Genomic DNA, 43,061 nt, shown 5'->3' with positions numbered 1-43,061 from the left:
CCGAACTCAGAAGTGAAACGCCGTAGCGCCGATGGTAGTGTGGGGTCTCCCCATGCGAGAGTAGGGAACTGCCAGGCATCAAATTCGTTCCTTTTCCCCTGACAAGGAAATTAGCAGGAACAGACGGTTATCAGCCAGTTGCTGACAGCTGTGAAAGAATCGGTGGAGCGGTAGTTCAGTTGGTTAGAATACCTGCCTGTCACGCAGGGGGTCGCGGGTTCGAGCCCCGTCCGTTCCGCCACTTAATTGGAAAGCCCTGACTTAACGGTCAGGGCTTTTTCCATTGCAGCAAATTCAAGCCGGCAAAATTCACCGCGCTGATTCTCTTCGAGCTCCCGGATCATTTTAATGATCGCTAATTCTTTGAATCAAAAGCGATAATCCCGCTATCGAGCCCATCCTCCCTAATTGTCTGCGGGCAGACCCCAATCAGGCCAGCCCCTGTAGACGTCAGGTACGCCACGGTTGGTGAGCTGTCCACTCACTGAGAAAATCGATAAAAGCGCGCACACGCTGGCTTACGCCAATATCACTGTAGTAAACCGCATGGAAGGGCATCTCGACCGGCAGACGCTGATCGGCCAACACTTCGACCAGTTTTCCCTCAGCAACTTCACGATCGATCATATAGTCCGACAGGCAGGCAATACCATTACCGGTAAGGCAAAGCTGCTTAATCGTCTCTCCGCTGTTAGAGGAGATAGCCCAGGTAATATCATAGAGTTCGCCGCTTTCACGGGAGACGGGCCAGCGATTGAGTCGTGGGGAATCATCAAAGCCAAGACAGTGGTGATTATCCAGCTCAGCCACCGTTTGCGGTGTCCCATGCTCACGCAGATAGGTGGGTGAAGCAACCATCTTGCGAAAGCTTCTGAAGAGCAGACGGGCGCGCAGCGTTGAGTCGGTCAGATTGCCGGCACGAATGGCGATATCCACTTTTCGCTCAATCAGATTGATAAAACTCTCTGAGGAGATCAAAGAAAGAGTCACGTCAGGATAGCGCAGACGAAAGGGTTTAATCATTGGCATCAGCAAATGCAGAATGACCGGCGTCGCGGCATCCACGCGCAGTAGTCCTTTAGGTGCCTGTAGACTCTCGATCAAATCGCTTTCTGCCGTGGTCATCTCCTGCAAAAAGCGCTGAACATGGCGAAAATAGCGTTCGCCCTCCTGCGTAAGCGCCAGCTGCCGTGTTGTGCGGGTCAGCAGGGCAATACCCAGCTTGCTCTCCAGCTTTTTAACTGTCCTGCTGACGGCAGAGTTAGCCATCTTCAGTTGTTCAGCAGCGCGACTGAAACTTCCACTTTCTACTACGCTGGCAAACACTTTTAGTTCATCAGAAGATGCCTTCATCCTTCCTCTCTGTAATCGCATAGCCATTAAGCCAGTTTATGACTGATAATGCTGTTATAACCAGTAGAAGGAGCCGTCAACGATGACATCGCGGATGTCACCGCCTGATCTGCCTCGTTTTGCTTAGCGAACTTAAAAGGGCTGCTTTATTCTGGAAAAGGTGATGAATTCTGACATTCACCAGCATCCATTGAAACCCCGGTCTAGAATCCCTATAACAGACAGGTGTTAACTGTATTTTTTGAATCATCAGCCAGGCGGGAAAGTGCGCAAAAAAACTTATGCAATGCGATATGTAGCAGGACAACCAGTGGAACAGATCTTTCCACCTGGCGCGATGCTCCATCTCGGTCAGGCACTGCCTCCCGGCGCGCCATTGCCTGCGCATCCAAACCTCAAAGTCCTGGTATGGAACATCTTCAAGCAACAACGCGCAGACTGGATGTCAGTACTGGAAGGTTTTGGCAAAGATGCGCACCTGGTATTACTGCAGGAAGCGCAGACCACGCCTGAACTGGTAGAGTTTGCCACCAGTAATTATCTTGCTGCCGATCAGGTACCTGCCTTTGTGCTGCCTCAGCATCCCTCCGGGGTGATGACGCTCGCCTCTGCTCACCCGGTCTATTGTTGCCCGTTGCGTGAACGTGAGCCACTACTGAGGCTCTCTAAGTCGGCTCTGGTCACGGCCTATCCTCTCCCTGCCGGTGAAATGCTGATGGTCGTGAACATCCATGCGGTAAATTTCAGCCTGGGCGTCGACGTCTACAGTAAACAGCTGGGGCCAATCGGGGAGCAGATCATGCATCACCATGGGCCGGTGATTATGGCCGGGGATTTCAATGCCTGGAGCCGTCAGCGTATCAATGCGCTCTACCGGTTTGCACAGCGGATGAAGCTGGAAGAGGTAATGTTCACTGCCGATCACCGCCGTAAAGCGTTTGGCCGACCGCTGGATTTCGTCTTTTATCGCGATCTCAGAGTGAGTGAGGCATCTGTACTGGTGACGCGGGCGTCCGACCATAACCCCTTACTGGTGGAATTCAGTTCAGGAAGCTAGCCCGGTGCATTAAGCGTGCCTGCAGAAGGGGAGGGAAGTCCGGCAGATGAGTAAACATTGGCGGATGAATAAAAGAAAAAGGCTGACAAATGTCAGCCTTTTCAACGTATCAGGTATCAGGTGTTGCGTTATTATTCACAAACAGCGTTAAGTTATCGCCGGGTTGAATATCTTTCGCACTGTCCAGCACACTGTTCCAGCGCATCACGTCTTTGATATTGACGCCGTGATGACGGGCAATACTGTCAAGAGAATCACCTTTACGAACACGATAGGTGATGCTGTTGCCGTTATCAGCCAGTCGGGTGCCATTCGAACCAATGGTCAGAGTCTGACCCGGCCGGATATCAGCACCGCGCAGGTTGTTATCCTGCTTCAGTGTCGAGACGCTAACGCCAAGTTTTGAGGCGATACCAGAGAGCGTATCACCGCGTCGCACTTTGTACCCGCCACTCGCACTGGCTTTCGCAAGCTGAGTAGGCTGTACCGCTGCAATATCACCGGAAGCCAGTGAGTTACGCAGTTTCGCGACGTTCGACTTCGGCACCATAATATAGTGTGGGCCGTTTGGCGCTGTTGCACCGCCTTTGTAACCGGTATTGAAGCTCTTCAGTTTCGTGAGCGACATACCCGCCATTTCGGCAGCCTGCGTCAGCTGTATCTGCTGACCCACTTCCACCCGCGCCAGCGCACGACTTTCATTGGGTGTCGGCAGTTTGATACCGTAACGCTTGTTATTTTTGAGCAGTTCACTCAGAGCTAACATTTTAGGCACATACACGGTCGTTTCGCGTGGCAACGATAAATGCCAGAAGTCAGTCGGCTTACCGCGCGCCTTGTTCTGCTTTATCGCTTTGAGTACACGTCCTTCACCACTGTTGTACGCTGCGATGGTTAGTAACCAGTCGCCGTCAAACATGGTGTTAAGACGCTGCATCATATCCAGCGCAACTTTCGTGGATGCGACCACATCACGTCGCCCATCGTAATACTGGTTCTGTTTCAAACCATAGTTTCGACCTGTTGCAGCAACAATCTGCCAGATACCAGCGGCATTGGCGGATGAAGTTGCCCGGGGGTCAAAAGCGCTCTCCACTATGGGTAGCAGTACCAGTTCCATCGGCATTTTACGTTTCTGTATCTGCTCGACTATCCAGTACATGTACGGCTCTGCCCGTAATGTTACATCGTGGAGATAGCTCTTATTTTTTAAAAATTTACTTTTTTGTTCGCGGATTGCCGGGTTTTCCGGAATCCCCATCTTCAACTCGTCACTAATGAAACTCCAGAGATCTGCGTCTGCTGCGAGGCCAGTTCCATCTTCCTGCCATCGCGGCGACAAAAACTCGTCTCCGTACTTTCCATTTTCACCTTGACCAGCTGAAGACAGACTCTGTGCATGCTGTACCGGGATATTGGCATCGTTCCTGGACGCCTGACATCCTACCAGCAAGACTGAGGCGAGTAAGATCGCTTTAGCCTTCATGTGTGTGTCAATAGTTCGCTTAAAAGACGAGCAACTATACGTGACGACTTTTCACAACACAACCCGAAAAATCAAAAAGCGTCTTTCTTCTCGCGTAGAACGGCAAATGCACGCCATACGGGTTCATCAGTAACGTTAACGTTTAATGCCCTTTGTAAATCAATGTCTTGCGTGCGAAGAAATAAATTTATTATCCGTTCGTGCGCCAGTTTTGTGGGCAAACTAATGCCATTTTCAGCACGTAAGTCCTTAATTTTCTGATATTCGGCCATTATTTGTGGGTCATGGGGCAGAATAGCCGCAGCAAACTTCAGATTGGATAAAGTATATTCATGTGCGCAGCAGACTAATGTTTCACCTGGAAGCTGGTTAAGCTTTTGAAAGGAATCATACATCTGCTCTGCTGTGCCCTCAAAAAGCCGTCCGCAGCCGCCCGAAAAGAGTGTGTCACCACAGAAAAGATAAGGTGAGCTGTAATATGAGATATGTCCTAAAGTGTGGCCAGGGGTATGGATCACCTCAAACGTCAGGCCCAGAACCGTGACCTTATCGCCTTCGCTGACTATCGTTCTGGCTCCTTTAGCCGCAGTTTCCTGGGGACCATAGACCTCAAGCTGAGGGAAATGCTCGCAGAGTGTTTTCACTCCGCCCGTGTGGTCGTTATGGTGGTGAGTCAGCAGAATAGCGACCGGCTGCCAGCCGTTGGACGCCATTTTTTCTAACACCGGTTGGGCCTCGCCGGGATCGACAATCAGGCATTTACCGTCATCATCCGTCAGCGTCCAGATGTAGTTGTCCTGCAACGCAGGAATACTGGTAAGATTCATCATCACCTCTCGCAGGTCGTAGGAAAAGGAAGAGCGTAAAGCATGAAGCCCGCTAAATCACGCCAGATTCTGAACGCACCGCTGTCATGGCGCGATATGCCGTGGGGAGATTATTTCCGCGACGCGCTAACGCAGCAGCTTCAGCCTTACCTCGGAAAGCTTTATGGCTTTCATATGCTTAAGCTTGGCAATCTCAGCGCAGAAATCAACACTGAAAACTGTGCTATTTCACATCAGGTCAATGTTGGCAGGGAAGGCGAGCTGTTACAGGTGCTGGCTGACCCGATGCAACTGCCGTTTGAGTCGAAGTCAATCGATGCCTGTGTGCTGGCCCATACGCTCGCCTGGAGCCAGGATCCCCACCGGGTATTACGCGAAGTGGATAGGGTGTTAATCGATGATGGCTGGATGATCATCAGTGGTTTCAATCCCTTCAGCCTGCTCGGCGTGAGTAAGATGATACCGGGACTAAACCGCAAAGCCCCCTGGAGCGGACGGATGTTCAGCCAGGTGCGTTTAATCGACTGGCTGGGACTGTTGAATTATGAGGTGGTCTATCGCACCCGCTTTCAGGTGCTGCCGTGGCATCGTCAGGGCGGAAAACTGATCAGCGCCCACTTACCGGCGCTGGGCTGTCTGAATATTGTGGTGGCACGTAAGCGCACGTTCCCGCTGCTGCCGACCCGGGCTAAGAAGAGTATGAGCACCAGCAAGATCCGCCAGACGGTCAATGCCACACGCCAGTTCCGGCAGGCAGAGGATCAGGATTCGGTTTTATAACCGATATCCTCAAAAGCGGGATTTTCAGCGGCGCTGCGGGCCAGCACGTCGCAGCGCTCATTTTCCGGATGTCCGGCATGGCCTTTAACCCACTCCCACTGAATCTTATGGGTGCTGAGTGCTAAGTCGAGACGCTGCCAGAGATCGACATTCTTCACCGGCTTTTTGTCGGCGGTTTTCCAGCCACGCTTTTTCCAGTTATGGATCCAGCTGGTAATTCCCTGACGCACATACTGACTGTCGGTACTGAGCACCACATCGCACGGCTGGGTTAGCGCTTCCAGTGAGACAATCGCCGCCATCAGCTCCATCCGGTTATTGGTGGTAAGGTGATAGCCCGCGCTGAAGGTTTTTTCATGCTGACCGTAGCGTAAAATCGCCCCATAACCGCCGGGGCCGGGATTTCCAAGACAGGATCCATCGGTGAATATTTCTACCTGTTTGCGCATCTCTGGTAGACTTCCTTTCAAAAACGCTAAGTCTGACATAAAACGGGTCTTATGAGCACTGCAAATAACCGCCAGATCGTTCTCGATACTGAAACCACCGGCATGAACATGATCGGGGTACATTATGAGGGGCACCGCATCATTGAGATTGGTGCGGTAGAGGTGATAAACCGTCGCCTGACCGGTAACAATTTCCATATGTATCTCAAGCCCGATCGGCTGGTCGATCCCGAAGCCTTTGGCGTACACGGCATTGCCGATGAGTTCCTGGCCGACAAGCCTGCGTTCAGCGAGATCGCCGATGAGTTTCTCGACTACATTCGCGGTGCTGAATTAGTCATCCATAACGCGCCGTTTGATATCGGCTTTATGGACTACGAGTTTTCAAAGCTGAATCGTGGCATTGAGAAAACTGAAACCTTTTGCAAGATTACCGACAGTCTTGCGCTGGCGCGTCGTATGTTTCCCGGCAAACGTAACAGTCTTGATGCGCTTTGCTCACGTTACGAAATAGACAACACCAAGCGAACCCTGCACGGCGCGCTGCTCGATGCCGAAATTCTGGCGGAAGTCTTCCTGACGATGACTGGCGGTCAGACGTCACTTTCCTTCTTATCGGAAAGTGAAAGCGCCCGACAGGCGCAGGGAGAGAGCATTCAGCGCATCGTGCGCCCTGCCTCTGCACTGCGCGTGGTCACGGCCAGCGAAGAGGAAGTGGTGGCACATGAGTCCCGTCTGGATCTGGTGATGAAAAAGGGCGGCAGCTGCCTGTGGCGCGGCTGAATAGCGTGATTTTGTGGATAAAATCAACGGCAAGCTGAAAAAAACAGCAAACGATTAGCTCCCCCGGAAAAAGCGTTGACGCCGCAACAGCCTGCCATTAATATGCGCCTCGTTCCCGACGGGGAACAAAGCGCGGAGCGGTAGTTCAGTTGGTTAGAATACCTGCCTGTCACGCAGGGGGTCGCGGGTTCGAGCCCCGTCCGTTCCGCCAATCTCTTTAAAAAAGCCGATTCAGAAATGAATCGGCTTTTTGCGTTGATGCCTCTTTTATTTTTACCCTGATGGCTTTTAAATTATTCATCACTCTTCTGCTGCTATCTGCCTGATGGGAAATAGACGTTATATTTCTCCGGATAGTAATAGTCTGCGTGAGCAAACCGTTCATCCTGTAAACCCGACGGCCAGGCTGACAGTCGGGTTCAAAAGCTGCTTTAGTTTTCCTGACTAACGGCGATTTCAACCGGTGTGAAGCTATTAATAATACGAACGTAATGTTTACGTTGTGCCTCGCTGAAATCATCATTTGTGGCCAGAGTGAAAACCATCAACCGGCGTGAGTGAGGATTAAGGTCAGGATGCCATGGCAGAGTGACCACAGACGAAACTTGCCGTACCCATACACCATCTTCCAGGAATTTATTAGCGGTTTGCAGAACCGGCAATTTTGCCGGACCGATTTCATGCTTAAGGTTTTTCCCCTCAACTTCAAAACCGGGAACTAAACGCTTCATTCTTTCACACTGCTGCTCACAAAATTCATCTACCGTTTCATCCTGTTCCAGCGTGGCGCGGTTAATCAGGATATTGTAAGGTCTATTTTCCTCATCCATGTAACGAAGAATATTAATAGATTGATCCTCTTGTGGCATGAACGTCATAAACGTCCCCTCATTAAGTGGATAAACGATTGGTTTGCTGCTCATAACATTCTCTCTTATTTTTACTGACTTTGAATGTGCAATGGAATGATCTCGACGCGGCGATTTAACGCGCGTCCTTCAGGAGAATCGTTGCTGGCTATTGGCCGGGAATTACCAGCCCCTGTAACGATAAAATGGCTGACAGGCAAACCACTTTTATCAGCCAGCCAGTTTCGAATGACGTTGGCTCGCTCAACTGAAAGGGCATTATTTATGCCAGATGTACCGGAACTATCCGTATGACCGATAATGAGATAGGTCTGGGACGGCACCGCCTTCATTTTAGCTGCAACCTCCATCAATACTTTCTCGCTATCTGGCATTAGCCTGCTACTGCCTTGCTGGAACAGCGGTATAGTAGCGGGAGTAAAAAAGGTTGGCAGGTCGCGCGTTTGATCCTCTTGCAGCATGCTTTCCGGTAAGGCGATCTGGCTTAGCAAGTGGAAAGCGGGATCGGTTTTCAACTTAACGTAACAGGCAACGCCAACCGTCAGAAAGGCAATAAGTCCCAGCGGTAGCGCAAACTTCGGCCAACCGGATTTTCTGGCGGAATAGGGCACGTTAACTGGCGTAACCCGGGAAGTGATCGATTTTGGTGGAGGAGATTTTGACAATGGCAGAGCGATCTCTGGCAGTGGCGGCAGAGTAATCGCGGCCGACAGCCCAGGCAGGATAGCGCATTTCTCAGCCAGCCAGATTGACCAGGCTCCATGTCGGGTGAACCCCATCCCGTAATCGGCAAGTGTGACGCCAGCCAGTTTAATTGATGTACTGTCGAATAAGCTTTGTAACATGCTCATGATTCGCTGTTCTGCCAGCCAGGTAATCAGGGTTGAACCCAGCGCATGTCGCTGAATGGCGTAAAGGTCATCACCACTATCGTTAGCCTCAAGCTCGTCAATCAGATCAATAAGTCGAGATTCCAGCTTAATATCGCAATTTGCTGCCGGCGCTAATTGGCCAGTCCAGATTGCTTTATCAGGGTTATGAGCATCACGCTGCTGGCTCAGACGTGTGTAAAGTCCGAGAAAACAGGGCAGCGGTTCTGACAGCTGTAGAGATTTAAAAGCGTGTAGCCATGCCATCATCTGCTCGATCATGATGCTGCTGTTTTCAAAGCCATCCGCCAACAGTGGGAAATAAGTCTGCACTGCCATTTCGGGATGGTGGATCTTTATATGAGCGATCCGATCAATTACGGTATGAGCATGATCAGCGAGGGCCCAAACGATTTGACCTTGATCGTTAGAGAATAGATCAAATTGCCTGAACCACTTTCTGGCGAAGGGCCCAATAATGAGCACCATTATTTTGGCAGAACCGGCACATTCATGCTGAATGTTAAAAGATTCAGTTTGTTTTAGGGTCTGGCTGGCACGCATATGCAAAAAATGGCGTTCGCGATAGGCTGTGCGAAGCGCAACAAGTGCTTCACTTTGGCCTTCAGTTTGCCTCAGCAGCTTGAGTAATTTCCAGGCGTAACTGAACATCGCCCCATTGCTGCTAGAAAGCAGGGGCTTGAGCCGTGATGAAAGAGCGGTATCCTGCCTGCTTTCACTGTAGCCGTAAAAATGAGGTTCCAGCAAATAGCGCTGCCAGTGGAGTAAGTGACCACGTTTATTATCTGTGAGCCGCTGGTCAAAATAGCAGCACAGGAATTGACAAAGTGCGTCGCTCTCCGTCTCATCATGGTTTTCAACAAGTAGCGCTTTATTAAGTTGCTCAATGAGCGAAATGAGCCTGAGTTGAAGATCTGCGGCTGAGGTAATGACGCCGTCAAAAGCGATAAGGGTATCTATCGCAATAAGCCGACAAAGAAAGGTTTTGCTTTTCACCACGATTTCTCCAGCACCTTACCCCAGCCAGAAATATCTGACCAGGGACAAATCCGGATGATTGTTGGCCTGGTAATCATGCTGGTGGTTTTAAACTGAATGTTCAGGAGAATATCGCCACTGGTTGACTTATGGCGCAACGTTTCCAGCTCGCCGACCTGCAACATCCGCTTATAAAGCAGACGATTCTGCACATTATAAACACTCAGGCAAACCGGACTTATTTCATGTTCATTAACGATATAGTCTGTCACATTCAGCGTGATTGTCTGACTAAACCAGGCATACTGTCGCTCAAGCCATTCCGTCTCGTTAGCCGGAGATTGCGCGAAGTAATTAATCTTGTCATCGCCCAGAACTTCAGGCAAAGCTGTGCCTCTGTGCAGACAAATACCAGCCTGATACTCAAACTCTCTTAATCCCCGCTTTTGGCCCAGCGCATAGGGCGCCAGTGTGGAAGCCGGTTCATCCTCCAGCCCCAGTAAAATTCTGATACGCCTTTTGGCGGTCAGATCTCTTTCCCACCACGTTTTATCAATGTTGCCCTGATTTTTCGCCTCATCACTGTGATCACTCCAGACCTTGCTATGTTCTTCACGTTGGTAAAAATGCCACAGCAGAAGTTTATGAGGATGATAAACATCATAACCGTGCGTAAACGCTCTGACCGCCATACCTATCTCTTCACCTGCAAAGAAGATCTGCGGATCGTTAGGGACCGATTTGATAAAATGCCCCGAAGCAAAGATGAATCCGCCAGCCAGATAACTTCCCCGTATCGGAGCTGAAGCCTTGAAAGGAGTCGAGCTGAACATGGGTATCCCCTGACGATCATATTCCCGGAAAATCAGACGGCTGACGTCAGATTTTTTGCATTCAGCTTCGTTATCACCTGGCGTATAAGCCGGGGGATAAGTTGAGATAACGGGATGGGGTGATTGCGCCTGCAGCATCTGCAGCATCGTTATCATTTCATTATCCCAGTCAGGAATAAACCGACAGTGAGAATCTATTTGCAGGAAATATTGTTCATTTTCAAAAAGTGCCTCAGCCAGACTGCGCGCCCAGCTTGCACCCTGGCTGATAAAATAATGAACCATGATGATATCGATTCGGGTTTTATTAAAGAGGAACGTTACGATTTCCTGTTCATTAAATATCCTGCGTTGCTGTAGTACAAAGCCGGCAGATTCAAAAAAATCACTGGTTTTGTCATCCTGCCAACAAATAGCGATATGCAGATTTTCAGGATATGCAGCATGCCGTAGCATATCCCTGAGCGTAGGCAGTAATTCAGGATCACGGTAACTGGCGATGCTGACGAAGATGGTTGCTGGTTGATTCATATTAGCCTGACCCATAATGCTTTCGGTTACTGAATATCAAATAATATTTCTGCTGCAGCGGTAAACGTTCCTCCCGCCGGGGTCGCAGATTTGCCGGGAATAAGTGTGGCTTTCCAGGCAAACTCGGTCGGTCCCTGACTGGTACTGTTTTTATCTTCTGTGGTTGTACCATTGACATTCATTAACTGGTTCAAACCGTCCGTAATGCGGATTCCCAGACTGTCACTATTGCCAGTTGCATCCTGAACGCGGATGTAAGTACCGTCAGAGGAGGGAGAATTGGTAATCATGGATGCTTTTGCGGCATAGCTGCCGTAATCACTTTTGCAGGTAATAGAGAAACCAAGGTCCCGTGTAACGCCTGCTTTTAATAGCGAGGGAGTTACGGTATTGAAATCGATGGTTTTGGTGCCATCGGTGGTGCATGTCGGCGTGCTGATAAGTTTCATTTCGCCGACAGTCAGGTTAATAATGTATGAGGCTGGGTTATCGCTGAGAATATAATAGTAAGCAAGTAAACCGGCAGGTATAATTGTATTGCCCGTGGGGTCAGATAATTTGATATTACCCGTTTTAAAAAGCTGCACGCGAAAAAACGATCCCGCGGGCAGATCAAGTGTTCCCTCGGCTTCTCCATTGGGAAAGGTAAGATTACTGGTTGATGGAAAATTGCCGAAAGCTCTGCCATTGCTGAATAATAATTTGATACCAATGCCGGAAATATTTGTTGGATAAATACGTGTAGACGAATCCTGTCCAGTAAGATTAACAACTCGTTTTCCGTACTCTGTACCGGTAAGACATCCATCATAGCCAATAGCACTGCCCGTGGCTGGGGTGTCGAATTGAGCGATTGGCGTTGTGGTATCTATTGCAGCATCGGCAGTAATAGTAATGGTTTGAGCATTGATAGCGAGCTGCGTGGGTTGACCACGGGCTATTGTGCAGGCAGCCCAGGCACCGGGCGACATGACGATCGCACAAAACAGAAAAACGTAAATCCGTAACATAAATTATTCCTTCTCCTGACTCAGGATGGCGATGATTTCCGGGGGGTACATTTTTGTTAAATCGGCAAAGTTTCTCCCGATGCTGTCTTCGGCATATTTCAGCAATAAAATCAGCGGACTGCTGGGTTCGGTCATACCAAACCAGCTGCGAACTTCCTTGATAGTTTGCAGCGCGTCGGCACGATTATTAATGTCTCGACGATGTGTCTGGGCAGTCGCCGGGGACGCAGGATCGCTAATGACCACCTCAGGAGCTGATTCTGACGTTTCGTCAAGGGAGGACGCGTTCGTTTCAACAGGGATAATGCTGGCAGAAGGGGTGACCTTGACGGCCTGTTGGAACACTGGTTCCAGACTGCCGAACTCTTTGCAGAAAAGTGCAAGGATAGCGGTTAATGTCGCCAGTTCAGGAGCCTCATCTTTCAGCGTTGCGACAAGAGTTTGCTTAATTTGAACGACAAAATGATATGCCTGGACCAGCGGTCGCAACGCATCCTGTGCATTGAGATGCCATTCATGTATCAGTCCGGCTACCGCTGTTTCCGACAACGTTCCGGGCTCGCGCGAAAACAGATGCGCCTTTTCAAACTCCCGAAGCGTGATTTGTAGTCCGGCGGCTTTCGGTAGCAACTGATTGCGTACATCCGTTATCAGACCTTCAGGATCCTCAAGCTCAGCAAACGCGTTTGCCCGTAAAATTGGCGTGAATTCACCTTCGTCCAGTAGTTGAGGATGAAGATCGTCTGGCCATGTGGACAACAAGGCAGCGAGCACTTCCGTGCCCTCTGCAATCGCAGCCAGGCCAATTTTGCGAAGCCGGCAACGCATCAGAATGATAATCAGCCTGACATCTTTGCTTTTTTGCAGTAAATCCAGACACTCTCGTTCAGTTTCAGTCCAGTTTATCGGTTCTGCCGCTTCAACAAAGTCACCGTATTCTGCGGCCAGTTTGGGCTGCAGCCGGGATTGCAGCATAATAAAGGCTGGATCGTACTCCAGATTTTTACCACAAGGATTATCCTGCGATAACGGTTGCAGCAGGTGCTGATAGTAATTGGAACAGATGAGTACAGGTTTCTGATTCATAAAATTTGATTCTGAGTAAGAACTGGATTTCCTGGTTAAAGCGACGGCTGGCGGTGATACATTTCGGGTTCGAAACTCATGCCGTATACCGGAACGGTTGCGTGTTCACGCTCCAGCCAGCTGGCATAACCAAGCTGGTGACGGCCATCAAGTCGGGCCTGCGGTACCTGATCGGCCGCCAGAATCAGTTGCACATCCCAGGCATATTCGAATCCGATAAAACTCCGTATCAGTTCACGTAGCACCGCCATATCGCTGCCCCAGGGACTGAATTGCATATACTGGGAAAGAGACAGCGGCCCCATGAGCACTTTAAATTTATGCTGTCTGTCCAGTACGGTATTGCCGAGAATGGCACCATCGCCAAGCAGAGCGGCGTAACGATCATCACCCAGCGCGCTCTGATCCTGGTCGTCCAGGAAAATCCATTGCGGCTCAAACTCTTTCAACTCGACAGGCACTTCAAAGTAATAGTGCAATGCCCCTAACAGACCGTCAGGATTGCGGGCTTCGCGAATAAGATGGGCAGAGGAGGCCAGTCTGGCATGGACTGGCAGCGGTGAAGAAACGAGTTCGGCAGGGTCGAGCCCGATCAGGCTGCCAACGTAAAATGAGAAGCGCTCGTCATTTTTACGGTCGAGCGAAGCTGTATCCTGTGACAGAAACCAGGCACGATAAAACTGACTCAGCGCACGATGGTGAAAGATGTCGGTGAAATCAATCAGCGTAGGATCGTGCTGTTCATAACGTGAATAAGCGAGCTCTGTCATATGGAGCGGCATGGCTCCCTGCGCGCCCCAGATACCCAGACCGAACAGCTGAACTTTGATTTTGTCGCCCTGCTGGCTGATTGCCGCTATTTCGCGTGGAGAAAAGGCCATGCTTGCCATCTGTCCCAGCCTGAAGCGCTCCTGTGAGGGAAGCGTGGCAATGCCTGGCGGGGGTAAATCTGGCGTACGGGCAGCGATAGCCCGCATGATACTGATAAACCCTGCTTCCCATGGCGCGTCATCATCAAACCAGACCTGTAAATCGTCAGGTATTGTCATAGTGCCCCCCGCCTGCCGGGGCGAGCCTTCCATCGTGTAATCAGTCCGCGCTGCATGGAATGTAACTCGGTTTCAGTAAAGATATTGATAGCGGCATGGCGCGCCAGATAGTTTTCCATCACCAGACCAAAGAGATAAGGACTCTTGCCGGAAAAGCCCTCTTCGTCGACGGTCAGGCTACAGTTGACACCACGTCCATAGACCAGCAGACCATCTTCAGAAAGCCGACGGATTACTGGTTTGGTCTGGCAACCGACCAGACTATTGATCTGTGCAACGGCATCAAGATCGGCTGCTGTCGTAAACATCCGCAGCATGTTACGTAATGATTCGCCGCCCTGCGTATGCTCCATGTCTGAGAGAGGCAGGTAATTAAAACTCAGCTGGCGGATAAGCCGCCAGGCCGACTCACCTGTATTGAACGGAGGGCGTGGCGCACTCGGCGAACTGACAAAACGAGCCCCCTCGATAGGAACCGAATCGGACATGGTAAGATCAAAACTTCCACTATTTGACAAGAGACGAGGCAAATCACGATTGGTGACCATGGCATCAACCAGCAGATAGCGAATATGCTCTCCATAGGGTGCCTCTTGCTGATCAACCAGCGAGATGAAGATTTCAGTGCTGGTGTAGGGTGTACGGGTAGTATATTTACGGCTACTGTTTTCCTGCCCACGCGCTTCTCGCCTGACGGAAAAATAGCGTCCGAAATTACCTCCATCTCTGTGGCGCGTTTGATAAAGCGGGTTAAACGTGAGCTCTTCGCTGGTTTCCGCCTGTAAACCAAATACCTGATTGACTGAAAATATCTCGTAATCCAGGGGACGACTGCGATCGGGAACGATGTGGAAACTGTTGAGCGCCCTGTTAACCTCAATGCGATCAACCCGCTTTGGAAACAGGTTAATCACTGGCGTACAAAACAGGAGGAAACGCGTGGCATCGATGTGCGGAATGAGCTCCTGCGGGAGCCTGCTGAGCAGGATAATAAGCTCAACTTCATTACTGTGATTTTCCGCCAGGGCAGCAGAAAGTTGTGTGAGAGAGAAAAAGTAAAAACGCTGACTACAGGAAATATATTCCTGAATTAAAGTATGACCATGAAACATATTCCATTGCAGCGGCAGCAGGCTTTGATCCGGGTCCAGCCCTTCAAATTTTAATGGCTGCTGGCTGATGATGCTATATTGTGGCTTATCCTGCACGTGACTGCGAACAATAGTAGCCACGTGATGGCCATGCAGCAGCTCAAAGATATGAGAGACAATGCGTTCGTCTCCCTGAATGTAAAAAGGAAGTTCATCCAGACCCTTCAGTTCTGAAAAAGCCAAATCGCCCTGCAGTTTCAGTTTGATACGTAAAGCACCTTTCAACTGATTGTGCTTGATGCGATGGTGTTCCAGATTGGGAATATCAGGTGGCACGGACGTTAAGCGGGCTTCAGTAATCTCCAGCGGCCATAGAGTAACATTTTGATTATTTCTGAACTCACAACGGCTCATCTCACCCGGTAATAGCCGGCTAAAGAAAGCGCTTTGTTTGGGGATGTTATAGCCGCTGGTTAAATCACCTTCATTAACATTGGGTGTCAATTGAATAACACCCATTGAAGGAATCGGTGAGTTATAGTTGGGGTAAACAATATCCATTAACCGCTGAGTGAAATTCGGGAATTCGGCATCAAGCTTAATTTGTGTTCTGGCTGATAAAAAGCAAAACGCCTCAATAAGCCGCTCCACGTAGGGATCGGCAATTTCAATTCCGTTCATACCCAGACGCCCGGCTATCTTGGGATGGCGGCTGGCAAATTCCTGCGCCATTTCTCTGATAAAGATGAGTTCCCGATTGTAGTAATCCAGAAAATTGTGTTCCACTTGGCACCCTGTTAGGTAAAAAACGACTCAGAAAGAAACGCTGACTTCAGAATCATAAAACGTTCACCAGCATAGAAACGGTAGGATTTACGCTGTGGTTATCACATTTATAGTGGCGTTATTGTAAAAGTAAATGTTGCCTGCACGACAATGCTAATTGTCCTTGTGTGACTATTTAGGAGTAAGGATCGGGCTTTATTCTTAAAAGTGTTTCAAATTATAAATAAGAATATCCGTTTTTATTTAACGCGTTTAGAGTGTGTGGAAAGCAGCAGTGAAGTATAAGGATTTGCTATCAGTGTTTGTTAATCAGAAATAAGCTTTCAATATTCTAATTAAAACGAGATAGGTTATACCGTGGCGATATCAAGAAAGAATCTGTTCGGGAAGTTAAACAGCAATTTATTCAAAAGCGTTGAGAGTGCAACAACGCTCTGTAAGCTACGCGGTAACCACTACGTTGAACTGGTGCATTGGTTAAGTCAGCTCTACCAGCAGCAGGATAGCGATTTCCGCCATGTAATTCGGCATTTTGAAATTGATGCTGAAATGCTGGAACGTGATTTTTCACAGGCATTGACCCGGCTGCCAGCTGGTGCCAGTACTATCGCTGATTTTTCTTACCATATTGAACTGGCTATTGAACGTGCATGGGTCATGGCCAGCCTGGAATGCCATGATAAAGCCATTCGCAGTGGTCATTTGTTAATGGCGCTTCTGACTACTATGGAGCTGCGCCGTGCACTATTCGCCATTTCGCCGCTCTTTGAAAAAATTCCGCTGGATCATTTAAATAAAGAGTTTGGCTATATTATCCGCGACTCGGCAGAGCAAAGCGATCTTTCCGGCGGCGCAGCTGTAACAGAAGATGCTGGTGTCCCCGGTGAGGCAAGCCATGCCCTAAGTCATCCGCAAGGTGGCGGGGGACTGAATCAGTATTCTACTGATCTTACCGCACTTGCTCGTGAGGGTAAGCTCGACCCGGTATCAGGACGCGACAAAGAGATCAATACCATGGTGGATATTCTGCTGCGTCGTCGTCAGAACAATCCATTGCTTACCGGGGAAGCTGGCGTAGGAAAAACGGCGGTTGTGGAAGGTTTAGCGCTGGCCATTGCTGCGGGTGAAGTACCGCCTTCTCTGCAAAAAGTGCGATTACTGACGCTTGACATCGTCGCACTCTCAGCCGGGGCCAGCATGAAAGGTGAGTTTGAGGCGCGACTTAAATCGGTGCTGGAGGAGGCCGTCAACTCTGCTGAACCGGTCATCCTGTTCATTGATGAGATTCACACATTGGTGGGTGCTGGCGGTAATGCGGGAACCGGTGATGCCGCTAATCTGATGAAACCCATGCTGGCGCGTGGTCAGCTTCGCACGGTAGGTGCCACGACCTGGAGTGAATTTAAACGTCACATTGAAAAGGATCCGGCACTCACTCGTCGCTTTCAGGTGCTACAGGTTGATGAGCCTTCAGAAGATCTCGCTACAGCTATGATTCGTGGCCTGATTCCCGTACTGGAAAAGCATCACAACGTCTGGATCATGGATGAAGCTATCAGGGCTGCAGTTCGGCTTTCTCATCGATATATCCCTGCTCGTCAGCTGCCTGACAAGGCGATCAGTTTATTAGATACCGCCTGTGCCAGGGTTGCTGTTGCACAGTACGCACCACCGACAGAGCTGCAAATATTAAATTTCCGCAGGCAGTCAGCTAAGGCTGAGCTGACAGAACTCGAAAAGGCGATCGGCTTTGGCAAAGCGGACAACAAGCAACGTGGCCCGGTGCAGGATGCTATTGCAAGCCATACGCAGGAAGCTGAGATCCTTGACCGTCAGTGGGCCAAAGAGTGCAAGCTGGTAGCGGATATTATTGAGACGCGACAGCAACTGCAGGCCGCTACGCGAGAGAAAACGGATACGGCGAGTTTGCAGCATCACTTGAATGAGCTGGACGCAACGCTGAGTGAGCTTCGCGGTGAACAGCCACTGGTTCAGGCTGAGGTTAATGCCGCGGTGATCGCCTCAATCGTGGCGAACTGGACAGGTATACCGGTAGGACAGGTGCTTAAGGATGACGTTAGCGCGGTGATGGAACTACCGCAACGCCTTTCAGAACGTGTGATCGGGCAGGATTATGCACTGACTTGCCTGAGCCAGAATATTCAGACTGCGCGCGCTGGGCTTGCTGACCCACAAAAACCTCATGGCGTTTTTATGCTGGTAGGGCCATCAGGAGTAGGCAAAACAGAGACGGCGCTTGCCATCGCAAGTCAGCTCTATGGTGGTGAGCAGAACCTGATCACAATTAATATGAGTGAATATCAGGAAGCACACACCGTTTCATCGTTGAAAGGGTCACCTCCGGGCTATGTCGGTTACGGGGAAGGTGGCGTGTTAACAGAGGCGGTGCGGCGTAAACCGTACAGCGTAATTTTACTGGATGAAGTTGAAAAAGCACATCCGGATGTTCACGAGCTTTTCTTCCAGGTTTTCGATAAAGGATCAATGGAGGATGGTGAGGGACGGCATATTGACTTCAGAAATACGATTATTTTACTGACCAGTAATACCGGCAGTGAAATTATCAGCACGGCCTGTGCTGATCAGGAAACGATGCCTGATGAAGAGGGATTGCTGAAAATATTAAATCCTGCGTTACTAAAAGTATTCCCGGCTGCATTTTTGGGGCGTGTCACTGTTATTCCCTATTTTCCGTTAACACCATCGTCGCTGCAGTATATTGTCAGGGTTCATTTAAATCGTATTGCGCAACGCGCTAAGTCGAATTATGACATCGATTTAAATTTTAGTGATGAATTAGTTCAGCACATTGTTGAACAGTGTCCCGTCGCTGAGACAGGGGCAAGGATGCTTATCCGGTTTATTGAGAAAAACATTCTTCCAAAACTGGGTGTGACAGTAATGAATATGACGACCAATCCTGATGAGGCGGGTGAGCTGATAACGCTAAATGTAAGTTTGTCGCAGGGAAGTATTATTGAAATTTCTGCGATTAAGTAAGTAGTAAGTGAATGTAGTTATCCAGGGATTTGGATAAAAAAGTTAGTCAAAATATTGGAAATGTTAAAAACTTATAATGGAAACTAAGAGGTTTATTTTATGCGTAAATTAAAACTGTCGGTCTGCGCGGTCGCGATGACTCTTGCTTCAGGTTCAGCAATGGCTGTAGGACAAGGTACCGTAACCTTTAACGGTCAACTGATTGCTGAAACCTGTACTATCGCCAACGATTCTATTGATGTTCAGGTCACCCTGCCGACAGTGTCTGTCCAGACGCTGGCAACAGCGGGTGCAACTGCGGGTTCAAAAGGGTTTGACCTGAATGTTATAGATTGCCCGGCGGGTATCACCCAGGTAGCCGCGCATTTTGAAGCCATCGGCAGCAGTGGTGTGGACAGTACCACTGGTAACCTGACCAACCAGTACACCGGTACGGCTGATGATCCGGCTGCCACTGCAGTCCAGGTCCGTCTGTATAACTCTGATGAGCAGCCGCTGAAACTGGGCGAGACCGGCGCTGCCGCAGCGGTAACCAGTGGTAGCGCCACTATGCGTTACTACGGTGGCTACTACGCGACTGCACAAACCGGCGCGGGCAAAGTCAATGCGAAAGCTGCTTATACTCTGGCCTACCCATAATCGATCAGGTTTTTAATCTCTTTTAGGGCGAGAAATCGCCCTTTTAAAAATGAATTTTTGCTGTGTAAGTAAATGAAATGCCAGAAGCGCAGGGCGTAATATGAACTATCAACGTGCACTCTTTTTCACATTAATGATCTCTTTACTCTCTCTGTTGTTTATTACACAGAGTGTGTTAGCCGGTATGACAATATCCGGGACGCGTATAGTTTTCCCCGGAAATGAACGTGAGCATACGGTGCGGACCAATAATAAGAGCAGCTCTCCATTGCTGGTGCAGGTCTGGGTAGATGACGGTACGATAAATGGTGATATCAACAAACTTAAGGTGCCTTTTACCGTTACGCCGCCAGTTTATCGTGTTGAACCAGGTAAAGGTCAGAGTGTCCGTCTCATCTACAATGGAATGACATTGCCTCAGGATCGTGAATCTGTTTTCTGGTTTAACATGCTGGAAATTCCACCGGTTAACGAATCAACGGCTGATAAAGATCGCCTTGAACTGGCATTCAGAACGCGGATTAAAATATTCTACCGCCCGAGCGTTTTGAAATCGAGCGCATTACGGGAGTTTAATAGCATAAAGTGGCAGATGATTAGTCCGGCGAAAGGAATCAAAGTGACGAATCCAACGCCTTATTATATCTCTTTTGATTCAGCTTATATTATTTCTGGTAATAATAAATCACAACTTAAAAGCGATATGATCCCACCTTTCAGCACAAAAGAAATGCTGCTGGATCCTAAAGCACCACGACCCACATCAGTTAATAGTGTTTTGGTTCGGGTTATTAATGATTTTGGTAACGTCATTGAGTATCAGTTGGTAAAGAGTGGCGGTGATAATCTGTCAGTCAGAACTGATAAATAACAGTATACCTTCAGACTGGAATCGTATTTTTATTTGAATTCATAAAGTGCATATTGTCGTCGGGAGCAGGGAAGTGAAACCGAAAACTAATAGAAAATATGTTCGGCGAATCATATTCGAATCAAAAATTGCTTTTGCAGTTCGTCATGCACTGATCATTTCTTTAGGCGCAGGTTTACCTCTGTTTGCTATTAGCAGCGTTCTTACGTTGTCGTCTGCTGCTCTCGCCAGTGAGATTGGGAAAAGTGTGAAGTTTAACAGTGATTTTATTCATGGTGCCGGCGTAGACATTTCCCGGTTTTACCAGGGCAATCCTGCGCCAGTGGGGGAGTATGTCATACAGGTTTCAATCAATGGCAAACGCCGGGGTATGCATAAAGTCGTTTTCAATTCAGTAGAGGGGAGTACGGGGGCCCAGCCCTGCTTTACTGAAGCAGAGTTGAGCAGTCTGGGAATTAAACGCCCTGAGCGCTCTCTGCCGGCTGCCGGCCTTAATAAATTGGCTGAATGCAGAAGCATAGATCAATGGATTGAGGGGGCAAATGCGAACTATACAACAGGTGACTTTTTTCTTGAACTAACGGTTCCTCAGGCGAGTCTGCTTCAGCATCCACGAGGTTATACCGACCCCAACACCTGGGATTCTGGTGTGACGGCCGCACTGATTGATTACAACAGTAATATTTATCTCCAGCAGAGTTCGAGCCTGTTCGACAGTAATAACGGACACACCGCCAGCGGCAATCTTGGCTTGTTAGCAGGGATGAATTTCTATGACTGGCGTTTACGCAAGCGGCTAAATACCAACTGGAGCCGGGGCAATTCGTCGCATACACAATCGTTGTCCACTTATCTCCAGCGCGATGTTCCTGCACTGAAGAGTGAGTTAACGCTGGGGGACAGTACAACCTCTGGCGATCTGTTCGACAGCATGACAGTTAGGGGTATTCAGTTAGCGTCTGATGATCGCATGCTTCCTGATGGCCTGCGTAACTACACTCCGCTAGTAAAAGGTATCGCTGAATCAAACGCCAGAGTGCAGGTCACACAGCGTGGTCGGATGCTTTATGAAACCACGGTGCCTCCAGGGCCGTTTGAAATTACTGATATTGGCGCAATGGGCTATGGTGGCGATTTACAGGTAACGGTCATTGAAGCAGACGGCCGCCAGCGAACACAGATCGTCCCCTTCTCGGCGCCACCTATGTTGCTGCACGATGGCGTCTCACGCTTCGGCATCACCGTCGGCAGGCTTCAGGACGACTCACTCAGGGAGAAACCGAGCCTGGCTCAGGCTTTTTATCAGTATGGGCTGGGGAGTATGTACACGTTGTATGGCGGAGGTCAGTTTTCTCCGGATTATGCTGCTGCAGGTATTGGTAACGCTTTCAATACCTCTCTGGGTGGCATATCCATGGACGTTACACATGCCAGAAGCGATCTGGGCAAGGGAAAATCTTCATCTGGTAACAGCGTTAACATAGGATTCAGTAAGTATCTGGAAACGACAGGAACGGATGTCACTCTTGCTGCCTGGCGATACTCTTCAAACGGATTCTATAGTCTGAGAGATGCCGCGCTGGAGCGTTATGGCGCAAGAAATGACGATTACAGGATAGATTATCGTACACGTCAGCGTTTGACTGTCAGCCTGGGGCAGCCGTTGTGGAATGATGCTCGGGTGAGCCTCTCCGGCAGTTTTTATAACTACTGGAACACACGTTCATCCAGCAGCCAGTACATGCTGAGTTACAGTAAATCCGAACGTGATTTTTACTGGTCTGTGTCGGCTTCGCGCGCCTATAACGGTTCCGGTAAAGATGTGAATAGTCTGATGTTTTCCATCAATGTTCCGCTGGGGCGCAGCAGTAATCTGTCTGAGAAACCGCTGTTTACGTCAGTTTATTCGACTGTCTCACATGACAATAATGGAGGCAGTTCTCTGCAGGCTAACGCGATAGGTACTCAGGGTGAACAGAATGAACTGAGTTATGGCGTTGGGACGATGGTGAACAGGACACAGAATAACAGCACCCGTAATGCTGTGAACGGCAATGTTAACTATAACTCCTCTGTCGGACAGTTTGGCTCAACCGCATCACTGGGTAATCAGTCAAACCAATTGTCGATATCTGCTAACGGTAGTCTGGTTGCGCACAGCGGTGGCATTACTGCCGGCCCAAGGTTGGGTGATTCTCCTTTTGCGCTGGTAGAAGCTCCAGGGGCGAAAGGCGCAAGAATCCTCAACGGTTATGGTTCGGAAATTGATGCTAATGGCTTCGCTATTGTGCCATCACTGACACCCTATCGTGAAAATAACGTGGCGGTTAATACACGCGGCCTGCCGGCTAACGTTGATGTGCTGGAGAATGAAAGCACCGTCATTCCGCGAATGGGCGCAATAGTTAAGGTTAATGTAAAAACACTGATCGGTGAGCCGATTATCTTAAAGATTAAAGATAAAGACGGCAGTCCATTACCGATTGGTATGGATATCTATGACGATAAAAATAAAAGCCTTAGCATTATTGGTCAGGGGGGTATGGCATTTATCAGGGGATGGCAGGCGGAAAAAAGTAATCTTCATGTGAACCGTTCAAAGGGCAAACGCCTGTGCACCATTAATTCAGATGCTGCTATTGCCCGACAGATGAAAAATGCGCATGGAACCATTACGCAGGTGGAGGTGATATGTCATTAATCAGATTTATAAAAAAAAGTGACGGACGTCTGCGAGCAACACTATCAGGGGCGTTGACAGGCACTCTGTTTATCTCTGTTGCGTGGGGATGCACCACTGATTGTGCTATTACGGTAAATTTTACCGGTGTATATAACGACGAAACCTGTAACGTGATCATCAATAATACCAGTGACAACGAAACGGTGACATTGCCAAAAATAGCAACCACAGCATTGCAAGGTAATGGCAGTGAAGCAGGGAGCGTGCCTTTTGATATTACGCTAAAGGATTGCCCGGCGAGCCGAACAATTACCGCTTTTTTCAATAGTAGTGCTAATGCTGCAGATGCGACAACGGGTAATTTGATCAATGCAACCGGTGAAAGCTACAGCAATAATGTACAGGTTCGTCTGAGGAAGGAAGATGGCTCTCAGGTAATTATCGACGATAGTACCTCAGGGCAAAACTATGTCATTTCATCCTCAGCGGAGCAGGTAACACATGGATTTTCTGCAAGCTATTATGCGACTGGGAACGCAACTGTTACCGCAGGGTTGGTAATGGCAATAGCCAGCATTGAGCTTGTTTATAAATAAAGGAGGGAAGAGGCTGGCTGATTATCGAACGTTAACGACACGAGAATAATAGTTTATTCACAAACGCTTATTAAAGAGTATTCATCATTATGAATAAAAGTAATTCACAAAAATTTATCGCGCGGAATCGTGCGCCACGTGTGCAAATTGAATATGACGTGGAAATTTACGGTAGTGAAAAGAAAATTGAGCTGCCTTTCGTTATGGGTGTTCTGGCTGATCTTTCAGGTAAAGCGCTGGAGCCATTACCCCCGGTTGCGGACCGGAAGTTTCTTAGTATTGACATTGATAACTTTGATGAGCGCATGAAAGCGATGCGTCCACGCGTTGCTTTCGCCGTGCCGAATACCTTAACAGGTGAAGGCCAGCTGATGGTCGATATGACCTTTGACAGTATGGATGATTTTTCACCAGACGCTATCGCCCGCAAGGTCGATTCACTGGCACAGCTGCTTGAAGCCCGAACTCAGCTGGCTAACCTCCAGACCTACATGGATGGGAAAGCCGGGGCGGAGAATCTGGTCATGAAAGTACTGAACGATAAATCGCTGCTGAATACGTTGGCTTCGTCGCCGAAGCCAAAACAGGTTGATGAAGCCGCGTCCCAAAAGTGATGCAGAGAGATAACTATGTCTACCCAACAAGTAACATCTAAACAGGCTGGCGCAAATACCGCCACACAGAGCGATTTTAATGCGCTGTTAACGCGTGAATTTAAACCGAAGTCTCAACAGGCAAAATCAGCGGTTCAGGCAGCAGTGAAAACGCTGGCTGAACAGGCGCTGAGTACGTCAATCACCATGGCTGATGATGCCTATAAAAACATCGCGGCCATCATTGCTGAGATCGATCTCAAGCTCTCTGAGCAGGTCAATCTGATCCTGCATCATGAAGAGTTTCAGCAGCTGGAAAGCGCATGGCGTGGTCTTCATTATCTGGTCTATAACACCGAGACGGATGAAAAGCTGAAACTGCGGTTTATGGATATCTCTAAAGACGATCTTCGCCGCAATATGAAGCGCTATAAAGGGATTGCCTGGGATCAAAGTCCGTTATTCAAGCAGATTTATGAAGAGGAGTATGGTCAGTTGGGCGGTGAGCCTTACGGTTGTCTGGTAGCGGATTACCACTTTGACCACAGTCCAGCCGACGTGGATCTGCTCTCCTCGATCGGTAAAGTGGCCGCTTCTTCGCATATGCCATTTATTACCGGTGCGTCACCTTCTGTAATGCAGATGGAATCATGGCAGGAGCTGGCCAATCCACGTGATCTGACCAAAATATTTACCCAAAACCTGGAATATGCCGCATGGAACTCACTGCGTCAGTCTGAAGACTCTCGTTATATTGGTCTGGCCATGCCGCGTTTCCTGGCTCGTCTTCCCTATGGAATTAACAGCAATCCGGTTGATAACTTCAACTTTGAAGAAACAACAGACGGTGCAGATCACAGTAAATTTGTCTGGGCAAACGCCGCGTATGCGATGGCAGTAAATATTAACCGTTCATTCAAACATTATGGCTGGTGCACCATGATCCGCGGTGTTGAAAGCGGTGGTGTGGTAGAAAATCTGCCGTGCCATACTTTCCCGACCGATGACGGCGGTGTGGACATGAAATGTCCTACCGAGATCGCGATTTCTGATCGTCGTGAAGCTGAACTGGCTAAAAATGGTTTTATCCCGCTGGTGCATCGCAAGAACACTGATTATGCCGCGTTTATTGGTGCGCAGTCGCTTCAAAAGCCAGCGGAATATTACGATCCGGACGCGACAGCAAATGCTAATTTGTCAGCACGCTTACCATATCTGTTTGCCTGCTCGCGCTTTGCTCATTATCTGAAGTGTATCGTACGCGATAAGATCGGTTCTTTTAAAGAGCGTGAGGATATGCAGCGCTGGCTGAACAACTGGGTAATGAATTACGTGGATGGTGATCCCGCTAATTCTTCTCAGGAAACGAAAGCGCGACGCCCGCTGGCAGCAGCTGAAGTGGTTGTGGAAGATGTGGAAGGTAATCCTGGTTATTACCAGGCGAAATTTTTCCTGCGACCACATTTTCAGTTAGAAGGATTAACCGTATCTTTGCGTATGGTTGCTAAATTACCTTCTTTAAAAGGAGTTGCCTGATCAGGAAATTAACTTTCATTGTCTGATTGAGGCAATAAAAAAGAGTAATCATTTTATTCTTGTGGTTTTAATTATTTTTACACTTAATCTGTTGGAAATTATTTCCCACTAATGGGGAGGTATTTCTGACGAGTTGTTGCCGTTACAAAACCTGTAACGTTTTTCGTTAAGAGCTGATAAAGGAGATATTATGGCTCAGGATATGTTCATTAAAATTAATGGTATCGAAGGCGAGTCATTGGATGCCACGCATAAGAATGAAATCGAAGTGCTTTCATGGAACTGGGCGACGGCTCAGCATTCTAATATGCACAGTGGTTCTGGCGGCGGTTCCGGTAAGGCAACGGTAGATGATTTCTGCTTTGAGCATTACATCGACAAGGCAAGTACTAATTTACTTAGCTACTGCCTTTCGGGTAAACACATCAAAGATGTTGAGTTTGTGGTGCGTAAGGCCGGTGGTGATCCGCTGGAATATCTGACCATCAAATTCACTGATGTCATTATTACCCGGGTTGAAACAGCTGGCTCCAGCGTTGATGAAACGCGTCCACGTGAGCGTGTAACTTTCGCCTTTACTAAAGTGACACAGGATTATGTCATGCAGAATGCTGAAGGCGCTAAATCTGGCGTTATTTCTACCAGCTATGACGTGAAAGCAAACCTGCGCAGTTAATCTTCCTGGTGAGCAATAAGTTTTGCCGCCCCGGCGGCAAAACTTTTATCCAACCGGGTGATAGCGTCACTGAATTCTAAAAAGTCGACAATGTAGGTAGATTCATGTTTGGCAGAACAGATATAAAAAACAATCAACGGAAAATGCGAAATACATTAGCACTCATTTTGCTGACTCTTTTTTTGATCTCCTGCAGCAGTAAAAAAGAGCGGATGCCTGAAGAGGGTGAGGTAAAAATAAATCTGATTGCAGATAAAGATATCAACCCAAACGAGAAGGGCCATCCTGCTCCGCTGAACATATTCATTTATCACGTTCGCGATACGGATGTTTTCAGTAATGCCGATTTTTTTGAAATCATTGAAGGTAGCAATAAACCTTTAGCGTCATCTTCATCAAAAATGTACGAAGCAATCTTAAAGCCCGGCGAGATGAGATCGATTTTCCTGTCGCCAGAAAGTAAAGCCCAGGCATTAGGGGTCATTGGAGCATATCGGGATCTTAACGATGCGGTCTGGCTGAAGATCTATGAGCTGCCGCCACCAGTCAGTTCCTGGTGGAAAAGAATGTTTAGCGATGATGCCATTGCGTTGAATGTGAATTTTAAGAAGTCAGCAATAACGATTAAAAAAATGGATTAAACCATGAGAACAAATAAGGTCGTCTGGAGTGAAGGACTGTTTCTTCGCCCGCAACTCTTTCAACAGCAAGAACGTTATTTTGAATATTACGCGCATAAGCGGGCTGCCACGCTGAGTCCTTTTTATTGGGGGTTCTCACAATATGAAATTGACCGTGAAGCGCTAACCTACGGCAAACTGGTCCTTCGAAGTGCCCGGGGCGTGCTTCAGGACGGCACGCCCTTTGATGTGCCCGATCACGCCGATCTGCCTGAGCCGCTGACGATATTGCCAGAACATCTGGACAAGATGATTTATCTGGCGGTGCCGTTGCGCCTTGATAACAGCGACGAGACGATTTTCAGCCAGAATGACTCCAGTTCGCTGGCGCGTTTCCGGGCTGAAGAGGCTGAGCTTTGTGATACCAATTCAATCAGGCAGGGACCTAAGCCGGTTCAGCTGGCGATGCTTCGATTGAAACTGGTATCACAAGCTGAGATGACCGAGTCATGGATTGGCCTGCCGCTTACCCGGGTAAAAGCTATTCAGCCAGACGGCAGCGTTCTGTTACATGTGGATGATTATATTCCTCCGGTAACCGGCTATGCCGCAAATCCATTACTGAAAGAGTGGCTGACGCACCTGAACGGCCTGGTCAAAATACGCGCTGAGATGCTGGCTGCGCGTCTTTCAACTTCCGACGGTAAGGCAAGCGCCAGCGCCGAGGTTGTGGATTATCTGCTGCTGCAAATCTTCAATAAATATGAACCCATTCTTGATCATTTGCGGCACATACCTGAACTGCCGCCAATTGTTTTATATGAAGAGCTGGCAAAACTGGCGGGTGAACTCTCCACCTTTATTCGTGTTAAGACCCGACGTCCGAAAACGGCACCGGGATATGATCATGCAGGGCTCTATTCCTCTATCCGGCCATTGGTAGAAGAAGTTAACGATCTCATGAATCAAATTCTGGTACGAGCAGGGCAGCTTATTGATCTCCGCGCCAAAGGTAACGGTGTCTGGTCAGCATCTGTGCTGCCGGGTGAACTGCAGTCATTCTCAAATATTGTCCTTGCCGTTAACGCTCAATTGCCGATGGACGTTTTGCAGCAGCAATTTCATGCTCAGGCCAAAATCAGTGCGCCGCAACAGTTGCACGAACTGGTTCGTTCACACCTGCCTGGACTTACGTTGCAGAGTTTGCCGGTTCCACCGCGGCAAATCCCCTATAGCGCTGGCTATGTCTATTTCGAGCTGCTTAAGAACGGATCTTTTTGGGACAAAATATCGACGACTGGCGCACTGGCGCTGCACATCGCAGGTGAATTTCCTGGGCTTAAGATGGAATTGTGGGGAATCAGGAGTTGATGAAAGACGATACCAATTCTCCGGACGCGCGTTCATCAGAACGCGAAGTCGGCGAGAGTCGTTCGCCGCAGGCACTGGGTAAGTTTCTTCTTGATGAGCAGGGTGACTGGATCGAGCCGCCGGAAGCACCACATGACAGTCATAACGAAGGGACCAGAAAAGGCGGGCAGGCTTCCAGACATGAGCGTATGCCAGGAAGTGAGAGCGTACAGCAACGTATTCTGAAAGTCAGAGCTGCGGATAATCCGCTGCTGGAGGCGGCTCAGCCTCTGTTACGGACGCTGAGCGATATGCCTGACCACGTCAGTGACATGACGCATGTTGAAATATTGAAAAATACGCTTAAACACCAGATAAATTTATTCAGTGTTGTCTGTGACGAAGTGAATATTCCCTGGAAAAAAATGGCGATTGTACGCTATTGCCTCTGTACTGCGCTTGACGAATTTGCGCACACCACAACGTGGGGACTGGCCGCGGGCTGGTCGCAGAGCAACCTGTTAAACCACTTTGAAGGGGATAACGACGGCGGTAATAAGTTTTTCTTACTGGTAGGCCGCTTGTCGATGAACCCCTCCGAGTTTGTCGATGTACTGGAGATACTGCTGCGCATTCTCGGCCTTGGTTTTGAAGGCCGTTACAGCATTATTGAGGATGGCGATCGACAGTTGACTAAAATCCGGCAGCGACTGCTGACGTTAATTCAGAGCGCGCGTAATACAACTCCGCCAGCCCTCTCACCTCATGGTTTATTGCCTGGCGGGCCGATACAGCGTGAAAAGAACATTCTGCCTGTCCGGCTTACAGCTCTGTGCGTAGGTGTGCTAGTCGCCTCAGCGTTTATCGGTTCGAAATACATGCTGCTGACCCGGCTCGACGGCATCACAAGCGATATCAATGCTATGCACAACATCAACGTTGTCATGCCGCAGACTAAAACCCGTCTCAGGCTGGCCATTTTGCTGCGTAACGAAATTCAGAAGCAGCTGCTTAGCGTAGATGAAACTCATACCCAGAGCAAAGTTGTGCTCAAAGGCGACTCGTTGTTCCGTTCAGGTTCAACGTCGCTTGAGCCCGACATGGTCAACGTTATCCAGCGCATTGCTCGTGAGGTTCAGCGCGTGAAAGGGGAGGTGCTGATTGTCGGCCACACGGATGCGACGCCAATCAATCGGCCTTTGTTACCGAATAACGACGTGTTGTCGGAAAAACGTGCGGCAGAAGTTGGCCGCTATTTTATTGCAGCAGGTTTGCCGGGTAACAAAGTAAAAGTCAAAGGTGTAGGCAGCAGCCAGCCGTTGGCTTCCGACGCCACTGCTCAGGGTCGATCAAAGAATCGCCGTGTAGAATTTTTTGTCACGTATTAACGAGAGCAACAATGTCCTATTTAAATAGAGTCTTCGCGGCGCGGTTTATGAAGACGCTGCTAATTGTGTGTTGTATCGGATTGCTCATTGCAGCGATCTGGTTTCTGGGACCCTTTTTTGGTTTTGGCGTGTCACGTCCATTGCAGAGCATTGAGTCACGCGTGATCGTTACTTTGCTGGCCGCACTTTGCCTGGTCTGCTTCTGGTTACGCTGGCCGTTATTTATCGCGTTAACTGCAACGTTGTGTGTCTTGGTCTGGGTCTTTGGCCCTTTTCTGCTGGTGGGCGAAAAACATCCCCTGACTGCTGTGGGTGTCAGGCTGGCGATCATCGGAATAATGCTGGTCTGCGCATTGTTGTATGGTCTTTGGTTACTGCTACTGGCCCTGAAGGATAATCCGGCACTGCTGGATAAATTTACCCAGAACAAAACTGCAGCGAAAGAAAGTGATATATCCGAAATCTCAGCGGCCATTGCTCGTGCAGTTGATTACGTCAACAAACGCCACGGTAATCTCTCTTTTTTCCAGCGTGTCATTCTGGCGAGAAAACCGCTGGACCGATTGCCCTGGTACATGGTTCTGGGTACTCAAAATGCAGGTAAAACTTCAGCTATCCTCGCATCCGGACAAGATTTTCCGCTACCTGATCAGCTTAATCAGGTCAGTAAGCCCGCCAGTGCCACCGAGAATTGCGAATGCTGGCTGGCCAATGATGCTATCTATGTTGATACCGCAGGCAAATATGTCAGCGATCCCGATTCCACGATTAACGAATGGCGAGCGGTCCTTAAGACCCTAAAGAAATATCGCCCGGTTAAAGCGCTGAACGGCGTGATTATTGCCGTCTCCGCCGCAGATTTAGTGGGTCGCAGCCAGGCTGAACTCTTTGAGCTGGCGGCAAGCCTGCGCGCCAGGATTGACGACATTCGTCAAACGCTGGGCGTGCGTTTTCCTGTGTATGTGCTGGTCACAAAACTCGATCAACTGCCAGGCTTTGCTGAATACTTCAGAATGCTGACGGAGCAGGAACGGGAGCAGGTATGGGGAGTCACCTTCCCCTATGGCGAGACCAACACCCTGGCACCATCGGGGCTGCAGAGCCAGATAAAAGCAGAGTTTGCGCTGCTTCAGGAGCGTATCGAGCGCGATATTATCGTCCGTCAGCAGGAGGAGTACGCTAATCGCGATCGAAAAAAATTGTACGGATTGCCACAGGATTTTCATCTCTTGTCAGAGCATGTCGCAGAAGTGGTGCACAACATTGTATTCGCTTCCCGCTACGATGAGTCGCAGAACTACACCCTGTTACGTGGTATCTATTTCTGCAGCAGTCATCAGCCCGTTGGGTTTAGCTTACTGAATAATCAGAGCATCATCCGCCAGTGGCAGAACTATGTTGAGAATACATCACCCACGGTGTCAGCTTCACTGACCGCACAGCCTCAGGAGCGTGATTTTCTGGTGGGCGATGTCTCCTACGGGCGTCAGTATTTCCTCAGAGAACTTTTTAGCGAGGTCATTGTTAAAGATCGCGGTCTGGCGCGCCATAACCTGGCCAACGAATCAAAGTTCCGCCTGCAGCGTTTTCTGGGGCATACCCTTTCTCTCATGCTGGCTGTGGTTCTGCTGAACGGTTTTTGGCACAGCTATCATCATAATAGTGACTACCTCAGTGTCGTGGAGGAGAAGGTCAGCACACTTGATACAGAAGTAAGAAACTTCGTCAAAAAACCGACCGATAGCCTGCTTCCTCGTCTGTTAACACTTTCACAATATCTGCCGGAATATGGCTCGCTGGCGTTATTTAATCCACCGCTTGAGTGGCGCTATGGGCTTTATACCGGTGGCGAAGTTGTGGAGTCTTCCGACTTACTCTATCAGTTCTTTTTACAGCATTTGCTTCTGCCGCAGATAGAGCAGCAGGTTAGCCTTGCTCTTCAGAACGCCATTGATAACGGTCAGTCCGAACCAATTTTCCGCTTACTGAAACTCTACTTGCAGGTTCACGGACAGGGAACGTTCGACAAGTCGTATATGATCGCTGCCATTACCCGTCTGTGGGAAAGCTCCGGAAAGCTACAGCCTTATGAGGAACGCCGGATTTTTGTGGCCCACCTGAACCGACTTTTGGACTCGCCTGAATGGCGACGTTATGGGCACAGTCTGGATGACGGTCTGGTTAAATATGCGCGGGCAATGCTTGAGCGTGACGATCTGGCAAGCCGGCTCTATGAACGCATCAAAGATTCGATCATGCAGGATGCGCCAGCCGATCTGACGTTAAACGCGATGACGAAGTCTCGCGGCAGTGAAGTGTTCACGCTCATTGACGAAGGCGGTGTGACAGCCATTCCCGGACTGTTTACCCGGGCTGGTTACTACGACGTGTTTAAAAAAAAAATGGAACCCGGTTTGAACTGGCTGCAGCGTGAGGATGCGTGGGTATTAGGTAAAGCTGAGCAGAGCGGGTCAGAAGAGCAGAACAGATTAACCCCCAGTACGGTGCTGGTTAATCCCGTACAGCAGCAAATTCTAAAGCGTTATCTGGATGAATATGCACGCTACTGGCAGGGCTTTCTGGGCAATATTCGTCTTAAAACCGACCTGTTGCGGCTGGATGATGCCTATACGGGGACGGGCATGGCGGGCGACATTTATATGCTGCGCGTGCTCAGTGCGTCTGATTCGCCACTGGCAAACCTGCTGTCCCGCGCAGTGAGCGAAACCACGCTGGTCGGCAAAGAGAATACCTCGTTGTTTGAGAAGGTCAGTAACAAGGGGCAAATCCTGAGCGCCGCGACCAAAGTGAGCCTTGCGTATGCTGCGATAGAAAAAAAATTGCTTCAGGAGCAGGTTGATAATCAGTTTGCGCCATTACGTGAATTTGTAACCGGTAAACGCGAGCTGGCAGCAGAAATGCCTCCGTTGAGTGGCGAAGCGGGGTTGAGCAAATTACTGGGTTCCCTTAACGAGCAATACACTCTGTTTGTGGTCTACGAAGATGCATTGAAAAACGGCAATGCGATGGCGCTTTCCAGTTCGGCTAAACAGCTGGGTGCTGAGGCTCAAACCTGGCCGGACCCGCTCCCTGTTGTTATTGCTCCGTTACTTGAAGGTGCATGGCATCGTGCTCACCGGGAGGCCATTGCTAAAAGTAACGAAGGTATCGAAGACAGCATTGGGCAGATTTGCCGTGCGACGTTGCAGGGACGCTATCCTTTCGCTCAAAGCCAGCGCGAAGTTAAAGTTGCCGATTTTGAACGCTTCTTTGCTGCAGGTGGCGTAGTGGATGATTACTTCAAAAAGAATCTGGCAGACAAAGTGGACACGTCAACGCGCCCCTGGCGTTATAAAGGCGACAGTGAAGAAAATGAAAGTACCCTGGCTTTGTTTGAAAAAGCGGCTGAGATTCGTCATCTCTTTTTTCAGGAAGAGGGCGGTCGACGTCTTTCGCTGCTCTTTGATGTGTCAGTACCCTATCTGGATCCGTCTATTACTCAACTCAATATGAGCTTTGACGGCAAACAGGTGAATTATGCCCACTGGCCGGTTTCACCGGTTTCTCTTCTCTGGCCAGCTTCGCGTATGACCTCAAAAGTGACGATCAACGCCATGCCACGTGTCGCGTCGGGTACGTCGTCGATGAGCTTTTCCGGTCCGTGGGCACTGTTTCGCTGGATGGATCGCGCCAGCGATATGCTGGTTACGCAGTCCGGCGAGATGCAATGGGTCTATGAACTGGATTCCCGACGGGCGAATATTGGCATCTCTGGTCTGACTTATAAAGATCGGTCATTAGTGGCGCTGTTGAGAGATTTTCACTGTCCTGGCGACTATTAAGAATCAGCGGCCATTACGCCAGAGGATATTATGTCGATACGCATTTTTTTATTGATCGATGGATTACGTCCAGGCCTGCTCAGACGCTCAGGAAAAATCCATCGTGAAGTGCGATCAATTATTACCCAGCATGTATTGCCAAATATCGGTTCCGGCATGCCTGAGGAGTTATCGGTAGGGCATTACCCCTGGTGCTTTATTATTTCGGGGGCGACGCTGTCAAAGAAAAGATATTACGCAGGTGCCTTTAGTCTGACGTCAGGAAAAGAGGGTGAGAAACAACTCTTTGTTATATGCAGTCTTGTTTCTGCTTCATGGTTGCAAAAAAATATGCACACTAAATATCCGCTGACTTTTTGGGCCGCGAGAATTTTAAACCTTGCAGGTGAAAAGGATATGGCATCAAAGAGCTGGCAACCACTATATCAATGGTTCAGAGCACTTCGATGGGCATATTCTCCCTGGCGGCAGTTTTTACTTAAGCCGACATGGCGCTTTGAAAACCAATCAAAAATGCTATTCAGGGAGGGATCGCAACAGGATTATCGCATAGCGGAGGGTGATGGCGTCGGCGTTATGCCATGGAAGAACTGGCCTGACTGCCTTCAGTGCGAGGCTGGGATCTGGATTTGGCAACAAAGCCGACACCGAATGGTTCTGGATTCGCAACGAATTCCATTACGGCATGAAAAGACTAACCCGGCTGACGGGTCTTTTTAAAAATTCATAACGCATCAGGTGATTATATGTCACGAACAATTGGATTAAGTAGTCCTGCTATGCCTTTGCTACTTGGGGAACCTGCTTTAGTCATCTCAAAGCTGGTTGGTGAGGAGGCACTTTCCTTACTTTATTCATACCTGGTGACTGCAAATACACCGGCTAACCCGCTTATCCCCTGGCAGGCGGCATCGAATGTTGATTTAAAAGCGTTAATCGGCAAAGAGATGACCGTTGAAATTGAACTGGATGGCAATGGGCTTGGGGATATTCTCAATATAGGTAAACACGTCCGTGAAATATCCGGGATTGTGCAGAAAGCTCGCTATGTCGGACGTGATGGTAATCAGGCGTTATATGAAATCTGCCTTCGTCCCTGGCTTCATCTCGCAGAGTTAACTGCGGATTATAAGATTTTTCAGCAAAAATCCGTAGTTGATATTATTGATGAGGTGCTGGCGGATTATAGTTTCACTTATGAAAAGCGACTGGCAGGAAGTTATCCTCTACTCGATTTTCAGGTTCAGTATGGTGAAACTGATTTCGATTTCATTGAACGCTTAATGGAAGAGTGGGGGATTTACTGGTTTTTCGAACACAGTGAAAAAAGCCACAAGCTGATTCTGGTAGATAACGTAGGTACGCATAAGCGTTTTACCAGCGAGGCTTACCATGTCATTCAGTATGCACCTGATCGCCCAAAAATGGACCAGGAATATATTAGTCAGTTCCATTTTGAGGAAACGATTACCTCCGGTAAATGGGTCACGAACGATTATGATTTTACTAAATCGCGCGCGGACATTATGGCGATTGACAGTAAACCGCGTAAGACAAGTTTCAATCAGATGGAGATTTTCCACTGGCCAGGTGATTACGAGCAACCTGCGATTGGCGAGCAACTGGCGCGTGTGCGAATGGAAGAACGCGGTGCACTCGGTTCCCGCTGCAACGGTTCCGGTGAGTTACGTGGTATCGCCTGCGGCTGCGTATTTGAACTGGTCAACTACCCGGTAGAAAAAGCCAATCGTGAATATATGATTCTGCGCAGTAAGCTTGAAGTTGAAGAGATCGCCCAACTGACATCAACGGATGAGTTTCGTTACACATGTCACTTCACTGTGCAGCCGACCACTAAGATTTACCGTCATCCGATGATCATCGAAAAGCCAAAGACCAGTGGCCCTCAGACGGCAATTGTCGTTGGTCCGGAAGGTGAAGATATCTGGACTGATGAGTATGGCCGCGTGAAAGTGCGCTTTTTATGGGACCGCTATGGTCAAAACCGTGAGTCAGACTCCTGCTGGATGCGGGTGAGTCAGGCCTGGGCAGGCAATAACTTTGGCGGTATTTATATTCCGCGAGTGGGACATGAAGTGATTGTTGACTTCATTAATGGTGATCCAGACAGACCACTGATAACCGGCAATCTCTATAACAATGTCACTATGCCGCCCTGGGAGCTGCCGGTCAACGCAACGCAAAGTGGTCTTATCAGCCGTACGGTTGGCGGGGGACGCAGCAACTACAATGGCATTCGCTTTGAAGATAAGCCCGGGCAGGAAGAGTATTGGGAGCAGGCTGAGCGGAATATGACCCGCTTAACAAAGCAAAACGAAGAACAAACCATAGGACTAAATTCCAGTGTCAATGTAGGGGTATCACGCAACCTGTTCGTGGGCGGCAACTACATGTCTGACGTAATTGGTAATAGTAGTGCGCTGGTGGGGGCTTCGCTTGGCATTCAGGTCGGTGGCAGTCAGTCAGACAGCGTCGGCGGCGCAAAAGGGATTAACGTCGGGGGGGCCTTCATGACAAATGTTGGTGGTTACCACTCTGTTTCTGTCGGTGGGGCCAGTGCAATGATTGCTGGTGGCGCGATGACGCTGACCGCAGGCGGTGAACTGGTGATATCAGCGAAGAAAATAAAAATCATTGGATCCAGTCAGGTGATAATTCAGGGCGGGGAAGTTGATATTAACCCGGGAGATAGTTGCTGTGACAGTTGTGGTGGAGGCGGAGGCGGCGGCGGTGCCATGGTGGGATTGCCAGGTTTGCCAATGATCAGATCATTGATGGGCGTGACTATTCCGCTTCCGGACTTACCTATTCCGACTGATGAACCGACACCGGAACCGACGCCGGAACCAACACCCACACCAACACCGGCACCAACACCAACACCGACAGGTAGTCAGGAGATCGAACCTTAAGTATTCGGTTAACTAAGAGCAAAACAAGGTTCTCTTTATTTTATGATTCTGAACAGGAGAAATGACAATGCAAAATGCAGCAAGAATAGGTGACGCCACCGCACACGGCGGCGTTTTATGTTCCGGTTCGGGTAATGTCTTTATCAACGGCCAGCCTGCTGCAATGGCTGGAGCAAGCGTAGCGCCATGTGCTATTGGCCACGGAGCTGCTCCCGTGGCATCGGGATCGGGCACGGTTTTCATTAACGGTATGCCGGCAGCGCGATTAGGCGATGTCACGGGTTGCGGTGCGGTGGTTGTTTGCGGCTCACCAAGCGTATTTATTGGCAGTTAATGTTGTGAACATTCATTTTGAATGGCCGCCACGACGGCAACCGGTCTCGCTTGTCCGCAATCTCATTCAGGGCAATGCTGCCACATTTGATGTGCTCGCTGGTGCATTTGACGTACACAGTGCTCATGCTGGCCACGACGCTATCATGTTTTACTGGCACATGACCCGGCTGGTGATGATGAATTTGTGTTCGCGTTGCGTCTGCCGTCTGGATGACGTTGACGTCGCCTATGGAAGTATTCATCCATTACGCGAATCAAGCCGAATTCAGGCTGGACACTTCAAAATGAGCGTGATCAGTGACACTCAGTTAGCGCATAACGAGCCACTAACATATGGTTCTTATTCAGGCGACAGCCGGGGAGCCGGTAGTCCGATTCATGACGTTGAAGATATCCTGCCTAATAAAGGTAACTACATTAATGATCTTCGTTACCTGAATAACGTCATTCTAACGCAGGATAAAGAGGTCGATATTCTGAAAATGCTGGCGGTGGAATATAAGCGATTTCTGATCTGGCAGGAGCAGGATGATGGCGGTGTTATTGATGTTCAACCTCAGAAAAAGCGCATTATCAGAACGGACGCTCATTTTGAACATATCCGCGAGACGATAAAAGAGAAAACGTTGACGGAATGTATTGTGGATAGTGATTCATTGATTGAAAAAGCGTTATCGGAACTGGGAATGGACGAGCAGTGGAACGAACTCTTTACCGAAGAGGAAAAAACCGATCTGCTTCACGCACTCTCACCGGAAGTTAGTGTGATGCAAGGCAGAGATAATGTATCCGAATTGGTGTTTCAGGATTTGCGGAAAATAGGCCTGGACACGCATTATTAATTTAAGGAATTAACATCATGCAAGATTTTACCTCATTGACTCAGATGCTTAAAACAGCCCCGCTTGATGAAATACTGACCAGCGTTTCAGCGCAGGTTAAATCCCATCCTCAGGATATGAAAGCCCGTGACATTCTGTTCAAACTCTACTGTATTGATGGGGCGTGGGATAAAGCACTGATGCAGTTACAGACGATGGCGCTCCTGAATAGTGAACTGGAAAAACAGACTGAACTCTACAAGAATCTGGTGTTTAGTGAAGTTCAGCGGCAACAGGTGCTGACTGGTGAACGTCAGGCTGCAACCCTGAAGGGCGAAATGCCTGGCTGGATGTTAAAAATTCATCGGGCCAATTCGGAGCACTATCAGGGTGAGTCTGAACAGGCTTTGACCTTACGCGAGGAGGGGTTTGAGCAAGCGCCTGAAAACGCCGGCAGGAGCGAAACGTTGGGCGAGTTCTCCTGGATAGCGGATAGCGACAGTCGACTGGGGCCGATATGTGAGTTTATTTGTGCTGGTGGATACCGTTGGCTACCCTACGCCGGGATCCAGCGCCTGAATCTCCGCCAGCCTGAAGATCTTCTGGACCTGCTCTGGCTACCCGCCGAGGTTAACGTAGAAGGAGAAACCTACTACGGTTATGTTCCGGCACGCTATCCGGTGGTGAAAAACGACTCACAGGAGATCAAGCTTGGCCTGAAAACGGAATTAGAAACGTTGTCTGAAATGGTGTTAGCGGGAAGTGGAAGGAAAGTACTGCTGACAGACCTCAGTGAACAGGCGATCACGGAAGCAGGCGACATTGTTTTCAAATAAAAATAGCGACATGCTGCTACGTTATCCACCGACTTTGCTGGAGCGTCTTCAGGATGATGAACCTAAAAGTGTTCACGATCGTCTCAAGCCCGTTGATATGAGTACAATGCGAAGCATTGTGCAAAAAGATCTTACCGATCTGATTAATCACAGCAATATGGAGGCGAAATTAAACGAAAATAAACATGGCCCTGTCATTAAATCTGTCCTCAACTATGGCATCTCAGCACTGATGGGGTCGCAGGAAAATAGCCATGACTGGAGTGTTATTGAACACAAGATTCGAAAAGCCATTCTCTATTTTGAACCAAGAATAATTCCGGAGACGCTGGTTATACGCTCCTTACAAACCGGAGATGATATGGTCAGGCATGCTGTCATTGCTGTAGAAATTCGGGGGCTAATACACTGGAAACCTAAGCCGATCGATTTGTGTATGAGTGGAAGGTATGATTTTGAATCTGAAAAGGTTGACCTTAGCGTTTTATGATAAAGATGAGGTTGTTGTCGTTGCGTTAGAATATAAATAGCTGAATTTAACAACTGTTGGCATATCAGATTATTGCTGCCGGGCAATCATTTTTTTTGAACGCCTGGCTTAAATTCATTCTCATTTTGTTATGGTCTCGCAGGGTTTATTTTCGGTTTGTGGAGCAAAACACCAGATAGAATTTATTTATTTGTCTTTATCGCTGTTTTTTATGTTTTTTATGGTTTTTAAATCCAGTTATTGTCTTTATCGTGACGTATTTGAACGTGGTTTTCATTGCGGATATACTCTCTTCGTTATCAATTGGTGACAAAATGAAGGAATTAGTGAGACCTTTAAAGTGTTTAAAGGTTGCTTTTATTTTAATTAATCTTTATTTGCCGGCTTTATCCACTTTATAGTGGGTATATTGTGTCGTCTCATAATCTATATAGTCTTATGATAAATGTTAAGCATGGGTGTTGAATATGTTAAATATCTTATTAGTGGATTATGATTTCTATCATCGAAAGGGGCTTAGCACGTTGATTTATAATCAACTGACTAAAAAACGGAAAGAACGTGTTTGTTTTTTATTACCCTCACAGAATGATAATCAGGGAGTTGCCGATATTATTTTCCGAAATGATATGGTCACCATTTATATAGAAAACAAAAATAAAGGATGTGCCACAGCTGAAACGTTAGAACAATCGCCAGGTAAGATTACTATCCATGTCCCATTTACACTAAGAAATCAGCCGCTTAATGTTGTATCTCAGAAGATAAAAAAGATAGTTGAGATCGCCAGTTCTGACTACAGAGAACTGGCCAACAAAGAAGATGTGTGCTGGAGGCTCGGCCTGAAGCAGCATACGCAGCTTTCTGATACTGAAAATCACGTGATGGTTATGATCGGTCATGGTTATGACAGTAATCATATCTCTAAAATAATGAAACGTTCGAAAAAAACAATCAGTACTCACTATCGTAACGCGAGTCGTAAAATCGGCATGTCAAACAGAGCTGAGTTTTATCGATTTGCTTCGTTTATTGCAAGTTGCCGGAGAGAGGAAAGAAACACAATTTGTTTGTAATGTGAACCATCAAAAGGGATTAGTGATGAAAAAAATAGCGAAGAGCAAATGGAAGACAGACTTACCATTTAAGAATAAAATTTATTTCCTGTCAGTCAGCCTGTTTATGTGTGGCAATGCATTTGCCACGAATACAGACTCCATCATTGCGAATGGCACTGAACGTACGATTCAGGAATCAACGTTTGAGAATGGAACAAACGGTGCTTATATCATTCAGGCTAAAAAAGGGGCTGTTATCACGGCCCGTCAGGTTGAGTTGAATAGCTCCGGCACGCTCGGTGGCGGCCTCTGGATAGAGAACAGCCAGCTTAATGCTCAGGATCTCACTATCAACGTGGCTGGCAGTTCGGGTACCGGGCTCTATCTGGCGAATGACAGCACAGCAATCCTTACTAACTTCAATGTTTATGGGACCAGCAGTGCTATCGGTGTCGTGCTTGACGGCACATGGTCAGTGCCTCAGGGAAATGTATCGGCAGAGATAAGGGACGGAACCGTGGCGACCAACGAGGGTGACGCTTTTCGTATTACGGGGGGCGAGCTGACACTGACGGATATTACGGCCACTACCCTGGGCAGCAGCAGTTATGCCGTTAACGCCAATGCCAGTGCCAATGTAAACATTAACGGCGGAAGTTTTACGACTCAGGGTTTATACAGTGATGCCATCTGGGTCGCCTCAGCGGATTCTTCAGTAACACTGAAGAATGCCAGTGTCTCTACTGCGGGTAACCGCGCCAGCGCTATTAATGCCCAGCTAGGTAATGCCTATGCCACAAACAGCATTTTAAAGACACAGGGGGAAAATGCTTACGGACTTTATACCCAAAAGTTCATTCAGGGCGATGGACTGACGATAACGACTGCGGGTACAGGCAGTGTGGGTCTGTTTACCGCATTGGGCGGCCAGGGCGTCTTGAATAATAGTATCATCACCACTGATGGCGAGCTGGCTGCGGGTCTTGCTGCCTGGCCGGGTTCAGCTATTACGGCAGACAATGTCCAGATTGAAACGACGGGTATGCAGGGATTCGGTTTATGGGCACGTGCGGGTTCACTGGGTGTCAGCAACAGTGAGATCTCTACATCAGGTGAGGCAGCCAGCGGTCTCTATGCCGATGGATACTTTTCTTCGCTGAAAAGCACGGTATCGCTTGATAACGTTACGCTGACTGCCAGCCAGGCCCCGGCCATTCAGGTAGAAACGACGAATTTATCTTTGGTCGCCAAAGATTCAACGCTAACCGGTGGAAATGGCCAGTTACTGAGTGTTGCACATTATGTGGATACCCTCGATCCCGCCAGCAATCTCTACAGTAATGTGACGTTCGAGGCGATCAATAGCAGGCTAAATGGCAATGTCGATGTGACCGATCCGCTGAATACGGTAGCGGTTAGCCTCTTTTCCGGGACTGTTCTGACGGGCGCCGTGAACAATGCGACGTCACTGTCTCTCGATAGCACCAGCCAATGGAATATCAGTGACAGCTCAAATATTGGCCAGCTAACAAATAACGGAACGATCATTTTTTCCAACACTGACAGCTTCAATAGCCTCACCATCACCGGCGATTATGCGGGTGATGGCGGCCTGCTGGTCATGAATAGCGTATTGGGAGATGACGCATCTCCGTCCAATACGCTAATAGTGGGCGGTGACGTTCTTGAGGGAACGACCAGCGTCACTATCAATAATCTGGGGGGATACGGTGCGCAAACTGTCGAAGGCATTGAAGTTGTTGATGTAGCCGGGACATCTATGGGCCGCTTTATCAAATCAGGGCGTATCGTTGCCGGCGCTTACGATTATGACCTGATTAAGAAAGGCGAAAGCTGGTATCTGACCAGCCAGTCCACGGCGCCAGAAGCTGATGCAAATCGCACAGTGCCAGAAGAGAGTATCGATGTGTCTCCATCGCCTGAGTCACAAGAGACAGAAGTTGTTCACCCCGAGGTGGGAAGTGATACAACAACATCGCCAGCCGTTGTTCACCCCGAGGTGGGAAGTGATACAACAAAATCGTCAGCCGTTGTTCGTCCCGAAGCGGGAAGTTACACCGCTAACCTGGCGGCAGCGAATACACTGTTTATGATGACGCTGCATGATCGATTAGGAGAGACACAATTTATTGATGCAATTACAGGCCAGCCGGAAGTCACCAGCCTGTGGCTACGTCAGATTGGCGGTCACAACAAATGGCGGGACGGCAGCGGTCAGCTGAAAACACAGAGTAACCGTTATATGACTCAGATAGGGGGGGATGTGGCACGCTGGAGTACAAGCGGTGCAGATCGCTGGCACGTCGGTTTCATGGCAGGTTATGGCAATAACAAAAGTTCAACAGAAAGTCAGGCAAGTCGCTACCGTTCAAGGGGGGATATTAAAGGTTACAGCATCGGTAGTTATGCGACCTGGTATGCCAATCAGGACGATCATACAGGTGCCTGGCTGGATAGCTGGCTGCTGTATAGCTGGTTTGATAATGAAGTGAAAGGGCAAAATCTGACTGCTGAAACGTATAAATCCCATGGTTTTACAGCCTCGCTGGAAAGCGGTTACGCATGGAAGGTGAGTGAGTTTCAGGGAAGTCAGGGGTCTGTCGGTCAATGGTTTATTGAGCCTCAGGTACAGGCGGTGTGGATGGGTGTCCGGGCCGATAATCACGGCGAGGAGAATGGCACACGTATTCGCGGGGAAGGTGATGGCAACTGGATGACCCGACTTGGCGTCAGGACCTGGCTTAAAGGCCATCACGCAAGCGACGAAGGCAGGCAGCGTGAGTTCCAGCCCTATCTTGCGTTAAACTGGCTGCACAATAGCCGTAATTTCTCCACAGATATGGATGAGATTCGGGTGAGTCAGCAAGGGGCGAAAAACCTTGGAGAAGTTAAA

34 protein-coding genes, 2 tRNA genes and 1 rRNA gene (1 of these 37 running past the window's edge) are annotated in these 43,061 nt (G+C 48.8%); 26 read left to right on the top strand and 11 right to left on the bottom strand.

From position 1 onward, the window contains the following. Positions 1-77 (top strand): 5S ribosomal RNA (gene rrf / locus AC0T7J_RS20510); the annotation flags it as partial. Between the two features lie 87 nt (positions 78-164). Beyond that, positions 165-241: transfer RNA gene (locus AC0T7J_RS20505), tRNA-Asp, on the top strand. Between the two features lie 209 nt (positions 242-450). On the opposite strand, the gene yafC is transcribed toward AC0T7J_RS20505, so the two are convergent. Continuing rightward, complete coding sequence (gene yafC, locus AC0T7J_RS20500; protein ID WP_473796533.1) at positions 451-1,353, bottom strand: DNA-binding transcriptional regulator YafC; 903 nt, start codon at positions 1,351-1,353, stop codon at positions 451-453. A gap of 265 nt (positions 1,354-1,618) precedes the next feature. Here yafC and AC0T7J_RS20495 point away from each other — a divergent pair, with 265 nt between their 5' ends. Continuing rightward, the gene (locus AC0T7J_RS20495; protein WP_473796530.1) at positions 1,619-2,410 is read left to right on the top strand and encodes an endonuclease/exonuclease/phosphatase family protein; all 792 of its coding nucleotides are present in this window, start codon (positions 1,619-1,621) and stop codon (positions 2,408-2,410) included. 109 nt (positions 2,411-2,519) lie between these two features. Here AC0T7J_RS20495 and mltD read toward each other — a convergent pair whose 3' ends face one another. Further along, complete coding sequence (gene mltD / locus AC0T7J_RS20490; protein ID WP_022625195.1) at positions 2,520-3,896, bottom strand: murein transglycosylase D; 1,377 nt, start codon at positions 3,894-3,896, stop codon at positions 2,520-2,522. 71 nt (positions 3,897-3,967) lie between these two features. Beyond that, a complete protein-coding gene (gene gloB, locus AC0T7J_RS20485) occupies positions 3,968-4,723 on the bottom strand; it encodes a hydroxyacylglutathione hydrolase (RefSeq protein WP_473796543.1) in 756 nt (251 codons plus the stop codon). A gap of 42 nt (positions 4,724-4,765) precedes the next feature. Between gloB and AC0T7J_RS20480 the strand changes: the two genes are divergently transcribed. Continuing rightward, positions 4,766-5,503 carry a class I SAM-dependent methyltransferase gene (locus tag AC0T7J_RS20480; RefSeq protein ID WP_473796527.1) on the top strand — a complete coding sequence of 246 codons (738 nt, stop codon included), beginning with the start codon at positions 4,766-4,768 and terminating at the stop codon, positions 5,501-5,503. Here AC0T7J_RS20480 and rnhA read toward each other — a convergent pair. Then, positions 5,485-5,952 carry a ribonuclease HI gene (rnhA, locus tag AC0T7J_RS20475; protein ID WP_010255125.1) on the bottom strand — a complete coding sequence of 156 codons (468 nt, stop codon included), beginning with the start codon at positions 5,950-5,952 and terminating at the stop codon, positions 5,485-5,487. The genes AC0T7J_RS20480 and rnhA overlap by 19 nt on opposite strands. Before the next feature lie 51 nt (positions 5,953-6,003). Between rnhA and dnaQ the strand changes: the two genes are divergently transcribed. Then, positions 6,004-6,735 carry a DNA polymerase III subunit epsilon gene (gene dnaQ / locus AC0T7J_RS20470; protein ID WP_013356870.1) on the top strand — a complete coding sequence of 244 codons (732 nt, stop codon included), beginning with the start codon at positions 6,004-6,006 and terminating at the stop codon, positions 6,733-6,735. 134 nt (positions 6,736-6,869) lie between these two features. After that, positions 6,870-6,946, top strand: a tRNA-Asp gene (locus tag AC0T7J_RS20465). Positions 6,947-7,166: 220 nt separating this feature from the next. Here AC0T7J_RS20465 and AC0T7J_RS20460 read toward each other — a convergent pair. From AC0T7J_RS20460 to tssF, 7 genes are read right to left on the bottom strand one after another with little or no spacing between them, the layout of a single operon-like run. Further along, on the bottom strand, positions 7,167-7,658 hold the full coding sequence (locus tag AC0T7J_RS20460; RefSeq protein ID WP_473796522.1) for a DcrB-related protein: 492 nt from the start codon (positions 7,656-7,658) through the stop codon (positions 7,167-7,169). Positions 7,659-7,675: 17 nt separating this feature from the next. Beyond that, complete coding sequence (locus AC0T7J_RS20455; protein ID WP_473796519.1) at positions 7,676-9,490, bottom strand: OmpA family protein; 1,815 nt, start codon at positions 9,488-9,490, stop codon at positions 7,676-7,678. Next, positions 9,487-10,851, bottom strand: coding sequence for a GlcNAc-transferase family protein (locus AC0T7J_RS20450; RefSeq protein ID WP_473796516.1), 1,365 nt, complete (start codon positions 10,849-10,851; stop codon positions 9,487-9,489). The genes AC0T7J_RS20455 and AC0T7J_RS20450 overlap by 4 nt, the downstream gene beginning before the upstream one ends. Positions 10,852-10,862: 11 nt before the next feature. After that, a complete protein-coding gene (locus AC0T7J_RS20445) occupies positions 10,863-11,846 on the bottom strand; it encodes a fimbrial protein (protein WP_473796513.1) in 984 nt (327 codons plus the stop codon). A 3-nt stretch (positions 11,847-11,849) separates the two neighbouring features. Beyond that, positions 11,850-12,932, bottom strand: a complete 1,083-nt coding sequence (locus AC0T7J_RS20440) for a type VI secretion system protein TssA (protein WP_473796511.1) — start codon at positions 12,930-12,932, stop codon at positions 11,850-11,852. 35 nt (positions 12,933-12,967) lie between these two features. Then, complete coding sequence (gene tssG / locus AC0T7J_RS20435) at positions 12,968-13,981, bottom strand: type VI secretion system baseplate subunit TssG (RefSeq protein ID WP_473796508.1); 1,014 nt, start codon at positions 13,979-13,981, stop codon at positions 12,968-12,970. Beyond that, entirely contained in the window at positions 13,978-15,858 is a 1,881-nt protein-coding gene (gene tssF / locus AC0T7J_RS20430) for a type VI secretion system baseplate subunit TssF (RefSeq protein ID WP_473796505.1), read from the bottom strand. The genes tssG and tssF overlap by 4 nt, the downstream gene beginning before the upstream one ends. A 357-nt stretch (positions 15,859-16,215) precedes the next feature. On the opposite strand from tssF, the gene tssH reads away from it, so the two are divergent. The 20 genes from tssH to AC0T7J_RS20330 all read left to right on the top strand — a co-directional run. Continuing rightward, on the top strand, positions 16,216-18,879 hold the full coding sequence (gene tssH / locus AC0T7J_RS20425) for a type VI secretion system ATPase TssH (RefSeq protein ID WP_473796502.1): 2,664 nt from the start codon (positions 16,216-16,218) through the stop codon (positions 18,877-18,879). 99 nt (positions 18,880-18,978) lie between these two features. After that, entirely contained in the window at positions 18,979-19,518 is a 540-nt protein-coding gene (locus tag AC0T7J_RS20420) for a fimbrial protein (RefSeq protein WP_473796499.1), read from the top strand. 100 nt (positions 19,519-19,618) lie between these two features. After that, positions 19,619-20,389: a fimbrial biogenesis chaperone gene (locus tag AC0T7J_RS20415; protein ID WP_473796496.1), complete on the top strand. Its 771-nt coding sequence runs from the start codon at positions 19,619-19,621 to the stop codon at positions 20,387-20,389. A gap of 73 nt (positions 20,390-20,462) precedes the next feature. Further along, positions 20,463-23,090 (top strand): fimbria/pilus outer membrane usher protein, encoded by a 2,628-nt coding sequence (locus AC0T7J_RS20410; protein ID WP_473796493.1) that lies wholly within the window; start codon positions 20,463-20,465, stop codon positions 23,088-23,090. Continuing rightward, positions 23,081-23,668, top strand: a complete 588-nt coding sequence (locus AC0T7J_RS20405) for a fimbrial protein (protein WP_473796490.1) — start codon at positions 23,081-23,083, stop codon at positions 23,666-23,668. The genes AC0T7J_RS20410 and AC0T7J_RS20405 overlap by 10 nt, the downstream gene beginning before the upstream one ends. A gap of 86 nt (positions 23,669-23,754) precedes the next feature. Continuing rightward, positions 23,755-24,282, top strand: a complete 528-nt coding sequence (tssB, locus tag AC0T7J_RS20400) for a type VI secretion system contractile sheath small subunit (RefSeq protein ID WP_473796540.1) — start codon at positions 23,755-23,757, stop codon at positions 24,280-24,282. A 15-nt stretch (positions 24,283-24,297) separates the two neighbouring features. Continuing rightward, positions 24,298-25,797: a type VI secretion system contractile sheath large subunit gene (gene tssC / locus AC0T7J_RS20395; RefSeq protein WP_473796487.1), complete on the top strand. Its 1,500-nt coding sequence runs from the start codon at positions 24,298-24,300 to the stop codon at positions 25,795-25,797. Positions 25,798-25,987: 190 nt separating this feature from the next. Further along, positions 25,988-26,473, top strand: a complete 486-nt coding sequence (locus AC0T7J_RS20390; protein ID WP_191922967.1) for an Hcp family type VI secretion system effector — start codon at positions 25,988-25,990, stop codon at positions 26,471-26,473. Positions 26,474-26,577: 104 nt separating this feature from the next. Next, positions 26,578-27,114 (top strand): type VI secretion system lipoprotein TssJ, encoded by a 537-nt coding sequence (gene tssJ / locus AC0T7J_RS20385; protein WP_473796484.1) that lies wholly within the window; start codon positions 26,578-26,580, stop codon positions 27,112-27,114. 3 nt (positions 27,115-27,117) lie between these two features. Further along, entirely contained in the window at positions 27,118-28,464 is a 1,347-nt protein-coding gene (tssK, locus tag AC0T7J_RS20380) for a type VI secretion system baseplate subunit TssK (RefSeq protein WP_473796481.1), read from the top strand. Continuing rightward, entirely contained in the window at positions 28,464-29,831 is a 1,368-nt protein-coding gene (gene tssL / locus AC0T7J_RS20375) for a type VI secretion system protein TssL, long form (RefSeq protein WP_473796478.1), read from the top strand. Before tssK ends, tssL begins: the two co-directional genes overlap by 1 nt. Positions 29,832-29,878: 47 nt before the next feature. Next, positions 29,879-33,673: a type VI secretion system membrane subunit TssM gene (gene tssM, locus AC0T7J_RS20370; protein WP_473796475.1), complete on the top strand. Its 3,795-nt coding sequence runs from the start codon at positions 29,879-29,881 to the stop codon at positions 33,671-33,673. Between the two features lie 30 nt (positions 33,674-33,703). Continuing rightward, the gene (locus AC0T7J_RS20365) at positions 33,704-34,393 is read left to right on the top strand and encodes a T6SS protein Cts1T (protein WP_473796472.1); all 690 of its coding nucleotides are present in this window, start codon (positions 33,704-33,706) and stop codon (positions 34,391-34,393) included. A gap of 26 nt (positions 34,394-34,419) precedes the next feature. After that, a complete protein-coding gene (locus AC0T7J_RS20360) occupies positions 34,420-36,606 on the top strand; it encodes a type VI secretion system Vgr family protein (RefSeq protein WP_473796469.1) in 2,187 nt (728 codons plus the stop codon). Between the two features lie 67 nt (positions 36,607-36,673). Continuing rightward, positions 36,674-36,940, top strand: a complete 267-nt coding sequence (locus AC0T7J_RS20355; protein WP_031590415.1) for a PAAR domain-containing protein — start codon at positions 36,674-36,676, stop codon at positions 36,938-36,940. Next, positions 36,879-37,784, top strand: coding sequence for a TagK domain-containing protein (locus AC0T7J_RS20350; RefSeq protein WP_473796466.1), 906 nt, complete (start codon positions 36,879-36,881; stop codon positions 37,782-37,784). Before AC0T7J_RS20355 ends, AC0T7J_RS20350 begins: the two co-directional genes overlap by 62 nt. A 17-nt stretch (positions 37,785-37,801) precedes the next feature. Then, entirely contained in the window at positions 37,802-38,599 is a 798-nt protein-coding gene (locus AC0T7J_RS20345; RefSeq protein WP_473796463.1) for a type VI secretion system accessory protein TagJ, read from the top strand. Beyond that, the gene (locus AC0T7J_RS20340) at positions 38,586-39,089 is read left to right on the top strand and encodes a type VI secretion system baseplate subunit TssE (protein ID WP_473796461.1); all 504 of its coding nucleotides are present in this window, start codon (positions 38,586-38,588) and stop codon (positions 39,087-39,089) included. The genes AC0T7J_RS20345 and AC0T7J_RS20340 overlap by 14 nt, the downstream gene beginning before the upstream one ends. A gap of 467 nt (positions 39,090-39,556) precedes the next feature. Further along, complete coding sequence (locus AC0T7J_RS20335) at positions 39,557-40,165, top strand: helix-turn-helix domain-containing protein (RefSeq protein ID WP_473796458.1); 609 nt, start codon at positions 39,557-39,559, stop codon at positions 40,163-40,165. A 25-nt stretch (positions 40,166-40,190) separates the two neighbouring features. Then, positions 40,191-43,061: the 5' portion of an autotransporter outer membrane beta-barrel domain-containing protein gene (locus AC0T7J_RS20330; protein WP_473796455.1), read on the top strand. The gene runs 120 nt beyond the window's last position; only the first 2,871 of its 2,991 coding nucleotides appear in the window; it begins with the start codon at positions 40,191-40,193; its stop codon lies off the right edge, out of view.

The organism is Pantoea sp. E956-1 (assembly GCF_982223955.1).
The sequence above is the reverse complement of the archived record's forward strand: the minus strand, read 5'-3'. Positions and strand labels throughout refer to the sequence as shown.

Excerpts from the sequence above, each read along its gene's own strand:
- yafC (WP_473796533.1), bottom strand. The coding sequence starts at position 1,353 with ATGAAGGCATCTTCTGATGAACTAAAAGTGTTTGCCAGCGTAGTAGAA.
- mltD (WP_022625195.1), bottom strand. The coding sequence starts at position 3,896 with ATGAAGGCTAAAGCGATCTTACTCGCCTCAGTCTTGCTGGTAGGATGT.
- gloB (WP_473796543.1), bottom strand. The coding sequence starts at position 4,723 with ATGAATCTTACCAGTATTCCTGCGTTGCAGGACAACTACATCTGGACG.
- AC0T7J_RS20480 (WP_473796527.1), top strand. The coding sequence starts at position 4,766 with ATGAAGCCCGCTAAATCACGCCAGATTCTGAACGCACCGCTGTCATGG.
- rnhA (WP_010255125.1), bottom strand. The coding sequence starts at position 5,952 with ATGCGCAAACAGGTAGAAATATTCACCGATGGATCCTGTCTTGGAAAT.
- dnaQ (WP_013356870.1), top strand. The coding sequence starts at position 6,004 with ATGAGCACTGCAAATAACCGCCAGATCGTTCTCGATACTGAAACCACC.
- AC0T7J_RS20460 (WP_473796522.1), bottom strand. The coding sequence starts at position 7,658 with ATGAGCAGCAAACCAATCGTTTATCCACTTAATGAGGGGACGTTTATG.
- AC0T7J_RS20450 (WP_473796516.1), bottom strand. The coding sequence starts at position 10,851 with ATGGGTCAGGCTAATATGAATCAACCAGCAACCATCTTCGTCAGCATC.
- AC0T7J_RS20445 (WP_473796513.1), bottom strand. The coding sequence starts at position 11,846 with ATGTTACGGATTTACGTTTTTCTGTTTTGTGCGATCGTCATGTCGCCC.
- AC0T7J_RS20440 (WP_473796511.1), bottom strand. The coding sequence starts at position 12,932 with ATGAATCAGAAACCTGTACTCATCTGTTCCAATTACTATCAGCACCTG.
- tssG (WP_473796508.1), bottom strand. The coding sequence starts at position 13,981 with ATGACAATACCTGACGATTTACAGGTCTGGTTTGATGATGACGCGCCA.
- AC0T7J_RS20420 (WP_473796499.1), top strand. The coding sequence starts at position 18,979 with ATGCGTAAATTAAAACTGTCGGTCTGCGCGGTCGCGATGACTCTTGCT.
- AC0T7J_RS20415 (WP_473796496.1), top strand. The coding sequence starts at position 19,619 with ATGAACTATCAACGTGCACTCTTTTTCACATTAATGATCTCTTTACTC.
- AC0T7J_RS20405 (WP_473796490.1), top strand. The coding sequence starts at position 23,081 with ATGTCATTAATCAGATTTATAAAAAAAAGTGACGGACGTCTGCGAGCA.
- tssC (WP_473796487.1), top strand. The coding sequence starts at position 24,298 with ATGTCTACCCAACAAGTAACATCTAAACAGGCTGGCGCAAATACCGCC.
- AC0T7J_RS20390 (WP_191922967.1), top strand. The coding sequence starts at position 25,988 with ATGGCTCAGGATATGTTCATTAAAATTAATGGTATCGAAGGCGAGTCA.
- tssJ (WP_473796484.1), top strand. The coding sequence starts at position 26,578 with ATGTTTGGCAGAACAGATATAAAAAACAATCAACGGAAAATGCGAAAT.
- tssK (WP_473796481.1), top strand. The coding sequence starts at position 27,118 with ATGAGAACAAATAAGGTCGTCTGGAGTGAAGGACTGTTTCTTCGCCCG.
- tssL (WP_473796478.1), top strand. The coding sequence starts at position 28,464 with ATGAAAGACGATACCAATTCTCCGGACGCGCGTTCATCAGAACGCGAA.
- tssM (WP_473796475.1), top strand. The coding sequence starts at position 29,879 with ATGAAGACGCTGCTAATTGTGTGTTGTATCGGATTGCTCATTGCAGCG.
- AC0T7J_RS20365 (WP_473796472.1), top strand. The coding sequence starts at position 33,704 with ATGTCGATACGCATTTTTTTATTGATCGATGGATTACGTCCAGGCCTG.
- AC0T7J_RS20360 (WP_473796469.1), top strand. The coding sequence starts at position 34,420 with ATGTCACGAACAATTGGATTAAGTAGTCCTGCTATGCCTTTGCTACTT.
- AC0T7J_RS20355 (WP_031590415.1), top strand. The coding sequence starts at position 36,674 with ATGCAAAATGCAGCAAGAATAGGTGACGCCACCGCACACGGCGGCGTT.
- AC0T7J_RS20350 (WP_473796466.1), top strand. The coding sequence starts at position 36,879 with ATGTCACGGGTTGCGGTGCGGTGGTTGTTTGCGGCTCACCAAGCGTAT.
- AC0T7J_RS20345 (WP_473796463.1), top strand. The coding sequence starts at position 37,802 with ATGCAAGATTTTACCTCATTGACTCAGATGCTTAAAACAGCCCCGCTT.
- AC0T7J_RS20335 (WP_473796458.1), top strand. The coding sequence starts at position 39,557 with ATGTTAAATATCTTATTAGTGGATTATGATTTCTATCATCGAAAGGGG.